Source organism: Pseudomonas sp. Tav-5-1A, from assembly GCF_055755055.1.
Map to the genome: position 1 here is coordinate 5,513,086 of NZ_CM146901.1, position 57,248 is coordinate 5,570,333.

Genomic DNA, 57,248 nt, shown 5'->3' on the forward strand with positions numbered 1-57,248 from the left:
ACCCGCTGTTCATGCGTCAGGCACGGGGGTTGAGCCTGACCCAGCAGGGCCGCGAGCTGTTCCCGCGGATCCAGCAGGTGTTCGGCCTGATCGAGGAAGCCGTGCAGGCTGCCAGCGGCCAGCGCCAGGCCCTGCAACTCAAGGCCCCCACCTGCGTGATGCGCTGGCTGTGGCCACGGCTGATGCGCTGGCAGGCCGAACGCCCGGACATTCCCGTGGAGCTGACCACTACGGTGCAACATGGCGTGGATTTCCGCCACGAGAGCTTCGAGGCGGCCATCATCTACGGCCCGGAACCGGCGGCCGGGCAAAAACCGCGGCACCTGTTCGACGAACAGCTGACGCCCGTGTGCGCCCCCGCGCTGCTGGCCGGCCCGCTGCCGCTCAGCCAGCCCGAGGACCTGGCGCAGCACATGCTGCTGCACCCTACGCGTGACGAAGAAGACTGGGAGACCTGGCTGGCGGGTGCCGGCGTGAGCCTGCCCAACCTCAGCCAGGGCCAGCATTTCGAGACCCTGGACCTGGCGATGTCGGTGGCCACCCAGGGCACCGGCGTGGCCATCGGCGACTGGTCGCTGATTGCCGAGGACCTGGCGCAGCAGCGGCTGGCCATGCCCTTCGAGCTGAAAGTGCGCACCGGCTTGGCCTACTACCTGGTGCAGCCGCCGCGCAGCACCGCCAGCGAAGGCACGCTGGCGTTCATCGACTGGCTGGCGCGCCAGGCAAGCCTGCGCTGAGGCCCCCGCCTCCCCGTACCCCCGCGTTCTTTCAGGCTTACCGCGGCGGCCCCGGACGCCGCCTGCGGCAGCTGCTACGCGAAATCCTGTGCACACCGCACCTGTAGCAGCGGCCGCAGGCCGCGTCCCGGGCAACGCGATCTTTCACGCTTACCGCAGCGGGGCCGGACGCCGCCTGCGGCAGCTGCTACGGGCAAAAAAAAGGGCGAACCCGGTTGGGTTCGCCCTTGGTTGTCACGATGCCGCTTCTGCCCAATCACTGCCCGACGACCGCTCGGGCCAGCCACTGACCATTTCCAACTGTGCATGCACCACCGTCGCCGGTGGGCTGGCGAGGTCGGCCAGGCGCTGCAGCACCGCATCGATCACCACGCGGCTGGCGTCATGGTGGAATTGCCAGACGCCGTAGATCCGCCCGCTGAACGACGGTTCACTGCCCAGCAGCGGGTCGACACCCAGCCCCGAGCCCAGCCCGAACAGGTGCAGCCCGTGCAGCCGCCGCCCACCCTGGTCGCACGGGCAGCCGCTGGGGTCGGAGTCCAGGCCCCCAGTCACCTGGCGCAGCTCGATGGCGGTGCCATCCATGCGCCGCAGCTGTGGCAGCAGCGGTTGGTAACCGGTGCATTGCATCACCACCGCGGCAGTGCGCAGCACTTCACTGGCTGCGCGCATCTGTTCCACGTCACTGCCGTCGGTCTGCAGCAGCCGGGCACGCACCGAAGTGCCACCTACCACGCCGCGCTCCAGCACTTCCCGGCCCACGACCAGGGCCCGGTAGCGCAGGCCACCGGAACGGTTGACCCGGCCGGAAATCGGGCACACGTCCGCGACCGGATCAAACGCGTAGCCGTTGGCCCGCGCTTGCTCGACGCTCTCGTAGAACAGCCGGATGGACGAGCGATGGATCAGGTTCACCTGCGCAAGGCCCAGCGGTTCCAGTGCCACGGCGATGTTTTCCAGCATCGAGAAGGCGCTGTGGGAGCCACCGATCACGCTGAAACTACCGCCCTGGGCCACCGTCGTGGCAAAGGTGGCGCGCAGCGCCCGGGGCGTCAGCCGCAACAGGCTGTCGGCGCTGTGGATCGCCCTGGCCGGCGGCAACGTCAGGCCTTGGGCCGCAAGGCCGTTGAGCAGATTGTGCGGATCCTGGCGCCCGCCCAGGTTGAGCACCAGCGCGTGGCTGCGGATGCACTGTTTCTGGCCGCGGTGTTCCACCCAGATGTGATACTCGTCACGGTCGTGGAACACCTCGGTGATCAGTGTCTCGCTCCACAATTGCACGCTGTAGCGCGCCACGATGTGATCGAGCACCAGCTGCGAGGCTTCCAGCAGCAGTTCACCCACCTGCGACAGCAGCGGTGCCTCCTGGGCCTGGTCGCGGATACGCCAGTACGCCGGCGAGGCCTGCAGCGGCGCGAACACTTCAGCCATCGCCGGGTCGCGCAGGCAGTCCAGGAACACGTCACCCACCGAGTTGGCGGTGATTTGATATTCCCCCAGGCGCCCAATGCCAGGCGTGGCGCTGGCATCGACGATAATCAACCCATATTGCGCCAGTTCAGCAATGGTTCCAGTGCGCACGGCATTGAATAGCAGCCCCATGCCCGCAGGCCCGGCGCCACCCACTACGCAGCCGGTGGAAGTTTCCAGGTATTTTCCATACATGATGTGACCCCTTTGCATGGGACGGCGCCAGGCGCGCGCATGCTTCCGTTGAGGGAGCTTATTGTTGATAAAAAGCGGACGAACGCCGGCCACCCGTCAAAGTGCTGACGGCAAAGGGCGTGTCCAAAGGTATGAGAAGTTGCAGCGATCGAGCCCTGGCGCGCGGGTCAAAGCTACCGCACAGAAACGCTCTGGGATCAGTTGGGACGCGGGTTTCGAGAAACAATGCACTACTGGATGGCTACCAGAGAAGGCCCATAGCCATGAGTCGATAGTTCCAGAGTTGGACCACACGTGTCAATTTAAAGTAACACATTCACAGATGAGTTATTGGATCATATAACTGTTTGTTTTGTGGTCGATTTTAATTTCCAAGATTCTTTTTAGAAGTAAAAAGATGGTTCCTGATAGCAAATTAGTCCGTATCAGCCTTTACACGTAAACGTACTTTGTGTAGACGCCGGGCACCGCCTTGAACCTTGATCTAGACTGATTGATGCATACCCCCTCCCTTCATGGCAAAGGTGAGTGCAATGATCATTACAACAAGAAACTACCTGATGACTCTGCTGATCATCCTCGCCGCCGCGCTCTACGCCACGGCAGCCTGGCGAGTGGAAGAGGCGCGCAACGTCCCGCGCATCGAGCTCAGTTGCAGCGACACCATGTGCCTGCCCCACTCGGGCAACTTCAACGCGATGCGCTGAGTTCGGCCGGCAGGCTGCCCGCCAGGCGAAACGCCCTCGGCGACACGCCCGCCAGGCGGCGGAAGAAGCGTGAGAAATACGCCGGGTCGGCGAAGCCCAGGCTGTCCGACACCTGGCTGACCGTCATGCTGGTGTAGATCAGGTTGCGCTTGGCTTCCAGCAACAGCCGCTGGTGAATGATCTGTAGCGCCGATTGCCCGGCCAGTTCCCGGCACACGTTGTTGAGGTGGGCCACTGACAGCCCGGCGGCATGGGCCAGCGCCTCGACGCTGGGCTGCTGGCGAAACCGCGTTTCCACCAGCCGCGTGAAACCGTTGAAATACTCTCGCCCGCGCTCCACCGTCTGCCCGGCGCGGCTGCGCTGGATCATCTGGCGGCTGACCCACACCACAATCATGTTGATCAACGAGTGCAGGGCCAAATCCCGGCCTGGATGGTCCTCGGCGTACTCGCGCTGCACGGCCGACACCAGGGTGTTGAGGTAGTCCCGGTCCGCGCCGGCGCCGAAGGTGGCCGGCGCCATCAGCACCTCGCCCGCGGCGCCCAGCAAGGTTTTCAGCTCACTGACCAGCGGTGCGGCGAGGGTGATGACGTGGCCGTCGATGTCCTCGGAAAAGCGAAAGCCGTGGACGAACAGTGGCGGCACCACCTGCAGGGTCGACTCGGCAATCAGCCGGCGCTGGCCCTCCACCTCGATCTCGGCCTGGCCGGCGTGTACGTACAGCAGCTGGCACAGATCAGCGTGGCGGTGCGGCTGGATTTCCCAGTGGTACAGGCGGCTGCGCTTGGGGATGGTCTCGCAATGCAGCAGGTCGGGGGTCAGCCAGTCCTGGCCCTCGCCGTAGAGCTTGAACACCGGAATGGGTGGCGCGGCAGGCCGTGACATCGTGACGCACTCCAGGACGCGAATTTCACTCGATAATCGCACCGATTAGCGAAAAGTACAAAATAACGCGCGATTTTCACCTTCCTGACCCGGCGTTTGAAGCGAAAAATGCAGGCACTCCAATCATAAAAACACTTCGCAAGCCGCCCTCGGGCCCTGCGAACCTTGCCTGGGATGATAACAATGAAGACTCAAGTCGCCATTATCGGCGCCGGTCCCTCCGGCCTCCTGCTCGGCCAATTGCTGCACAAGGCCGGCATCGACAACGTGATTGTCGAACGCCAATCCCCCGACTACGTGCTCAGCCGCATCCGCGCCGGCGTGCTGGAACAAGGCATGGTCGACCTGCTGCGCAAGGCCGGTGTCAGCGCCCGCATGGACGCCGAAGGCCTGGTGCACACCGGGTTCGAACTGGCGTTCAATGGCCGCCGCGCGCATATCGACCTCAAGACCCTGACCGGCGGCAAGACCGTGATGATCTACGGCCAGACCGAAGTCACCCGAGACCTGATGGCTGCCCGCCAGGCCTGCGGCGCGCAGACCGTCTACGAAGCCAGCAACGTACGCCCCCACGACATGAAGGGCGAGGCGCCGTACCTCACTTACGAGAAAGACGGCCAGGTGCACCGCCTGGACTGCGACTACATCGCCGGCTGCGACGGCTTCCACGGCGTGGCGCGGCAAGCCATCCCGGCCGACTCGATCAAGACCTTCGAACGCGTCTACCCGTTCGGCTGGCTGGGCATCCTCGCCGACACGCCGCCAGTCAACGAAGAGCTGGTGTACGCCAACCACGAACGCGGCTTCGCCCTGTGCAGCATGCGCTCGGAAACCCGCACCCGTTACTATGTGCAGGTGAGCGCCGAGGAGAAGGTCGAGGACTGGTCCGACGAGCGCTTCTGGAACGAACTCAAGGCCCGCCTGCCTGCGGACCTCGCCGAGCGTCTGGTGACTGGCCCGTCCATCGAGAAGAGCATCGCGCCGCTGCGCAGCTTCGTGGTGGAGCCCATGCAGTACGGGCGCATGTTCCTGGTCGGCGACGCCGCGCACATCGTCCCGCCCACCGGCGCCAAGGGCCTGAACCTGGCGGCCAGCGACGTCAGCACGCTGTTCGACATCCTGTGCAAGGTCTACGGCGAAGGCCGCACCGACCTGCTGGCCAAGTACTCGGAAGTCTGCCTGCGCCGGGTATGGAAGGCCGAGCGCTTCAGCTGGTGGATGACCTCGGTGCTGCACAAATTCCCCGACACCGACGACTTCAGCCAGCGCATCCAGCAGACCGAACTGGACTACTACGTAGGCTCCGAGGCCGGGCGCAAGACCATCGCCGAGAACTACGTTGGTTTGGCCTATGAAACAATCGAATAGAACACATAGCTAGCTATCTAGTAGACTGGGGGGACTTTCCCCCCGGTGCTGCCGGGGTTTCTCTGCCTTGCAGGCCTGCCCCGTGACCAACCTCAACCACCCCCAACCTGCCCTGCGCAGCATCCTCATCTCGTTGATGCTGGCGATTTTCCTCGGCGCCCTCGACCAGACCATCGTCGCCGTGTCGATGCCGGCCATCTCCGCCCAGTTCCATGACGTCAACCTGCTGGCCTGGGTCATCTCCGGCTACATGGTGGCCATGACCGTGGCCGTGCCTATCTATGGCAAGTTCGGCGACCTGTACGGGCGCCGCCGCATGATCCTCATCGGCCTGGGCCTGTTCACCGGTGCCTCGCTGTTCTGCGCCATGGCCCAGAGCATGGAGCAGCTGGTGCTGGCGCGGATCATCCAGGGCATCGGCGCCGGCGGCATGGTCTCGGTGAGCCAGGCGATCATCGGCGACTTCGTGCCGCCCCGCGAACGCGGGCGCTACCAGGGCTACTTCAGCAGCATGTACGCGGCGGCCAGCGTCGCCGGCCCGGTGCTGGGCGGGTACATGACCGAGTACCTGTCGTGGCGCTGGATTTTCCTGCTGAACCTGCCCCTGGGCCTGGGTGCGTGGTTGTACGCCCGCCAGGTGCTGCGCGGCCTGGCGGTGAACCGTCGGCAGCCGGTGATCGATTACCTGGGCACGATGCTGATGATCGTCGGCCTCACCTCGCTGCTGCTGGGCATCACCGAACTGGGCCAGGGCCGCGGCCTGGGCGAGGCGCCCGTATGGGGCACGCTGCTGCTGGCAGTGGTGGCCCTGAGCCTGTTCGTGCGCCATGAACGGCGCGCGCCGGAACCGCTGTTGCCCATGCACCTGTTTGCCATTCGCCCGGCGGTGCTGTGCTGGTGCACGGTATTCTTCACCGCGTTCCAGGCCATTTCGCTGTCGGTGCTGATACCGCTGCGCTTCCAGACCGTGACCGGTGCCGGCGCCGACAGCGCGGCACTGGACGTGCTGCCATTGGCCATCGGCCTGCCCATCGGCGCCTTCCTGGGCGGGCGCACCACGGCGCGCACCGGCTACTACAAACCGGTGATCCTCACCGGCGCGGTGCTGATCCCCCTGGGTATCCTGGGCCTGGCCTTCACCCCACCGGACTGGCTGCTGCTCAGTGGCGCGTTCATGCTGCTGACCGGCTTCGGCGCCGGCCTGCAATTCCCCACCTCGCTGGTAGGCGCGCAGAACGCGGTGCAGCAGAAGGACATTGGCGTGGGCACCAGCACCACCAACCTGTTCCGCTCCCTGGGCGGGGCCATGGGCGTGGCGTGCATGTCGGCGCTGCTGCTGGCCTTGCTGCATGGGCTGGACCTGGGCCCCGATGGCGCCTCGGGCGATGCCTTGCTGGCCAGCCTGCACGCCAGCAGCGGTGCGGCCCAGGAGGCCTTGCGCGGCAAGCTGCTGGAGACCTTCCGGGTGCTGTTGCTGGGCAGCGCGGCCATCTCGGTGTTGGGCCTTGGGGCGGCGCTGGCGATGCCCAACGCCATCTTGCGCGGGCGCTAATGCCGCCCCTCATCAAACCCCTGTAGCCGCTGCCGCCAGGCTGCGCTGGCCCTGAGCCTCACTGGAGATTTTCAGCGTATTCACGGGCCAGCGCAGCCTGCCGGCAGCGGCTACAACGACATCGCGTACGGCAGCAACATCAACGGCTGTAATAGCCGACAGCAACCATCACCAGCCCCACCTTGCGCACATACACGTGCTTGTCTTCCACGTGGCTGGTCACCGGGTTGCGCCAACGGTAGTCGTACTCGCCGCTGTCCTGTTTGGCCATCAGCGCCAGGATCGGCTCGCCCACCGGCTTGCCGTCGGGGTCGCGCACGGTGGTGAAGTCCACGCCCACCAGCCGCTGGTTGGTGCCGTGGGCCACGTAGCGGTGGCTGTTGAGGTCGACGACGAACACGTACAGGTCATCCTGCAGGAAGCCGCCCTTGAGGTTGTTGATGTCCTGCACAGTCTGTTTCTGGTCGCTCTTGATGGCGGCCACGGCCTTGTCCAGCAGGGCCTGGGCCTGTTGCGGCGAGGCGCGCGGCAGGTAGTAGCCCACGGCAAGGATGCGGTTGCCGATGCGCTGGTAGAACACGCGCTTGCGCTCCACGCGGCCGTCCTGCCAGTTCTGCCATTTGTATTCGGTCTGCTGGATGCCGTTGGCCTCAGGGATGTTCACCGCCTGCTTGAACGCCTGCTGCAGGTCGGGGCCGATGACGTCATTGACGTTGCGCCCGATCAGCGCCGCCGACGGGCCACCGCTGGCAAGCATCACGCCTTGGGTGTCGACCACGAACACGTAGCGGTCGCCGTCGATGAACTGCCCCTGGCGGCTGAACGCGGCGAAGGCCTTGTCGCCGTTGTCGTGGTAATAGGCCAGGGCTTTTTCCAGCAGCGCCTTGGCGGCTGCCGCCTCCCTGGCATCGTCGTTGCCCGCGGCCAGCGCCAGCGGCGACAGCACCGCCAACAGCACCAGCAGCCAGCGCCTGAAATCCTTCATGGGCCACACCTCTTGTTGTTGTAATTCCAACAGAGCGTAGCCGCCGATTCAGCGTTTGCGTTGTGCCCAGGCCACCGCCAGGCCACTCAGGCAAATGACCGCGATGCCGGTCAGCGCCCAACTGTCGGGGGTGTGGTCGAAGATCAGGAAGCCATACATGCCGGCGAACAGGATCTGCCCATAGCTGAACGGCGCCAGCATGGCCGGCGGTGCGTGGCGAAACGCCTGGGTCAGCAACAGGTGGCCGAGCATGCCGCAGGTGCCCAGGCCGATCATGAACAGCGCGTGCAGCCAATCGGGGCGCACCCAGAAGAACGGCAATAAAGCTGACATGATCAGCGTGTTGAATATGCCAGCCAGAAAGTTGCTGGTGGTGGGGCTGTCGATATCACTGAGCTTGCGCGTAATCAGCTGATAGAAGCCGAAACACAGCGCTGAACCGAGCGGGTAGAGAATGGCCGGGGTAAACAGGTCTCCCCCCGGCCGCACCACGATCAATACGCCGATAAACCCCGTGAGCACCGCGCCCCATTGGCTGCGGGTAACTCGCTCGCCCAATATCACCACGGACAAGGCAGTGACCAGCAAGGGCGCGAGGAAGTTGACCGAAGTGGCCTCGGCCAACGGGATATACCGCAGGCCAGTGGTAAACAGCAGGCTGGTACCAATCAGGCACAAGGCGCGGACCAATTGCAGCCCCGGGCGCTTGGTACGAATAACGCTGGAAAGGCCAGTGCGTGGCACAAATACCACCAGCATCAATAAGGTATGAACCAGATAACGCGCCCATACCACCATGACAATGGGGTAGATACCGGAGAGGAATTTCGACAAGGCGTCGTGGCTGGCAAACAGTAGTGTCGCGAGGCAGATCAGGCCGATGCCCTTGAGGGGCTGGTCATTGCGGTCCAGCAGGTTGGTCTGCGAAGTCATTCACACGCTCGGCGCCAAAACAGAAAATACTTAGCCGGCTAACTATCCAAACCCAGGTTGAACGTGGATAATGGCACACAGCCAATAATTATTAATTCTGCTATCAGCTTATACGTTGATACAACTGGAATCACACTTTCATTTGCGCAGCGCCGGGCTCAGGCGCAGCATATCGAAACATGCGTCAACCCATTTTTCGGCCTGCTGATTCAGGTCAAAACTATCTGGCACCAACAACCACTGCCCCAGCATGCCGTCAATATAGGCATGCAAGACCACCGCGGCGCGAGCGGTATCCAGGTCTTCGGGCAACTGCCCGCGGTTGACCGCGTTGCGCAGGGACAAATCGATACGCACGTTGCAGTCCAGGCTGGCAGCTTGACGCTGGCGCCGAATGTCACACATCTCGTCGGTGAACTCGCATTTATGGAACATGATCTCGTTGATGCGCCGCGTGCTGGGGTCCAGCGCCACTTGCTGGAACAAATGCACCAGCAACTTGTGCATGCAGCCCAACGGGTCGAGTTCCTCTTCACTCTCACTGGCCCGCGCCAGTTCGTCCAACGGTTCATGGAGGGAATCGAGCATCGCCTGCACCAGGTCAGCCTTGTTGCTGAAATGCCAATAGATGGCACCGCGGGTCACGCCCGCCAGCGCCGCGATGTCGGCCAGGGTGGTGCGCGCCACGCCACGCTCGTAGAAAGCGTTCTGGGCAGCTTCCAGAATCTGGTTCCGCGTCTCCTGGGCTTCCTCTTTAGTACGTCGGACCATGGCAGTAAAAACCTCTTTCGGGGGCCCCGCTGTGTTCGGCAGTCGGGGTCGGGACGGTGCGGCGTTTGTGTGCCTGCTACCGCGCTTGCTGAATCGTACCCGTAAGGCGTTTTCAGGGACCTTCGGGTGTTTACAAACAACCATGAATGTAAGTATATTCGTTAGTAAGCTACTAATCTAGTAGCACCTCTTTTTTGCCATTCCACTATTCTTGAGCATTCACAGTGCTCCTGACCCGAGGATCTTCATGCAATTCAAGCCAGCTGTTACCGCTCTGGTTTCCGCCGTCGCCCTGGCCACTTTGCTCAGCGGCTGTAAAAAGGAAGAGGCGGCCCCCGCCCCACAAACTCCTCAGGTCGGCGTCGTAACCCTGCAACCACAAGCCTACACACTGACCTCCGAACTGCCGGGCCGCACCACTGCCTTCCGTGTGGCTGAAGTCCGTCCTCAGGTCAATGGCATCATTCTCAAGCGCCTGTTCACCGAAGGCTCGGACGTCAAGGCCGGCCAGCAGCTGTACCAGATCGACCCGTCGGTGTACGAGGCCACCCTGGCTAGCGCCCAGGCCACCCTGCAGGCATCCAAGTCGCTGGCTGATCGCTACAAGCAGTTGATCAACGAGCAGGCCGTGAGCCGCCAGGAATACGACAACGCCCGTTCCACGCAATTGCAGAACGAAGCGGCGCTGATGACTGCGCAGATCAACATGAAGTACACCAAGGTCTACGCACCGATCACCGGCCGCATCGGCCGTTCGGGCGTGACCGAAGGCGCCCTGGTCACCAGCGGCCAGACCGACGCCATGGCGACCATCCAGCAGTTGGACCCAATCTACGTTGACGTGACCCAGTCTTCGGCGGAGATTCTGAAGTTGCGCCGCGAACTGGCCAGCGGCGCCCTGCAGAAGGCCGGTGACAACGCCGCCAAGGTCAAGCTGACCCTGGAAGACGGCAGCACCTACGCCCAGGAAGGCAAGCTGGAGTTCTCGGAAGTGTCGGTCGACGAAACCACCGGTTCCGTCACCCTGCGCGCCGTGTTCGCCAACCCAGACCACACCCTGCTGCCGGGCATGTTCGTGCACGCCCAGCTGGAAGCCGGCGTTGCCGCCCAGGCCATCCTGGCGCCGCAACAAGGCGTGACCCGCGACCTGAAAGGCACCCCGACCGCACTGGTGGTGAATGCCGACAACAAGGTCGAGCTGCGTGAGCTGAAAGCCAGCCGCACCGTCGGCACCCAGTGGCTGGTGGAAGATGGCCTGAAGGCCGGTGACCGCGTGATCACCGAAGGCCTGCAGTACGTCAAGCCAGGCATCGAGGTCAAGGCGACCGAAGCGACCAACGTCAAACCTGCGAACCCTGCCCCCGCCACCAATGCGTCCGCAGGCGGCAAAGGGGAGTAAACCATGTCGAAATTCTTTATCGACCGTCCGATTTTCGCCTGGGTAATTGCCCTGGTGATCATGCTGGTCGGTGCTCTATCGATCCTCAGCCTGCCGATCAACCAGTACCCGGCGATCGCGCCACCGGCCATCGCCATCCAGGTAACCTACCCAGGCGCCTCTGCACAGACCGTGCAGGACACCGTGGTGCAGGTGATCGAGCAACAGCTCAACGGTATCGACAACCTGCGTTATGTCGCCTCGGAAAGTAACTCCGACGGCAGCATGACCATTACCGCCACCTTCAACCAGGGCACCAACCCTGACATCGCCCAGGTCCAGGTGCAGAACAAGCTGAACCTGGCGACCCCGCTGCTGCCGCAAGAAGTGCAGCAACAGGGTATCCGCGTGACCAAGGCGGTGAAGAACTTCCTGATGGTGGTGGGCCTGGTGTCCACCGACAACAGCATGACCAAGGACGACCTGAGTAACTACATCGTCTCCAACATGCAGGACCCCATCTCGCGTACCTCGGGCGTGGGTGACTTCCAGGTGTTCGGTGCCCAGTACGCCATGCGTATCTGGCTCGACCCGGCCAAGCTGAACAAGTACCAACTGACCCCGGGCGACGTCTCCACCGCCATCTCGGCGCAGAACGTGCAGGTGTCCTCCGGCCAGCTGGGCGGCCTGCCTGCGGTAGCCGGCCAGGAGCTGAACGCCACCATCATCGGCAAGACCCGCCTGCAGACGGCCGAGCAGTTCCGCAACATCTTCCTGAAGGTCAACACCGACGGTTCCCAAGTGCGCGTAGGCGATGTCGCCGAAGTGGGCCTGGGCGGTGAGAACTACAGTATCGATGCGCAGTTCAACGGTGCTCCGGCCTCCGGCCTGGCCATCAAGCTGGCCACCGGCGCCAACGCCCTGGACACTGCCAAGGCCATCCGCCAGACCATCGCCGACCTGGAACCCTTCTTCCCGCCTGGCGTGAAGGCCGTGTTCCCGTACGACACCACCCCAGTGGTCACCACCTCGATTCATAACGTGGTGGAAACCCTGGTCGAGGCGATCATCCTCGTGTTCCTGGTGATGTACCTGTTCCTGCAGAACTTCCGCGCCACCATCATCACCACGATGACAGTGCCCGTGGTACTGCTGGGTACCTTCGGTATCCTGGCCGCCGCAGGCTTCACCATCAACACCCTGACCATGTTCGGCATGGTGCTGGCGATCGGCCTATTGGTGGACGACGCCATCGTGGTGGTGGAAAACGTGGAGCGGGTGATGGCCGAGGAAGGCCTGTCACCCAAAGAAGCCACGAAGAAATCCATGGGCCAGATCCAGGGCGCCCTGGTGGGTATCGCCATGGTGCTGTCGGCGGTACTGCTGCCGATGGCGTTCTTCGGCGGCTCCACCGGCGTGATCTACCGTCAGTTCTCCATCACCATCGTCTCGGCCATGGCCCTGTCGGTAATGGTCGCGCTGATCTTCACCCCGGCGCTGTGCGCCACCATGCTCGCGCCCATCAAGAAGGGCGAGGATCACCACAAGCACGGTCGTTTCTTCAACTGGTTCAACCGTACCTTCGACAGCGGCGTGCAGAAGTACGAAGCTGGCGTGGGCCACGTGCTGCGCCGCAAAGTGCCGTACCTGCTGGCCTACGTGCTGATCGTGGTGGGCATGGCGTGGCTGTTCACGCGCATCCCTACCTCGTTCCTGCCGGAAGAAGACCAGGGCGTGATCTTTGCCCAGGTGCAGACCCCGCCAGGCTCCACCGCCCAGCGCACGCAGACCGTCATCGACGACATGCGCAAGTACCTGCTGGACGACGAGAAAGGCGCGGTAAGCTCGGTGTTCACCGTGAACGGCTTCAACTTCGCCGGCCGCGGCCAGAGCTCGGGCATGGCCTTCATCATGCTCAAGCCGTGGGACGAGCGTAACGCCGACAACACCGCTGCCGCACTGTCGGCCCGTGCCCAACAGCACTTCTTCAGCCTGCGCGACGCGATGGTGTTCGCCTTCGTACCGCCTGCGGTACTGGAGCTGGGTAACGCCACCGGCTTCGACATTTACCTGCAGGACCGTGCCGGCATCGGCCACGACAAGCTGATGGAAGCGCGCAACCAGTTCCTGGGCATGGCCGCGCAAAGCAAGATCCTCACGCAGACCCGTCCGAACGGCCTGAACGACGAGCCCCAGTTCCAGTTGGAAATCGACGACGAACGCGCCAGCGCCCAGGGCGTGACCATCGCCGACATCAACACCACCCTGTCGGTGGCGTTGGGTGGCAGCTACGTCAACGACTTCATCGACCGCGGTCGGGTGAAGAAGGTGTACGTGCAGGGCCAGGCGAACTCGCGCATGAACCCTGAAGACCTGAACAAGTGGTACGTGCGCAACAGCGCCGGCACCATGGTGCCGTTCTCGGCCTTCGCCAGCGGCAAGTGGATCTACGGCTCGCCGAAACTGGCCCGCTACAACGGCGTGGAAGGTATCGAGATCCTCGGTTCGCCAGCGCCTGGCTACAGTACCGGTGAGGCCATGGCCGAAGTGGAACGCATTGCCGCCAAGCTGCCCAAAGGCGTGGGCCTGTCCTGGACCGGCCTGAGCTACGAGGAACGCCTGTCGGGTTCCCAGGCTCCGGCGCTGTACGCCATTTCCATGCTGATGGTGTTCCTCTGCCTGGCAGCCTTGTATGAAAGCTGGTCGATCCCGATCGCGGTCATCCTGGTGGTGCCGCTGGGTATCATCGGTGCGCTGCTGGCCACCAGCCTGCGCGGCCTGTCCAACGACGTGTACTTCCAGGTGGGCCTGTTGACCACGGTGGGCCTGGCGGCGAAGAACGCCATTCTGATCGTCGAGTTCGCCAAGGAACTGCATGAGCAGGGCCGCAGCTACACCGAAGCGGCCATCGAGGCTTGCCGGATGCGTCTGCGCCCGATCATCATGACGTCCCTGGCGTTCATCCTGGGTGTTGTGCCACTGGCCATCTCCCACGGCGCCGGCTCGGGCAGCCAGCACGCCATCGGTACCGGCGTGATCGGCGGCATGATCACGGCCACTACCCTGGCGCTGTTCTGGGTACCGCTGTTCTTCGTGTCGGTGTCAGCGCTGTTCGGTGACAAGCGCAAGAAGGATGAGCACGCGTCGCACGAGTCGATCGAATCGACCCAAACCCCACGTAACGAGGCTGGGCAATGAGCAAGTCCCTAGTGTCCATCGCGGTCGCCGCGGCCATCCTCAGCGGCTGCTCGCTGATTCCGGATTACAAGCAGCCGGCCGCGCCTGTGCCGGCCCAGTACCCGCAAGGGCAGGCGTATTCGCCTGCCCAGGCAGCCAGCATGGCCGCCGCCGAGCAGGGCTGGCAGCAGTTCTTCCACGACCAGGCGTTGCAGCAGTTGATCCAGGAATCGCTGGTCAACAACCGTGACCTGAAAGTGGCGATCCTCAACGTGCAGGCCTACCAGGCGCAGTACCGCATCCAGCGTGCGGACCTGTTCCCGGCGGTCAGCGCCAACGCCACCGGCACCCGTGCCCGCACCCCGGCCGACCTGAGCTCTACCGGCAAGGTCGCGGTGGGTGGCGAGTACACCGCCAACCTGGGTATCAGCTCGTACGAGCTGGACCTCTGGGGCCGCGTGCGCAGCCTCAGCCAGCAGGCGCTGGAAACCTACCTGTCCAGCGAGGAAGCCCGCCGCTCCACGCAGATCAGCCTGGTGGCCAGCGTGGCCAACGCCTACTACAGCTGGCAGGCCGACCAAAACCTGCTGAAGCTGACCGAAGACACCCTCAAGGCCTACGAGGAAAGCTACCGGCTGACCTCGCGCAGCAGCGAAGTGGGCGTGTCCTCGGCGCTGGACCTGGCCCAGGCGCGCACCTCGGTGGAAACCGCCAAGGTCAGCCTGAGCAAGTACCAACGCCAAGTGGCCCAGGACGAAAACGCCCTGGTGCTGCTGCTAGGCGGCCCGCTGCCGGCCAACCTGGCCAAGCCGCAACCGCTCGACGGCGACCTGTTGACCGAAGTGCCGGCCGGCCTGCCGTCCGACCTGCTGCAGCGTCGCCCGGACATCCTTGAAGCCGAGCACGCCCTGAAGGCCGCCAACGCCAACATCGGCGCGGCCCGCGCGGCGTTCTTCCCAAGCATCACCCTGACCGCCTCGGCGGGTAGCGCCAGCTCGCAGCTGGGCAACCTGTTCAAGGGTGGCCAGGGCGCCTGGACCTTCGCGCCTTCGATCAACCTGCCGATCTTCAACGCCGGCAGCCTGAAGGCCAGCCTGGACTACGCGAAGATCCAGAAGGACATCAACGTCGCCAACTACGAAAAATCCATCCAGACCGCCTTCCAGGAAGTCTCCGATGGCCTGGCGGCGCGCAAGACCTTCAAGGAACAGCTGCAGGCGCAGAAAGACCTGGTGCAAGCCAACCAGGACTACTACCGCCTGGCAGAGCGCCGCTACCGCATCGGCGTGGACAGCAACCTGACCTTCCTGGACGCCCAGCGCTCGCTGTTCAGCGCCCAGCAGTCGGCCATCAGCGACCGCCTGTCGCAGCTGACCAGCGAGGTCAACCTGTACAAGGCGCTGGGTGGTGGCTGGTACCAGCAGACCGGCGATGCCCAGGCCAAGCAGGACCAGGCTGAAGCACCGAAAAGCTGATAGCTGCCCCGCAACACCCGAAGCCCGCCCTCCCCGGCGGGCTTTTTCATGCCTGGAAGGCGCCGCCCCTCACGTAGCAGCGGCCAAAGGCCGCGTCCAGGGCCCGCCAAAGATGTACGATAACTGATGAATTTCTGTCAATTTTGTCAGAATCAATGTTATAAAACACATGCGCTAACAAAAATGAAGGGGGTTGTGCGGAACTAACAAGTTAGTTAGTGTTCGTTTATCGCCCCGTTTCAGGTGCGACAGATTGATTCACCCCTTGCGACCAAGCACCATCCGCTCAACAGGACCGGTGAAGGAATCGCCAGATCCCGAACACAAAAAACACAATAACAACAGGTAAAGCCACCATGCACACCCTCTCTCCGCTTTCCAGCTGACCCACCCGCAACGCCAGAACTGCATGAATCACGACGACTTGAACAACCGTCGCGACGGCCCCCTGTTGCCAATAATTAGAGAGACCAGAACAATAATGAAAGCCATCACTCGCTCGTCCTACGCTCACAGCTTGATCGCCCTGGCCATCGCCGGCTCTTCCCTGCCCGTGATGGCAGACGACACCGGTGGCTTCGTCGAAGACGCCAAGGTCAACCTGACCCTGCGCAACTTCTACTTCGGCCGCAACTTCACCGACGACAAGGCCCCACAAGGCACCCAGGCCGAGTGGACGCAAAACTTCATCCTCGATGCCAAGTCCGGCTTCACCCAGGGCGTGGTCGGCTTCGGCGTCGATGTGTTGGGCCTGTACTCGCAGAAACTCGACGGCGGTGGCGGCACCAGCGGCACCCAGCTGCTGCCCCTGGACAGCAGCGGCAAGGCGGTCGACAACTTCGGGCGCCTGGGCGTGGCAGTGAAGGCCAAGATCTCCAACACCGAACTGAAAGTGGGCGAGTGGATGCCGGTGCTGCCGATCCTGCGCTCGGACGACGGTCGTTCGCTGCCACAGACCTTCCGCGGCGCGCAGATCACCTCCAAGGAAATCACCAACCTGACCCTGTACGGTGGCCAGTTCCGCGACAACAGCCCGCGCAACGACGCGAGCATGCTGCCCATGCAGCTGACCGGCAACACCAGCCACGAGTCCGATCGCTTCAACTTCGCCGGCGCCGAGTACACCTTCAACGACAAGCGCACCCTGGTAGGCGCCTGGTACTCGCAACTGGAAGACATCTACAAGCAGCAATACCTGCAACTGATCCACTCGCAGCCGGTGGGCGCCTGGACCCTGGGGGCCAACCTGGGCTACTTCCACGGCTCCGATGACGGCAGCGCGCTGGACGGCAAGCTGGACAACAACACCTACTCGGCCATGCTCTCGGCCAAGTATGGCGGCAGCACCTTCTACGTCGGCCTGCAAAAACTGACCGGCGACAGCAACTGGATGCGCGTCAACGGCACCAGCGGCGGCACCCTGGCGAACGACAGCTACAACTCCAGCTATGACAACGCCCAGGAACGGTCCTGGCAGCTGCGCCATGACTACAACTTCGCCGCCGTCGGCGTCCCGGGCCTGACCCTGATGAACCGCTACATCCACGGTGACAACATCCACACCGCGACCATCGACGGTGGCAGCGAGTGGGGCCGCGAATCGGAAATTGCCTACACCTTCCAGGAAGGCACCCTGAAAGACCTGAACCTGCGGTGGCGCAACTCGACCATGCGTCGTGACTATGGCACCAGCCAGTTCAACGAGAACCGCGTGATCGTGTCGTACCCGATCAGCATCCTGTAACTCCCGCCGCAACTGCGTCGCCGCTGCCGTCAGGCTGCGGCGACGTTGCGTTTCTGCCCTTCCCCCACATCTCCCCCGCCGCCGACCTGCCGTTGACCTGCCGTTGACCTGCTTTGGCTTTTGCTTTGGCTTTTGATCTGGCTTTTGATCTGGCTTTTGATCTGGCTTTTGATCTGGCTTTTGATCTGGCTTTTGATCTGGCTCTTGATCTTGATCGTATGCCCCGTAAAGCGCCCGGGCCGACTGGAGGCGTCGATCAACGGGCTGCCCGAAGGGCCGAGGCCGCAGGCCGAAGAGACGGTAACCCGCAGGCTTCTATAGCGGGTGCCGTCTGCCCGTTGAGCGGCGCCGGAAGGAGGGGACCCGTAGCGCAGCGGAGGGCCCAAGCAGGGGCAAGCCTTTTTTGCTTACTTTTTGGGGCGACTGCCAAAAAGTGAGTCGGCGTAAGGCCGAAACGGTCGGTGGTCTCGCCGCGAAAATGGATATGTTCAGAATCTCAAAAGCAGGATCGTGAACATATCCATTATCAACAGTGCAGCTGAATCACCTTTCCGCCCTTACGGCGGGTCACTTTTTGACAAACGCCTCAAAAAGTAACCAAAAAAGGCTTGCCCCTGCTTGGTCCCTACGCTTCGCTACGGGTCCCCTCCCTCCGGCGCCGATCAAGCGGACGACGGCCCGGAATAGAAGCGTCTCCGGTTCCGTCTTCCTCGGCTCCGCCTCGGACCGCTTGCTCGGCGCCTCCAGTCGGCCCTGGCGCTTTACGGGGCACACAATCAAGATCAAAGGCCTCACGGGATCAAGATCAAAAACAGCGTGTCCTGCGGCTGCCCGTGGCAAATAAAAAAGGGCGATGATTGCTCATCGCCCTTCTGCTGTTTCAAGCCCCGCGCTTATTCGCGCGACTCAACACCCAACTCATCCCACACCGACTCCGCCAGGTGGAACGTAGCATTAGCCGCCGGAATACCGCAGTAGATCGCGCTCTGCATCAGCACTTCCTTGATCTCCGCGCGAGTCACGCCGTTGTTGGCCGCAGCACGCAGGTGCAGCTTCAACTCTTCATTGCGGTTCATGCCGATCAGCATGGCAATGGTGATCAGGCTGCGAGTGTGGCGCGGCAGGCCCGGACGAGTCCAGATGTCACCCCAGGCGTGGCGGGTGATCATTTCCTGGAACTCACCGTTGAACTCAGTGATGTTGGTCAGGCTGCGGTCCACGTGGGCGTCGCCCAGCACCGCGCGGCGAACTTTCATGCCTTCGTTGTAGCGTTCTTTCTCGTCCACGGATGACTCCTCGACTATCAGTGTTTGGCCAGCAGGAAATCCAGCACGCGCTGGGTGAAGGGTTCGCCAACCTGCACGTTGGACAGGTGCGCCGCATAGAACTCGGCGTATTCGGCGCCCTTGATGTGTTCTTGCAGGAAGCGACCGTCGGCCGGGGTGGTGACCGCGTCGCCGGTGCCGGCGATGACCAGGGTTGGCACCTTGATGGCGCCCAGTTGCTCGCGGAAGTCGGCGTCACGCACCGCGCCGCAGTTGGCCGCGTAGCCCTGGGGCGAGGTGGCAGCCAGCATGTCGGTGATGCGCTTGGCTTCGGCCGGGTTGGCTTCGGCGTAGTCAGGGGTGAACCAGCGCGCGATGGAAGCGTCGCGCAGGGAGACCATGGCCGCCTGGCCGTCGCGCAGGACCATTTCGATGCGCGGGTTCCACACGTCGGGGTTGCCGATCTTGGCCGCGGTGTTGCAGACGATCAGGCGGTGCAGGCGCTCGCTGGCATTGATGCCCAGCCATTGGCCGATCAGGCCGCCCATGGACAGGCCGCAGAAATGCGCGCGCTCGATGTGCAGGGCGTCCAGCAGGGCAATCACGTCGCCGCCCAGTTGCTCGATGCTGTACGGGCCCTCGGTAACCAGGGAACCGCCGTGGCCGCGAGTGTCATAGCGCAACACGCGGAATTGCTGGGTCAGGCCGGCGATCTGCGTGTCCCACATTTCCAGGGACGTGCCCAGGGAGTTGGACATCACCAGCACCGGCGCGTCAGCCGGGCCATCGAGTTGGTAGTTCAGTTCACCATCAGCGAGTTGAATCTTGCCCACAACGGTTCTCCTCAGGCACTAAAACGGGAATGTTCAGCCACGGCACGCTCGACCCAGGTTCGTGCCTGGCCCAAGTAGTGCGCGGGGTCGAGCAGACGATCAAGCTCGTCCGCGGAAAGTTCGGCGGTCACCTTCGGCTCGTCGCCGAGCACGGCGCGCAGGTGGCGCTTTTCGGCCACGGCGCGCTTGCAGCACTGCTCCAGCAGATGGTGCGCGGCGTCGCGGCCCAGGCGCTGGGCCAGGACGATACTGACCGCTTCGGCCAGCACCAGGCCCTGGGTCAGGTCGAGGTTCTTGAGCATGCGCGCGGCGTCCACTTCCAGGCCGTCGGCGAACAGCTGCGCCTGCTCCAGGGCGCCGGCCACCAGGCAGCAGATCTCCGGCAGGGTGTCCCACTCGGCGTGCCACAGGCCCAGGCTGCGCTCGTGCTCCTGGGGCATGGCGGCGAACATGGTGGAGACCAGGCCCGGCACGCGGGTAGCGGCGCCGATCAGCACGGCGGCGCCCACCGGGTTGCGCTTGTGCGGCATGGTCGACGAGCCACCCTTGCCCGGCGCCGAGGGTTCGAAGACTTCGGCGGCCTCGGTCTGCATCAGCAGGCTGACGTCGCGGCCCAGCTTGCCCAGGCTGCCGGCGACTAGGCCCAGCACCGAGGCGAACTCCACCAGGCGGTCGCGCTGGGTGTGCCAGGGTTGCTCGGGCAGGGTCAGTTGCAGCTCTTGGGCCAGGGCTTCAGCCACGGGCATGGCGTTGTCGCCCAGTGCCGCCAGGGAGCCGGAAGCGCCGCCGAATTGCAGCACCAGCAGGCGCGGCTTGAGTTCTTGCAGGCGTTGGCGGCTGCGGGTGACCGCACCCAGCCAGCCGGCTATTTTCATGCCCAGGGTCACGGGCGTGGCGTGTTGCAGCCAGGTGCGGCCCGCCAGTGGCGTGGCCTTGTAGCGCTCGGCCTGGCGCGCCAGGGATTCGCCCAGGGTGGCCAGGCGGGCTTCCAGCAGCTGCAGCGCATCGCGCAATTGCAGCACCAGGCCGGTGTCCATCACGTCCTGGCTGGTGGCGCCCAGGTGCACGTAGCGCTCGGCTTCCGGCGCCTGGCTGGCGATCTGCTTGCCGAGCATTTTCACCAGCGGAATGGCCGAGTTGCCGGCGCTGCAAATGGCCTGGCCCAGCGCCTGGTAATCGTAGCGAGAGGCCTGGCAGGCCGCCTCGATCGGCGCCACCGCTTCAGCAGGAATCACCCCGGCGCGGGCCTCGGCACGGGCCAGGCCCGCTTCGAAATCCAGCATGCCTTGCACGCGGCCACGGTCGCTGAAAATGTCGCGCATGGCATCGGCGCTGAAGTAGGCGTCGAACAGTTGGTTGCTCGGTCTCTCGCTCATAAACCTTCCTTAAAGGCGCGCGCCCGTGTCAGGCGCGCGCTGGCTGGATCAGTGATCGTGATGCAGGTACGACGGCTGCTTGGGCAGGCGCAGGCTGAACAGGAAGGCAATGGCCATCATGATCGTCACGTACCAATAGAACGCGTTTTCGTTGCCGCCGGTCTTGAAGCTCAGGGCGACGAATTCCGCCGAACCACCAAAGATGGCGTTGGCCACGGCGTAGGCCAGGCCCACGCCCAGGGCGCGCACCTGCGGCGGGAACATCTCGGCTTTGACCAGGCCGCTGATCGAGGTGTAGAAGCTGACGATGGCCAGGGCCAGGGTAATCAGCACGAACGCCAGGAACGGGCTGGTCACGGTCTTCAGCACCAGCAGGATCGGCAGGGTGAACAAGGTGCCCAAGGCACCGAACCACAGCATCGAGGCGCGACGGCCGATCTTGTCGGCCAGCATGCCGAACAGCGGCTGCATGCACATATAGAAGAACAGCGCACCGGTCATCACGAAGCTGGAGGTCTTGGCAGACATGCCCGCGGTGTTCACCAGGTACTTCTGCATGTAGGTGGTGAAGGTGTAGAAGATCAGCGAGCCGCCGGCGGTGTAGCCCAGCACGGTGATGAAGGCCGGGGTGTGGTTGCGGAACAGCCCGACGATGCTGCCGGCGTCCTTGTCCTTGCGGGTCTCGGCGCTGGTGGTTTCCTTCAGGGTGCGACGCAGCAGCAGCGAGATCACCGCGGCAATGGCGCCGACCACGAACGGAATGCGCCAGCCCCAGGCACGCAGTTCGTCCTCGCTGAGCACTTGCTGCAAAATCACCACTACCAGCACGGCCAACAATTGGCCGCCGATCAGGGTCACGTACTGGAACGAGGCGAAGAAGCCACGCTGGCCACGCAGGGCCACTTCACTCATATAGGTAGCGGTGGTGCCGTATTCGCCGCCCACCGACAGGCCCTGGAACAGGCGCGCCAACAGCAGCAGGGCCGGGGCCCACAGGCCGATGCTTTCATAGCCTGGCAGGCAGGCGATCACCAGCGAACCGGCGCACATCATCAGCACCGAGATCATCATGGAGTTCTTGCGGCCGTGGCGGTCGGCCACGCGGCCAAAGATCCAGCCGCCGATGGGGCGCATCAGGAAGCCGGCCGCGAACACGCCTGCGGTGTTGAGCAACTGCACGGTGGCATCGGCGGACGGGAAGAAATGCGGTGCGAAGTAAATCGCGCAGAAGGCATACACGTAGAAGTCGAACCATTCGACCAGGTTGCCCGAGGAAGCGCCGACGATTGCAAAGATGCGTTTGCTCCGCTCTTCGCCGGTGTAGTGAGTTGTTGTCATGTTCTTATCACTCGTTAAGGTTGGTACTGGTAAGACATATACCGTAACAACCTCCCTCAACAAAACAATTACCCGAAAGCCCAGCGGCCTTGCGTGGAGGCCGATGGGCGTTTCGGGTAACCGGACTGCTCTGTATCAGACGCGTTCGATGGCCAGTGCCAGGCCTTGGCCAACGCCGACGCACATGGTCGCCAGGCCTTTCTTGCCGCCGGTTTTCTCCAGCTGGTGCAAGGCGGTCATGACGATGCGCGCGCCGCTCATGCCCAGCGGGTGGCCCAGGGCAATGGCGCCGCCGTTGGGGTTGACCTGTGGGGCGTCGTCGGCCAGGCCCAGTTCGCGCATCACTGCCAAACCTTGGCTGGCGAAGGCTTCGTTGAGTTCGATGACGTCGAAATCGTTGACCGCCACGCCCAGGCGCTCGATCAGCTTGCGTACCGCCGGCACCGGGCCGATGCCCATGACGCGCGGGGCAACGCCGGCGCTGGCCATGCCGAGCACCCGGGCACGTGGCTTGAGGCCGTGCTTCTTCACGGCTTCGGCCGAGGCCAGGATCAGCGCGGCGGCGCCGTCGTTGACGCCCGAGGCGTTGCCGGCGGTGACAGTTTTGTCCGGGCCGTTGACCGGCTTGAGCTTGGCCAGGGTTTCCAGGGTGGTGTCGGCGCGTGGGTGCTCGTCGGTGTCGACGATGGTCTCGCCCTTCTTGTGGGCAACGCGCACGGGCACGATTTCCTCGGCGAAGTAGCCGGCGGCCTGGGCGGCGGCGGTGCGCTGTTGGCTGCGCACGGCGAAGGCGTCCTGGTCGGCGCGCGACACCTTGTAGTCGTCGGCGACGTTGTCGGCGGTCTGAGGCATGGCGTCCACGCCGTACTGGGCCTTCATCAGCGGGTTGATGAAGCGCCAGCCGATGGTGGTGTCTTCCAGCTTCATGTTGCGCGAGAAGGCCGCATCAGCCTTGCCCATCACGAACGGGGCGCGGGACATGGACTCGACGCCGCCGGCGATGGCCAGCTCCATTTCGCCGCTGGCGATGGCGCGGAAGGCAGTGCCGATGGCGTCCATGCCCGAGGCGCACAGGCGGTTCAGGGTAACGCCGGGGATGGACTCGGGCAGGCCGGCCAGCAGCAGCGCCATGCGCGCCACGTTGCGGTTATCTTCGCCGGCCTGGTTGGCGCAGCCCAGGAACACTTCGTCCACCGCGTTCCAGTCCACTTGCGGGTTGCGTTCTATCAGGGCCTTGATGGGCGCAGCCGCCAGGTCATCGGCACGCACGGTGGACAGGCCACCGCCAAAACGGCCGATGGGGGTGCGAATCGCGTCGCAGATGAATACTTCACGCATCAATCTTCTCCTGGTAACGGGCCGTGAGCGGTGGCAGCTCAGAATAAAAAAAGGCGCGAGGGGCACGCCGGAATGGGTAGCAGAGTAAGCTGCCGAATTTGTTGAAACAATCCGATAATCGACCTTGTGTGCGATCACCGAACCAATCCTTGCCTTGCTATGCACTTTGTGGGAGCTGGCTTGCCAGCGAGCTTTGGGGCCTCGAAAAGCTCGCTGGCAAGCCAGCTCCCACAAGAATCAACACTCAGGTCGCGTCAGCGTGGCTGACCATGCCTTTGATGACCACGGCCGTGGTGGCCAGCGCCGCCGGGATCACCAGCGCGGTCAGCACCTGTTCGAAGTTCCAGCCCAGGCCCAGCAGGGTCGCGCCCATCCAGGCACCCAGGATGGCGCCGAAGCGGCCGATGCCCAGCATCCACGATACGCCGGTGGCGCGGCCCTGGGTGGGGTAGAAACGCGCGGCCAGCGATGGCATCGCCGATTGCGCGCCGTTCACGCACATGCCCGCCACCAGCACCAGGGTCGCTAGCACGGTGATGTGGCCCAGGCTCTGGCCCACGGCGTAGGCAAACACGCCGGCCAGCAGGTAGAAGGTGCCGATGACCTTGTGCGGGTTGAAACGGTCCATGGCCCAGCCCACGCCCACGGCGCTGAGCACGCCGCCGAACTGGAACAGCGCGCCGATGAAGGCGGCCTGCTCCATGCTGGCGCCGCTGTCACGCATCAGCGTCGGCAGCCAACTGGTCAGCAGGTAGACAATCACCAAGCCCATGAAATAGGTCAGCCACAGCAGCAGGGTGCCGGCGCTGTAGGTGCCCGAGAAGATCACCGCCAGCACGTTGCGGCCCTTCACGGTCTTCTGTTCCGGCACGCTGAAGCTGCCCGCCTCGGCCACTACCGCCGGGGCGATGGGCGCCAGGGTCTTGCGGATGCGGTCGGTGCCACGGTTGCGCACCACCAGGAAGCGCGCCGATTCAGGCAGCCACACCAGCAGCACCACGCCCAGCACGATCGGCAACAGGCCGCCCACCAGCAGCAGGCTGTGCCAGCCGTAGGCCGGGATCAGCTTGGCGGAAATGAAGCCGCCGCCGGCCATGCCCAGGTTGAAGCCGCAGAACATGCTGGTGACCAGCAGCGAGCGGAAGCGCTCGGGCGTGTACTCGGACAGCAGCGTGGTGGCGTTGGGCATGCCGGCGCCCAGGCCCAGGCCGGTGAGGAAACGCAACACCAGCAGTTGATCGACGTTACCGCTGTAGGCCGACGCCAGGCTGAAGGCGCCGAACAGCAGCACCGCGCCGACCAGCACCACCTTGCGGCCGAAGCGGTCGGCCAGCGGGCCGGAGCCCAGGGCGCCGAACACCATGCCGATCAGCGCGGCGCTCATCACCGGGCCGAGGCTGGCGCGGTCGATGCCCCAGTCCTGGGACAGTGCGGGGGCGATGAAGCCCATGGCGGCGGTGTCCAGGCCATCGAGGAAGACAATCAGGAAGCACAGGATGACCACTCGCCATTGGTAGCGAGACAGCGGCTGGGCGTTGATGAAGGACTGCACATCGAGGCAGTTCCCTACAGCGGTTTGGGGACGATTCATTATTTTTATTTCCGCAAGAGACGCGCAAGCGCACGTATGCAGGCACGGGGCCGCATATTCAAAAGAATAGCTGAAAGGGGGTCAGGCTCCGCGGGATCGCAGGCGCACGAAGGGGATCGGAGTCATGGGGTCAACCTCTGCACTTTATTATTGGAAGGGTCGAGTCGGGCTCGACCTGTGCGGGCGACATTAATCAGCAGCGCTGCGCGGCGCAATTCGACAAACGTGGATCTGTGCGTTTATCGAACAGCAACCGCTGGGTGGCTCAGGAGAACAATTGCGCGCTGAGGCCGCGGCTGGCGTTGAGCATGATCGGCAGGATGCGCTGTTCAAGGTCGGTGCGGCTGGCACGGCCGGCGTGGGTGCTGACGTTCAGCGCGGCCAGCACCTGGCCCGAGGCGTCGTACACCGGCACGGCGATGGAGCGCAGGCCCTGCTCCAGTTCCTGGTCGACGATGCACCAGCCCTGCTGGCGCACCAGCTGCAGGCATTCGAGCAGCGCTTCGCGCGATGTCAGGGTGCGGCTGGTCTTGGGCTGCAGCTCGACGTGGTCGAGGTAGTCCTTGAGGGTCACGTCGTCCAGTGCCGCCAGCAGGATGCGGCCCATGGACGTGCAGTAGGCCGGCAGCCGCCCGCCCACCGCCAGGTCCACCGAGATCAACCGCTGGGTGGTGGCGGAACGGGCGATATAAAGGATGTCGTCGCCTTCCAGGGTAGCCATGTTGCAGGCCTCGTGCAGTTGCTCGCTCATGCTGTCCAGGTACGGCTGGGCGGTAACCGCCAGCGGCGTGGACGACAGGTAGGCGTGGCCCAGGGTCAGCACCTTGGGCAGCAGCGAATAGGTGCGCCCGTCGGTGGTGGCATAGCCCAGCTTGATCAGCGTGTGCAGGCAGCGGCGCACGGCTGCACGAGGGATCTCGGTGCGGTGGCTGATCTGGGCGATGGTCAGGTGGCGCTTGCGCTCCTGGAACGCCTGCACCACGGCAAGCCCGCGCGCCAGCGAGGTCATGAAGTCCGGATCGCCGGCGAAGGCCTGGATACGCTTGGCCGGCGACGCCACGATGGGCGGGGCCAGTGAAGTGAATGAATTGCGCAGTTGATCGTTCATTCCGGGTCCTTTGCATGGTCAATCAGTACGACGGGCACCGCTGCCTGAGAAAAAAGCGCTCCCGAAGGGCGATTATCGAACGATTGGCCGATAATCGCAATTGACGATTCGACGGGTTGCTTATACCTTTTCACTGCCACCATGTGGCTTCTTGGAGAGACTGGTCAGGTACCCACCAAAGAAGTCCCAGGCACGGCCTTGCCCAGGCAAGGCCGTTTTTCTTTCCTTGCGGCTGCCCTGGTATGCCCGAAGGCATCTTGCAACAGCGTTGTTGTTCAAACCGTTGTTTATCGCCGTAACAAAAAACACACGAAACTTGCAGATACGTCGTTACCGTGCCGATAGTGTTATCTGCACGGGTTGCTATAATATTTTCCGTAAGCCTCGTGATAGTTTAGTTCACGGCGGCAAACACCTTGCCTGGGCCACCCCACCCCGCCCATGCATGTCCGGCACACCACTGCCGGCCTCGACCAATAACCAGACTGTTGCTACGACAGCCCCCGTTCTGGTGACGTGGCCGCCTGCCCCTCGTGGCAGTGCGCAAACACCGGAATACAACGGACCATTAGGTAACAATGTGACGAAAGATGAACTGCGCGCGGAACTTGAGCGCCAGGAACAACGTTACAAGGAAGTTTACGGTGGCGAAGTCACCACTTACGCCGCCCAGCCCGAGCCGGAACGCAAGCCGTGGCGCAAGCGGGCCACCCTGCTCGACCAGGCGTTCGCCCAGGAAATCCAGAAAATCGAAAAGGATTTGAAAGGCGAGGAACCTTGACGCCTGATCGCACTCTGATGGCGTGCCCGGTGCGGCACGCATCATGACCGAGTGATGACTATCGGGTGACAGGGAAATTTCATACGCCCGTTTGAGGGTGCCTGAACAGGCGCTCGAGGTTGCGTTTTTCCCGCCAAAGCCCGCTGTTTAGCGGCCCCGCCCTGCCTGTAGCCACAGGCGGGAAGCGCTCGGTCGACCTGACCAAATTGTCGAAATTTGTTACCAGTGAGCAGCAGGGGCATCGATTTCCGGGGTTTTCTGGCATAATCGCGCCCCCTTATGACCGGGTCAGAAAACCTTCATGATTGATTTATTCCACGGAGTCGACGCCTGGGTACTGGTGAGCCTTTTCTTCGCTCTCGCCTTTGTCCTGGCTTTCGAGTTCATCAATGGCTTTCATGACACCGCCAACGCGGTCGCTACAGTCATTTATACCAAAGCCATGCCGCCACACCTGGCCGTGTTCTTTTCCGGCGCCTTCAACTTCCTGGGGGTGTTGTTTGGCGGCGTGGGCGTTGCCTACGCAATCGTTCACCTGCTGCCGGTCGAGCTGCTGATCAACGTCAACACCGGCCAGGGCCTGGCCATGGTGTTCTCGCTGCTGGCCGCCGCCATCGCCTGGAACCTGGGCACCTGGTACTTCGGCATTCCGTCGTCCAGCTCGCACACGCTGATCGGTTCTATCCTGGGCGTGGGCCTGGCCAACGCCATGATCAACCACATCCCGCTGGGCAAGGGCGTGAACTGGCAGAAGGCAATCGACATCGGCGCCTCGCTGGTGGTCTCGCCCATCGTCGGCTTCTTCCTGGCCGCCCTGGTGCTGATCGCGCTGAAGGCCTGGCGCCCGCTGTCGAACATGCACAAGACCCCTGACGAGCGCAAACGGACCGACTCCAAGAAGCACCCGCCGTTCTGGAACCGCCTGGTACTGGTGGTCTCGGCCATGGCCGTGAGCTTCGTGCACGGTTCCAACGACGGCCAGAAAGGCATCGGCCTGATCATGCTGGTGCTGATCGGCATCGTGCCGGCGCAGTTCGTGCTGGACCTGAGCAGCACCACCTACCAGATCGAACGCACCCGCGACGCCACCGTGCACTTGAGCCAGTTCTACAAGCGCAACGAAGCGACCCTGGGCGAGTACCTGGCCCTGGGCAAGGCCCAGAGCGGCGACCTGCCGGACCAGTTCCGCTGCGAGCCGCAGCAGACCGAGCCGACCATCAATGCGCTGATGACCACCCTCAACGGCGTGTCCGACTACCACACCCTGCCCGCCGAGAAGCGCATCGAAGTACGCCGCTACCTGCTGTGCCTGGATGACACCGCGCGCCAGGTCGGCAAGCTGCCGGCCCTGGATTCGCGTGAGAAGTCGGACCTGGAGAAACTGCGCAAGGACCTGACCACCACCACCGAATACGCGCCCTTCTGGGTCGTGGTTGCAGTGGCACTGGCCCTGGGCCTGGGCACCATGATCGGCTGGAAGCGCGTGGTGCTGACCATCGGCGAGAAGATCGGCAAGCAGGGCATGACCTACGCCCAGGGCATGTCGGCGCAGATCACCGCGGCGCTGTCGATTGGCCTGGCCAACGTCTTTGCGCTGCCGGTGTCGACCACCCACGTGCTGTCCTCGGGCGTGGCCGGCACCATGGTGGCGAACAAGAGCGGCCTGCAGGGCGGCACCATCAAGACCATCATGCTGGCCTGGGTGCTGACCCTGCCGGCGTCGATGGCGCTGGCGGCCGGGCTGTTCTGGCTGTCGTCGAAAGTCGTGGCGTAAAACCACCGCTGTTGAAAAAGGCGCCCCGGGGCGCCTTTTTCATGCCTGAAGCAAACCCGTAGCAGCTGCCGAAGGCTGCGTCCGGTTTCGCTGCGGCGTGCCGGGGAAAGCGCGGCGCCTTGGACGCGGCCTGCGGCCGCTGCTACAGCGAACATCACGCTCACCGGCGCTTCTTGCCGCCCAACAACGACCCCATCAGCCCCCGCACCAACTCGCGCCCCAGCTGGTTCGCCGCCTGGCGCATGGCCGACTTCAACGCCTGCCCCGCTACCCCGCCCAGCAGTTCCCCGGCCTTGTCCGCCAGGCTCGGCTCTGTGGGCGCCGCTTCCTGGGGCGCCGGCGCCTTGCGTGCCAGCAGCATTTCATAGGCCGATTCCCGGTCGATGGGCTGGTCATAACGCCCCGCCAGCGGCGAGGCGGCGATAATGGCCGCGCGCTCCGCTTCGCTCAACGGCCCGATGCGCGACTGCGGCGGCGCCACCAGCACGCGCTGGACCATGGCCGGGGTGCCTTTGTCCTGCAGGGTGCCCACCAGCGCTTCGCCGATGCCCAGTTCGGTCAGCACCGCCAGGCTGTCGAACGCCGGGTTGGGACGAAAACCATCGGCCACCGCCTTCAGCGCCTTCTGCTCCTTGGCGGTGAACGCCCGCAGGCCGTGCTGCACGCGCAGGCCCAGCTGCGCCAGGACGTTGTCCGGCAGGTCGGCCGGCGACTGGGTAACGAAGTACACGCCCACGCCCTTGGAGCGGATCAACCGCACCACCTGTTCCAGGCGCTCCTGCAGCGCCTTGGGGGTGCCGGCAAACAACAGGTGCGCTTCGTCGAAGAACAGCGCCAGCAGCGGCTTGTCGGCGTCGCCGCGCTCGGGCAGCTGCTCGAACAACTCGGCCAGCAGCCACAGCAGGAAGGTCGCGTAGACCTTTGGCGCCTCGTGCACCAGGCGGCTGGCGTCCAGCAGGTGGATGCGCCCGCGGCCATCGGCGGCCGGTGCCAGCAGGTCCTGCAGTTGCAGCGCCGGCTCGCCGAACAGCGCTTCGGCACCTTGCTGTTCCAGGGTGGCCAGGCGCCGCAACAGGGCCTGGCTGGAGCCGGTGGTCATCAGCGCGCTGTCGTCGCCCAGCACCTGGGGGTTGTCGCGCAGGTAACCCAGCAGCGCTTTCAAATCCTTGAGGTCCAGCAACAGCAGGCCATCGCGGTCGGCCACCTTGAACGCCGCGTACAGCGCCGCCTGCTGGCTGTCGGTGAGTTCCAGCAGGCTGCCCAGCAACAACGGCCCCATCTCGCTCAAGGTGGTACGCAGCGGGTGGCCGCTGTGGCCGTGCACATCCCACAGGGTCACCGGGTAGGCCTGGGGCCGATGCTGCAGCCACGGCATGCCGGCGATGCGCTCGGCGATCTTGCCGCTGGGCGCACCCGCCGCGCCCAGGCCGCACAGGTCGCCCTTGATGTCGGCAGCGAACACCGCCACCCCGGCGTCGCTGAAACCTTCGGCCAGGCGCTGCAAGGTGACGGTCTTGCCGGTGCCGGTGGCGCCGGCGATCAGGCCGTGACGGTTGGCCAGGCGCAGGTCCTGGCCCAGGGGCTGGCCGGCCTGGTCGGCCCCGATGAGCAATTGCGCAACGTCAGGCATTTCGTCACCTCGCTTAAGTTTTCTCGCGCCGCAGTCGATATAGCGGGTGGAAGACCCAAACTTTAAAAAACGTTCGCCCCGCCTTTTAGGGATGAAGGCACTGCTTAATCCACCTGCCCCGAATTAAGACCTTAGCGGATCGTATCCCCCATGAATAAAAACCTGAGATTCAGCCACAAGATTCTCATCGCGGCCTCGCTTATCGTGCTGGCCGCCTTTGCGTTGTTCACCTTGTATAACGATTACCTGCAACGCAATGCGATCCGCAAGGACCTGGAAAGCTACCTGCATGAAATGGGCGACGTCACTTCGACCAACATCAGCAACTGGCTGGGCGGCCGTATCCTGCTGGTGCAGAACGTGGTGGAAAACATCCGCCTGAACCCGGAGCCGGCCAACGTCAACCGCGTGCTGGAACAACCGACGCTCAACAACAACTTCCTCAATATTTACCTGGGCGATCCCCAGGGCAACTTCTATAACAAGCCAGAAGCCACCATGCCCGCTGGCTATGACCCGCGCGTACGGCCCTGGTACAAAAGCGGCCTGGCGACCAGTGGCCCACTGCTGACCGAACCCTACATCGACATGAGCACCGGCAAGCTGGTGATCTCCATCGTGCAGGCGGCCAACCAGGGCAACGCCAACCTGGGCGTGGTGGGCGGCGACCTGAGCCTGGACACCATGGACAAGATCATCCGCTCGCTGGACTTCGGCGGCATGGGCCATGCGTTCCTGGTGAGTGCCGACGGCAAGATCCTGGTACACCCCAACCGCGACCTGGTGATGAAGACCCTCAACGACATGGCACCGGGCAGCGACCTGAAGCTCGACAGCGCCCTGCATGAAGTGGAGATTGGCGGCAAGACGCGCATCGTCACCTTCGCCCCGGTCAAGGGCCTGCCCTCGGTGAACTGGTACATCGGCCTGTCCGTGGACAAGGACAAGGCTTTTGCCATGCTGTCGCAATTCCGCACCTCGGCGATGATCGCCACCGTGGTGGCCGTGGTCATCATCATCGCCCTGCTGGGCATGCTGATCCGCGTGCTGATGGGCCCGCTGCACACCATGATCCGTGCCATGGAAAACATCGCCGAAGGCGAAGGCGACCTGACCCGCCGCCTGCAGATCAACGGCAACGACGAGTTCGGCATGCTGGGCCGCGCCTTCAACCGCTTCGTCGAGCGTATCCACGGCTCGATCCGCGAGGTGTCGTCGGCCACTGAGCAGGTCAACGAAGTGGCGCTGCGCGTGGTCGCGGCCTCGAACTCGTCGATGCTCAACTCCGACGAGCAATCCAACCGCACCAACAGCGTGGCCGCGGCGATCAACCAGCTGGGCGCCGCCGCCCAGGAGATTGCCCACAACGCCGCGCAAGCCTCGCAACAGGCCACCAGCGCCCGGCGCCTGGCCGAGGAAGGCCAGCAAGTGGTGGAAAACAGCATCCAGGCCATGAACCGCCTGTCGGACCTGATCAGCACCTCCAGCGGCCACATCGAGACGCTGAACAGCAAGACCGTGAACATCGGCCAGATCCTGGAGGTGATCACCAGCATCTCCCAGCAGACCAACCTGCTGGCGCTCAACGCCGCCATTGAGGCCGCGCGTGCCGGTGAAGCCGGCCGCGGCTTCGCGGTGGTGGCCGATGAAGTGCGCAACCTGGCCCACCGCACGCAGGAATCGGCGCAGCAGGTGCAGGCCATGATTGAGGAGCTGCAAGTGGGCGCTCGCGCCTCGGTGAGCACCATGGGCGAAAGCCAGCGCCACAGCCAGGACAGCGTGTCCATCGCCAACCAGGCCGGCGAGCGCCTGGGCAGCGTGACCGTGCGCATCGGCGAGATCGACGGCATGAACCAGTCGGTGGCCACCGCCACCGAGGAACAGACCGCCGTGGTCGACTCCATCAACATGGACATCAACGAGATCAACACCCTCAACCAGGAAGGCATCGAGAACCTGCACTCCACCCTGCGCGCCTGCTCGGACCTGGAACAACAGGCCACCCGCCTCAAGCAACTGGTGGGCAGCTTCCGCATCTGAGCCTGAAACCTGTGGGAGCTGGCTTGCCAGCGAGCTGTTCGGGCACAAAAGCTCGCTGGCAAGCCAGCTCCCACATGCGGATGAAACAACTGTCCCTGCCAGCGGTCAACCTAAGGGAATGACACTGCGCAGGGATACCGATCGTGCATATCGCTGACATCACCATGTTCTACGCCCCCGCCAGCGGTGGCGTGAGAACCTATCTTGATGCCAAACACCGTCGCCTGATGGTCACGCCCGGGGTTCGCCACAGCCTGCTGATACCCGGCCCGGCCTTGAATGAAGACAACGGCATCTACCAGGTGCCCGCCCCCGCCCTGCCCTTTGGCAATGGCTACCGCTTCCCCCTGCGCCTGGCGCCCTGGCGCAACGTGCTCAAGGACCTGCAACCGGACCTGATCGAGGTGGGTGATCCCTACCTCACCGCCTGGGCCGCCCTCGACGCGCGACGCCAGCTGGACGTGCCCGTCATCGGCTTCTACCACTCCGATCTGCCGCTGCTGGTGAGCAACCGCATGGGCAACTGGTTCACCCCCAACGTCGAGGCCTACGTCAGCAAGCTGTACGGCAACTTCGACCGGGTGCTGGCGCCCAGCCAGGTGATGGCCGACAAGCTGCGGGGCCTGGGCGTGGGCAATGTGCATGTGCAGCGCCTGGGCGTCGACCTCGCCACCTTTAACCCCCAGTGCCGCGACCCCGGCCTGCGCGCCGAACTGGGCCTGGGCGACGACGTGCGCCTGCTGATATTCGCCGGCCGCGGCTCCAAGGAAAAGAACCTGCCGGTGCTGCTGCAGTGCATGAAGCGCCTGGGTCCCAAGTACCACCTGCTGCTGGTGGGCTCGCACATGCCGGCCAGCGTGCCGCGCAACGTCACGGTGATGGACAACTTCCGCCCTGCCCACGAGCTGGCAAGGCTGCTGGCCAGCGCCGACGCGCTGCTGCATGCCGGCGACCAGGAGACCTTCGGCCTGGTGATTCTCGAAGCCATGGCCAGTGGCATCCCGGTGGTGGCGGTCGCGGCCGGCGCGTTCACCGAAATCGTGCAACCGGACTGCGGCCTGTTGTGCCGCGCCAACGACCCCCACGCCATGGCCGATGCGGTGCGCGACTTGTTCGCCCAGGGTGGCGACCTGGGCCGTCGCGCGCGCCTGCACGCCGAGCAGCATTACGCCTGGGACACCGTGGTGGCCGGGCTCCTGGAACATTACCGCGCGGTGCTTGGCACCAGCGCCCGCAAGGTGGTTCGCCATGGCTGATGTGTTACTGGTGCTGCACGACGTGTCCCCGCAAAGCTGGGAAGACTACAAGCCCTTCGTTGACGCGGTCGATGCCCTGGGCGACATACCCATGACCCTGCTGGTGGTGCCGGACTTCCATCACCACAACCACTTGCACAACTTCCCCGCCTTCCGGCGCATGATGGACCTGCGCCTGGCCCGCGGCGACGAACTGGCGTTGCACGGCTTCTACCACGCCGACGACGGCCCCATGCCGCACACACCGCGCGAGTATTTCATGCGCCGGGTGTACACCTGGGAAGGCGAGTTCTACCAACTGTCGGAGGCCGACGCGCTGATGCGCCTGGAAGCCGGCCTGGAAGTGTTCGCCCGCAACGACTGGCCGGTCGCAGGCTTCGTCGCCCCGGCGTGGCTGATGAGCGAAGGCACCCGCCGCGCGCTGCAACGGCTGCCCCTGAGCTATACCAGTGGTCCGCAACACCTGTATCGGCTGCCCGATTTCACCGAGATCCAGGCTCCGGGCCTGGTGTGGAGCGCCGGCAGCGCCTGGCGCCGCGGCCTGTCCAAGGTGCTCAGCGACTGGCGCGAGCAGCAGTGGCAGCAGGCTTCGTGCATACGCCTGGGCCTGCACCCGGTGGACATGCGTCATGATTATTCGCGACAGTACTGGCTGGACACCCTGCAACGCCTGCTGCAACAGGGGCGCCAGCCGTTGACCAAGCTGGCCTGGGTGCAACGCCAGGCCGTCGCCCGCCGCGCCGCATGAAACGCTGGCTGTGGCTGGCGGCAGCCATCGCGGTCGCGGTGCTGATCCCGCTGTGGCTGGGCGGTGCCGAGATGCTGGGACGGCTGCAACGCTTCCCGCCGCTGTTGTGGCCCGCCATGTTCGCCATGATCGGCCTGTGCTGGTGCATCAACGCCCTGCGCCTGCGCCTGTTGCTGGGCGCCCTGGCGGACCGACTGACCCTGCGGCGCTGCCTGGGCACGGTGATGGCCACCGAGTTCGCCATCTGCGCCAGCCCCGGTGGCAGCGGCGGGCCGCTGACGCTGCTGGCGTTGCTGGGCCGCTTCGGCGTGCGGCCGGCACGGGCCAGCGCGGTGTTCGCCATGGACCAGCTCAGCGACCTGGCCTTCTTCCTGTGCGCGCTGGCCGGGATATTTTTCTACGCGCTGTTTCACCACCTCAACCATGGCCTGCAATGGCTGCTCACCCTCAGTGCCTTGCTGATGCTGGGCGCAGCGGCCCTGGGCCTGGCGTTGGTACGCTGGCACCGCCAGGTCATTCGCCTCAACGGCCAGGTGCTGCGCCGCCTCGGCGTGGGAGTGGCCAAGCGCCGACGCTGGGCGCGCAAGCTGCTGCGCTTCCTCGAGGCCTTCGCCGACACTTGCAAACTGCCACGGCCGGTGCTGACCAAGGTCTTCCTGTTGACCTGCCTGCACTGGGGCGTGCGCTACAGCGTGCTGTACCTGGCGTTGCGCGGGCTGGGGGCGGACGTAGAGTGGGCGTGGACGTTCCTGATCCAGATGCTGTCGCTGAGTGCCGGCCAATTCAGCCTGCTGCCCGGCGGGGCCGGCGCGGCCGAGCTGACCTCGGCGGCGCTGCTGGCGCCTATGGTGGGCAAGGCCAGCGCGGCGGCGGCGATCCTGATCTGGCGGGTGGTGACCTATTACTTTTACCTGATTGCCGGCGGCCCGGTGTTCGCCACCATGGTCGGCGGCCCGCTGCTGCGCCGCCTCAAACACCGCCCAACCCCGTAGCAGCTGCCGCAGGCGGCGTCCGGCAGCGCCGCGGTGTGCCTGGGCGTGCGCGGTGCCTGCAGACGCGGCCTGATGTATTCCACGTAGCAGCGGCCGCAGGCCGCGTCTGGCACCGCCCCGATGTGCCTGGGCATGCGCGGTGCTTGCAGACGCGGCCTATGGCCGCTGCTACGTGGCGTCCGGCGCGGATGCGGGGGTTTTCAAGGGGGTTCGGGGTGGGTTTGCTCCCACAAGGCCTCGGCACCGGGGAACTCGGTGCCGTCCTCGTCGCTCAGGGCGTCGGGGTCATAACGGGCCAGGCAGCCCTCGCCCAGGGTGGGCGGGGGCGTGGCAGCCGCCTTGTCGCGGGGGTCGCTCATGGGGCTGCCTCGCTGCTCAAGCCAGGGTCAGTTGAACACCACGGTCTTGTTGCCGTGCACCAGCACGCGGTCTTCCAGGTGGTAGCGCAGGCCACGGGCCAGCACCATCTTCTCGACGTCACGGCCGAACCGCACCATGTCCTCGATGCTGTCGCTATGGCTGACGCGCACCACGTCCTGTTCGATGATAGGCCCGGCGTCCAGTTCCTCGGTCACGTAGTGACAAGTGGCGCCGATCAGCTTCACGCCGCGCAGGGAGGCCTGGTGGTACGGCTTGGCGCCAACGAACGACGGCAGGAAGCTGTGGTGAATGTTGATGACCTTCTGCGCGTATTCCTGGCACAGCTGCGGCGGCAGGATCTGCATGTAGCGCGCCAGCACCACCACGTCGGCCTGGTGATGGTTGACCAGGCGCGACACTTCGGCGAACGCCGGCTGCTTGTCCTGCGGGTTCACCGGCACGTGGTAGTAAGGAATGCCGTGCCACTCGACCATGCTGCGCAGGTCATCGTGGTTGGAGATCACGCAGGCGATTTCGCAGTCCAGCTCGTCGCTGTGCCAGCGGTGCAGCAGGTCAGCCAGGCAGTGGGACTCGCGGCTGGCCATCAGCACCACGCGCTTCTTCTGTTCAGTGTCGGTGATACGCCACACCATGGAGAACTCTTCGGCGATGGGCGCGAACGCCTCGCGGAAAGCTTCTATGCCAAATGGCAGGGTGTCGGCACGGATCTCGTGACGCATGAAGAACCAGCCACTCTGGTCGTCCGAGTGGTGGCTTGCTTCATTGATCCAGCCGTTATGGGAAGCCAGGAAATTACTGACTTTGGCAACAATGCCAACGCGGTCCGGGCAAGCGATAACCAGCCGAAAAGTGCGCATGAGGGAAAACTCCAAGACTTCGCAAAGGCGGCTATTCTAGCGGACACTCGAGGAAACTGCAGTATTCGTTGCATCGGCAGGCTACCGGCGCCTGCATATCCCTGCATCGATAAGGGTTATCCCCTGGCCACCGACGCGATCGCCAGCGATATCGGCGTATTACTGACCGTTCAAACTTAAATAGCTACCATTGGTCACGATTAAAATAACGTCATTTGTGAAGGCATCGGCGCTTTAATGTTTACTTGATCAAAAGCTATGACTATTATTGAGCCAAGTATCCCTGACACACAGCATTCACAAGGTCCTGCTCATGTCCCTGATCAACGAATACCGCGCCACAGAAGAAGCCATCAAAGAACTGCAAGCTCGTTTGAAGAACCTGTCGCAAGACGACAAACTGCAAACCGAGCTGGAATTCGAAGGCAAACTGCGTACCCTGATGGGCGAATATCAGAAATCCCTGCGTGACATCATCGCGCTGCTGGATCCTGAAGCCAAGCTGAACAAGGCTCCACGTGGCGCCGCCGTTAAAGTCACCGGCACCAAGCGCGCTCGTAAAGTTAAGCAATACAAAAACCCGCACAACGGTGAAGTCATCGAAACCAAAGGTGGCAACCACAAGACCCTGAAAGAGTGGAAAGCCAAGTGGGGCGGCGACGTCGTCGAAGGCTGGGCAACTCTGCTGGGCTAATTGATTCGGCCCGGGCCGTTCGATTCGCATAAAAAAAACGCCAGCTGATAGCTGGCGTTTTTTTATGCCCGGAACAAAGTGTTATAGGCCCAGCCGTGCTTGCAACCCAACCACGTGGGTTTGCCACTGGGCCAGCACCTGCGCCTGCGCCGGCGTGGCCTGGGGCTGCCATTGCGCCAGGGCCTGGGCGAAGCCTTCGAGGGTATTGGGCGCGCCCCATGACTGATCGGTCAAACGCCGGCGGCAGAAGTCTGCCCACGCCTGGCGCTCTTCTTCGTTCAACGTATCAGGGAAGTTACGTGCTCGATAGCGGAACAATAATTCGGGCAGCCGCTCATCATCGAACATCCAGTTTTCCAGCGCCAGTTGATGCGGGTCCAGTGTCCGCACCCGCTCACATAAGCGCCGGTCACGATCACCGATAAAGCCATCGTATAACTGTTGCTCCGGATCGCTCACCGTGCTGAAGGCTTCCTCGCCGTACAGGCTCGCGAGTTTGTCCCGCCATTGTGCCTGCCCCAGAGTCAACTGCTCGGCGCGTTGCAGATAAAGGGCCATATCCAATTGCAGGCGTTGCCGATCTTCCTCGCGCACTACCGCCAACGGCGCCAACACCGGGCAGCGATTGACATGCACCAGCTTCAGCGGCACCGGCAATTGCCCTTCGGGCATTTCATCTCGGCGGGTGTACAGGCGCTGAAGCAAAACTTCCGCAGGTTCGTCCAACAATGGCCGTGGATCAAAATGCAGGTCGCAGACAATCAGCGCATTTTTATTACGGGGGTGCCAGGCCAACGGCAGCACCACGCCCAAATAATTGCGCTCGGCGGAAAAACGTCCGGAAATATGTACCAACGGCTGTAACAAGCGAACCTGGTCCAGCACTTTGGTTTTACTGCGCAGCTGATACAACCAGTTATACAATTTAGGTTGTCGATCGCGAATCAGGCGTGCAAGCGCAATAGTGGCCCGTACGTCGGACAATGCATCGTGGGCCTGGCCGTGATCAATGCCGTTGGCTGCGGTCAGCAACTCCAGCTTCATGCTGACCCGCCCGTCCACCTGCGGCCAGACGATGCCCTCGGGGCGCAGGGCATAGGCTGTGCGCACCACATCGATCAGGTCCCAGCGGGTGTTGCCACCCTGCCACTCCCGAGCGTAGGGGTCGAAGAAGTTGCGGTAGAGGCTGTAGCGGGTGACTTCATCATCGAAGCGCAAGGTGTTATAGCCGGCGCTGCAGGTGCCGGCGCGAGCCATCTGGTCGTTGACCCGGGTCATGAACTCGGCCTCGCACAGGCCACGTTCTGCCAGGCGCTGGGGGGTGATACCGGTGATCACGCAGGCAGCCGGGTGCGGCAGGATATCGTCGCTGGGCTGGCAATAGAGGTTGATCGGTTCGTCGATCTCGTTGAGGTCGGCATCGGTGCGAATACCGGCGACCTGCAGGGCGCGGTCACTGCGCGGGTTGATGCCGGTGGTTTCGTAGTCGTACCAGAAAATGCTGGAGTTCACGGGGTGTTCCTGTGCACAAAGTCGGCAAAGTCTAGGCGTTAGCGGCCAGCGGGACCAGCCATGCATGAATGTCAGGTTGCTTCGGCCCCCCAGGGTAGCTAGGATCGGAAGGCACGCAGTCAACATCGGCCCCGCACCCAAGGCATCCATGCCCCACACCACAGCGACGCGACGGAATGCAATGCTGGTCCCGCCAGTGGACACCCGCTACCAGATCGAAACCCCCGAAGGCATTGACCTGAGCCTGCGCCCGGCCGGGTTGGTGGTGCGCAGCCTGGCGTTCGCCATCGACCTGCTGTTGCGTGGGCTGCTGCTGGGCGTGCTGTTTACTGTGCTGGTGTGGCTGGGCAGCCTGGGCGTGGGGCTGGGCGCCATGCTGCTGTTCCTGGTGAACTGGTGGTACATGGTGCTGTTCGAGGTGTTCAACCAGGGCCGTTCGCCCGGCAAACAGGCCATGGGCCTGCGGGTGGTGGAGGACGACGGCACGCCCATCGGCTGGTCGGCCTCGCTGCTGCGCAACCTGCTGCGGGTGGTGGACATGCTGCCGTTCGGCTATTTCCTGGGCGCTATCAGCTGCCTGCAACACCCCGCGTTCAAACGCCTGGGCGACCTGGCGGCGGGTACCCTGGTGGTGTACCGCGACCAACCGAACCTGCGCCCGCGCCTGCCGGCCGCCGAGGCCATTGCCGCGCCTTTCGCCCTGACCCTCACCGAGCAGCGCGCGCTGCTGAGCCTGGCCGAGCGCCAGGACGAGCTGTCCGCCGAGCGCCTCGCAGAACTGGCCGCCATCGCCGCGCCCAGCCTCGACGTCAGCCCGGCCATGGCCATGGCGCGCATCAACGGCATCGCCCGTGGCCTGCTGGGGCCAACATGAAGCAGAGCCAATTCGAACAGCTGCACCAAGCCCAGTGGCTGGCCTTCGAACACCTGCTGACGCTGCTGGAGCATGGCAAGTCGCGCCCCGAGGCCAGCGAGACCTTCGCCCAGGACTACCGGCGGCTGTGCCAGCACCTGGCTTTGGCGCAGGCGCGCGGCTACAGCAGCCACCTGGTGGACAGCCTGCAGCAGCTGGCCCTGCGCGGTCACCAGCAGCTGTATCGGCGCCGCCATGCGCTGGGGGCCAGCATCCTTGCCTTCGTGCTGGCCGGTTTTCCGCGGCTGGTGCGCCAGCAATGGCGCTTCGTGCTGCTGGCCTGCCTGGTGTTTTTTGGCAGTGTGCTGCTGACCGGGTTGCTGGTGTACGCCTTCCCCGACCTGGTCTACAACCTGATGGAGCCGGCCCGGGTGGCCCAGACCGAGGCCATGTACGACCCCGACCAGACCCGCCTGGGCCCCGCCGCGCAGCGCCTGGCCGGGCAGGACTGGATGATGTTCGGCTACTACATCATGAACAACATCGGCATTGCCTTCCAGACCTTCGCCAGTGGCCTGCTGCTGGGCCTGGGCAGCCTGTTTTTCCTGCTGTTCAACGGTCTGATGATCGGCGCCGTGGCCGGCCACCTCACCGAGATCGGCTACGTGCAGACCTTCTGGCCCTTCGTCATCGGCCATGGCGCCTTCGAGCTCACGGCGATCGCCCTCTCCGGCGCTGCCGGGCTGAAGCTGGGCTGGGCGCTGGTGGCGCCGGGCCGGCTGAGCCGCAGCCAGGCGCTACGCCAGGCTGCGGGCGTGGCTATCCAGCTGGTGTACGGGGTGATCTCCATGTTGCTGATCGCAGCGTTCATCGAAGCGTACTGGTCGTCGCGCACCGACTTCAGCGCGGTCACCAAATACACGGTGGGCACCCTGCTGTGGCTGCTGGTGGGCATTTACCTGACCCTGGGTGGACGTCACCATGCGCCTGACTGACGCCAGCGTCGCGATTCGCCCGCGCAACACCTGGGAGGCCCTGGACCTGGGCGTGCTGCTGGCGCGCCGGCACCGGCGCCTGCTGATGCTCAGCTGGGCCATCGTCACACTGCCGGTGTTCGCCCTGCTGACCCTGCTGCTTTGGGACTCGCCGTCGCTGGCGATGTTTCTGTTCTGGTGGCTGAAGCCGCTGTTCGAGCGCCTGCCGCTGCACATTCTTTCCCAGGCGCTGTTCAGCGACCCGCCCACCCTGGGCGAGGCCTTGCGCCAATGGCCACGGCTGCTCAAGGTGCAGCTGTGGCCCAGCCTGTTGTGGCGGCGCCTGAGCCTGAGCCGCAGCTTCCACCTGCCGGTGCAGCAACTGGAGGGCCTGGACGGCATCGAGCGCCAGCGCCGCCTGGCAGTGCTCGACCCCCACGCCGGGCGCACCGCGCGCTGGTTGACCCTGGTGGGCATGCACCTGGAAGGCGCGCTATGGATTGGCCTGATCAGCCTGTTCTACCTGATGGTGCCGCAGCAGATAGAGGTGGAGTGGAGCTGGCGGCGCCTGATCGAGGCGGCCAACGGCCAATGGCTGTGGGTGGAGCACCTGACCAACGCCTTCTACGCCCTGGTGCTGGTGTTGTGGGAGCCGATCTACGTGGCCTGCGGTTTCACCCTGTACCTGAACCGCCGCACGCAGCTGGAGGCCTGGGACATCGAACTGGTGTTGCGCGGCCTGCGCCAGCGCCTGGCCGGGGTGGCGCCGCTGTTGCTGGTGGCGGCCATGGGCGTGCTGGGCCTGGCCCCGCGCAGCGAAGCGGCACCGGCGCCGGCAGCCAATCCGTTCGACCAGCCACGCCTGGTGCACCAGGCCGTCACCAGCCAGGCCGCACGCCAGGACATCAAGACCCTCCTTGAGCAACCGCCGTTCAGCAATAAGCAGACCCTGCACCGCTGGCGGCTGGGCCAGCCGGATGAAGCCAAGCCTGCGCCCGTGGACCTCAAGCGCCTGCTCGAGCAACCCTGGCTGAAGCGGCTGGCGCAGTTCATGGAAGCGGCGCTGTGGAGCGCAGTGATCGCCGGCATCGCCCTGGTGGCCTGGCGCTACCGCAGTTGGCTGCGCACCTTCGTTAGCCGGCGCGCACCTGCGGCGCCTGCCCCAGCGCAGCTGCCCACGCAGCTATGGGGCCTGGCGGTGGGCGGCCACGACCTGCCCGACGACATCGCCGGCCACGCCCGCCAGCTGTGGGCCAGCAACCCGCGCGAAGCCCTGGGGCTGCTGTACCGTGGACTGCTCAACCGCCTGCTGCATGATTATCGCCTGCCCCTGTACGAGGCGGACACCGAGGGCCAGGTGCTGGCCAAGGTCGCCGGGCTGCACGACCCGGCCCTGGAGGCCTTCAGCCAGGTGCTGACCCGCCACTGGCAAGCCCTGGCCTACGGCCACCGCCTGCCCAGCGAGGCGCTGGCCATGCAGCTGTGCGACGACTGGAGCCAGTTGTTCAGCGCGCGCGGGGCACGGCCATGAACCGCCGCCGCGCCTGGCTGGTCGCCGTGCTGGTGCTGGTCGCCCTGGCGGCTGTCGGCTTCTACCTGGCCCGCCACCTGCACCCCTATGACGAAACAGTCGACCATGGCCCCTCGCCCGAGGCCCGCGCCAACCCCTGGCTGGCGGCCGAGACCTTCCTGCGCCAGCGGGGCTTGAAAGCCGACATGGCCAACGGCCTGGAAGTGCTGCAACACCTGCCCAGCCAAGGCCAGAGCCTGTTGCTGTTGGGCGACCGCGCAACCATGAGCGCGCGCCAGGCCGAAGACGTGCTGGCCTGGGTGCGCGGCGGTGGCCGCCTGCTGTTCGTGGCCGAGGCGCTCTGGGACGACGACAAGGCCATGAGCGGCGACCTGCTGCTCGACCGCCTGCAACTGCGGCAGTTCCTGGCGGCGGACCTGCCCGCCCTGCCCCAGGTGAAGCCCGACCCTTATCCACAGCTGACCAAGCTGTACCTGGAAAACGAGCAGGCACCGGCCTACTTCAGCTTCGACCCTGACTTCCACCTGGAAGACCCGGCCAACAAGGCCCAGTCCTGGGCCAACAGCAGCAACGCCACGCACCTGATGCAATTGCGCTACGGCGAGGGGCTGATCACCGTGGTCACCGACGCCGACCTGTGGACCAACGCCGCCATCCGCCGCTACGACAACGCCTGGCTGCTGTGGTACCTGAACCAGGGCACCGACGTGACCCTGGTGTTCCGCAGCGCCCGTGACAGCCTGGCCACCCTGCTGTGGCGCCACTACCCCCAGGCGCTGGCCAGCCTGGCGCTGCTGCTGGTGCTGGGCGCCTGGCACTTCGCCCTGCGCCATGGCCCCCTCACGCCGCCGCCGGCGCTGGCCCGCCGGCAGCTGCGCGAACACCTGCGGGCCACGGCCGCGTTCCTGCTGCGCAACGCCGGCCAGGACCGTCTGCTGCGCGCCCTGCAGCAGGACATACTGCGCCGCGCCCGGCGCCGCCATCCCGGTTTTGAACGCCTGGCCGTGGCCGAGCAGTGGCAGGTGCTGTCGCGCCTGACCCGCCAGCCCACCGCCGCCATCGGCCAGGCCCTGCGCCCGCCCTTGAAACAGCGCCTCGGCGCGGCCGAATTCAGCCGCCAGGTGGCCCACCTGCAAACCCTCAGGAATGCCCTATGAGCGACCCGACCCACGACGTCCACGACGAACGCGACCAGCCCGTGCCCGCACCGGCCAGCCAGTCCCCCGAACACCTGGCCCAACAGCGCCACCGCGCCAGCCTGCTGGCCCAGGCCCTGCGCACCGAGCTGGGCAAGGCGGTGATCGGCCAGCCGGCGGTGATCGAAGACGTGCTGACCGCGCTGATCGCCGGCGGCCACGTGCTGCTCGAAGGCGTGCCGGGGCTGGGCAAGACCCTGCTGGTGCGGGCCCTGGCGCGCTGCTTTGGCGGCGAGTTCACGCGCATCCAGTTCACCCCCGACCTGATGCCCAGCGACATCACCGGCCACGCCGTGTACGACATGCAGACCGAGCAGTTCAAGCTGCGCAAGGGCCCGTTGTTCACCCACCTGCTGCTGGCCGACGAGATCAACCGCGCCCCGGCCAAGACCCAGGCGGCGCTGCTGGAAGCCATGCAGGAACGCCAGGTGACCCTGGAAGGCCGCGCGCTGCCCATCGCCCAGCCGTTCATGGTGCTGGCCACGCAGAACCCGCTGGAGCAGGAAGGCACCTACCCGCTGCCCGAGGCCGAGCTCGACCGCTTCATGCTCAAGCTGCGCCTGGACTACCCGGACGCCGAGCAGGAGCTGGAAATGGTGCGCCAGGTGAGCCGTTCGGTGCGTGCCGACATGCTCGACGTGCAGCCGCTGCGCACCCTGTTGCAGACCAAGGACGTGGTGGCCCTGCAACGCATCGCCAGCGAGCTGCCGCTGGACGACCAGGTGCTGGACTACGCCGTGCGCCTGGCGCGCGCCACCCGCAGCTGGCCTGGCCTGTCCATCGGCGCCGGGCCGCGGGCGTCGATCGCGCTGGTGCGCGGTGGCCGCGCGCGGGCGCTGTTGCGCGGTGGCGATTTCGTCATTCCCGATGACATCAAGGGCTGCGCCCTGGCGGTGCTGCGCCACCGGGTGCGGCTGTCGCCAGAGCTGGATATCGACGGCCTGTCGGTGGACCAGGTGCTGCGCCAGGTGCTCGACCAGGTGGCGGCGCCGCGCCTGTGATCAAACCGTCGCGGCTTCTGCTGGCCTGGCTCGGCGCGTTGCTGGTGGCCAACCTGATCCTGGGCAGCCTGGATGCCTGGGGCCTGGTGCTGCCCGAGGGGCTGCACAGCGTGGCCTGGGGCATGCTGCTGGCGTTGCTGCTGTTGGGCGCGCTGGATGCCTGGCGGGTGCACCGCCAGCCCTCGCCGCGCCTGCACCGGCAAGTGCCGGGCAGCCTGCCGCTGGGGCGCTGGAGCGAGGTGCGGCTGGACATCAGCCATGGTTTCGACCGGCCGCTGACCCTGCAGGTGTTCGACCACGTGCCCGACGGCCTGGGCTTCGACGCCCTGCCCCAGGCCATCGACCTGCAGCCGGGCCAGGACAGCCAGTTGGGCTACCGCCTGCGGCCGCTGCGCCGCGGGCATTTCCACTGGGAGCGCATCGAGGTGCTGCTGCCCAGCCCGCTGGGGCTGTGGTTGCAGCGCCGGTTCATCGCGGTGAGCGACAACACCCGGGTGTACCCCGACTTCGCCCGCCTCTACGGTGCGCGGCTGCTGGCGGTGGACAACCTGCTCAGCCAGTTGGGCGTGCGCCAGCGCCCCCGCCGTGGCCAGGGCCTGGAATTCAACCAGCTGCGCGAGTTTCGCGAGGGCGACGCCCTGCGCCAGATCGACTGGAAGGCCACCGCCCGCCAGCGCATGCCCATCACCCGCGAATACCAGGATGAGCGCGACCAGCAGATTATTTTCCTGCTCGACTGCGGCCGGCGCATGCGCAGCCAGGACGGCGAGCTGGCACACTTCGACCATGCTCTGAACGCCTGCCTGCTGCTCAGCTACGTGGCGCTGCGCCAGGGCGATGCCGTGGGGCTGTCGACCTTTGCCAGCGAACAACAGCGGCACCTGGCACCGGTGAAAGGCGCGGCGCAGCTCAACGTGCTGCTCAACGCGGTCTACGACCTGGACAGCAGCCAGGCCCCGGCCGACTACGCAGCGGCGGCCGAACGGTTGCTGGCGCGGCAGAAGCGCCGGGCGCTGGTGGTGCTGGTGACCAACCTGCGCGACGAGGACGATGACCAACTGCTGGGCGCGGTGCGCCGCATCGGCCGCCAGCACCGGGTGCTGGTGGCCAGCCTGCGCGAGGAAGTGCTGGACGAACTGCGCCAGGCACCGGTGCAGACCTGGCAGCAGGCGCTGGGCTACTGCGGCACCATCGACTACCTCAACGCCCGCGCCCAGCTGCATGAGCGCCTGGGCGCCCACGGCATACCGGTGCTGGATGCGCGGCCGCAGGAACTGGGGGCGCAGTTGGTGACGCGCTATTTGAGCTGGAAGAAGGCGGGGACGTTGTAGGCCGGTTGGCGTGTGGGAGCTGGCTTGCCAGCGAGCTTTCCGGCCCTGACAACTCGCTGGCAAGCCAGCTCCCACATGAACGCGTCAGGCCGACTCGTTCATCGGGAAGCTGAAGTAATCACGCAACGCCACCACCAACTGCTCGTACTCGGCATTGGCGTGCAGCAGCTGGAAGCCGGCGTCGTAGTGCCCTGGCGTCACGTCTTCGTGGCACCACAGGCAGGCCGCGGTCAGGTTGATGACCTGATCGGGCAGTTTGATCTGCAGTTCGAAATCCGGGCCAACCAGCAACGGCAGGTTGCTGATCAGCATCAATCCCTCTTCGTCGACATTGCCCAGGAATCCTATGGGCTGACCCGTGAAACGGTTGAAGACTTTCAGATAACACGGCAGCTGGTGACGCTCGATGCGGCGTTCGGTAAACATGTTCTCATCGCAGTTTAAAGATCACCGCCCATGATCTCACCCGGCCACCCCGGCTAAAAGTGAAGAACGACCAAGCGCCAGCCCACCCGACGAACAGTCTATGGGAGCTGCCTTGCCAGCGAGCTGTCGAGGCCACCAAAAGCTCGCTGGCAAGCCAGCTCCCACAGGGTCAGCGTGCAGCCTGGGGTTGCGCGGCGGCGACAGCACTGCGGTAATGCCCCAGCTGCTGCAAGGTGTCCAGTCGCGCGCGGGCGCGATAAGCGTATTCACTGTAAGGATACTGGGTGATGATGAACTCGTAGGTCTGGCCAGCGTCCAGGAACAGGTTCTGCCGTTCCAGGCACAGGCCACGCAGCAGCGACACTTCTGGCTGCACGTATTGACGCGTGCGGCTGGTACGGTCGACCTGGGACAACTCCAGCATCACCTTGTTGCAGTTGCCGTAGTCGTACTGGCGGTACGCTTCGTCCAAGTGATGGTCCATCGACCAACGGGTACAACCGACGACACTGGCCGCCAGGGCTAAAACGATGAGGATTCGCATGGGTATCTCCTGTCCTGAGCGGTTTATCGACCAGGCCGCGGAATTCTTCAGTGCCGCTCGACCGGGGGGCTTGCTTGAGTATCGCCCACTGCCATGCCACCAAGGTAGTGCAGAGGAACAATGACTACAGCGCCCGAGAGGAGTAGCCTTTCGCTGCGCTTCAATAAAGGAGTCAGTGCATGACCGTTCGCCGTACCAAAATCGTCGCTACCCTTGGCCCTGCCAGCAACTCGCCGGAAGTGATCGAGCAATTGATCAAGGCCGGCCTGGACGTGGCCCGTCTGAACTTTTCCCACGGCACGCCGGACGAGCACAAGGCTCGCGCCCGCCTGATCCGTGACATCGCTGCCAAGCTGGGCCGCCATGTCGCGCTGTTGGGCGACCTGCAAGGTCCAAAGATCCGTATCGCCAAATTCGCCAACAAGCGTATCGAGCTGAAAGTCGGTGACGCGTTCACCTTCTCCACCAGCCACCCGCTGACCGAAGGCAACCAGGAAATCGTCGGTATCGATTACCCGGACCTGGTCAAGGACTGCGGCGTGGGCGACGAGCTGCTGCTCGACGACGGTCGCGTGGTGATGCGCGTGGAAACCGCCACCGCCGACTCGCTGCACTGCTCGGTGCTGATCGGTGGCCCGCTGTCGGACCACAAGGGCATCAACCGTCGCGGTGGTGGCCTGACCGCCCCAGCCCTGACCGAGAAAGACAAGGCCGACATCAAGCTGGCTGCCGAAATGGACCTGGACTACCTGGCCGTTTCCTTCCCGCGTGACGCCTCCGACATGGAATACGCCCGTCGCCTGCGCGACGAAGCCGGCGGCACCGCCTGGCTGGTGGCCAAGATCGAACGCGCCGAAGCCGTGGCCGACGACGAGACCCTGGACGGCCTGATCCGCGCCAGCGACGCAGTCATGGTTGCCCGTGGCGACCTGGGCGTGGAAATCGGCGACGCCGAGCTGATCGCCATCCAGAAGAAGATCATCCAGCACGCCCGCCGCAACAACAAGGCGGTGATCGTGGCGACCCAGATGATGGAGTCGATGATCCAGAACCCGATGCCTACCCGTGCCGAAGTATCCGACGTGGCCAACGCCGTGCTGGACTACACCGACGCGGTGATGCTGTCGGCGGAAAGCGCTGCCGGCGCCTACCCGATCGAGGCCGTGCAGGCCATGGACCGCATCTGCAAGGGCGCTGAAAAGCACCCGATGAGCATGAAGTCCAGCCACCGCCTGCACACCCAGTTCGAGCGTTGCGACGAGAGCATCGCCCTGGCGGCGATGTACACCGCCAACCACTTCCCGGGCGTGAAGGCGATCATCGCCCTGACTGAAAGCGGCTACACCCCGCTGATCATGTCGCGCCTGCGTTCCTCGGTGCCGATCTACGCGTTCTCCCCGCACCGCGAAACCCAGGCCCGTGCCGCCATGTTCCGTGGCGTGGTGCCGGTCGCCTTCGACCCGGCTGCACTGCCGGCCGACAAGGTCAGCCAGGCCGCCGTCGACGAGCTGCTGAAGCTGGGCGTGGTTCAGCAAGGCGACTGGGTCATCCTGACCAAGGGCGACAGCTACCACACCATCGGTGGCACCAACGGTATGAAGATCCTGCACGTCGGTGATCCGCTGGTTTAATGCCCGGCGCTACACCAGAAGCCCCCGGCGCGCGAGCGTCGGGGGCTTTTTTGTGCCTTGTCGATTTTCTATCAAGCCACGCTGGGCTGAATGATTGAAAACCCGTATTTCTGACAGTAGCAAGACAGTGGCAAGACCGGCACGCTGCCCTTGGACCATCTCACAGGGAAGTGCCCCATGGCCATGCAGCGTGAACCCTACCCGCTGGAGTACCGGCAGCAGCTGCCCAACGGCACGTCCCTGCTGACCACGCTGGGGCGTGGCAACGGCAGGATGTTGCTGCGAGCGACGTTGCTGGGCACCTCTGGCGCACCCTGTGGCCATTTCGGTTACCACGGCAGCGTGCTCCTGGACATCGGCGCTGCACCCTCGACGCCCACGGCGCGGGCCTCGCCCCCGCGGCTCATCAGCCGCCACGATGGCGAATTCAGCTATATCGGCCTGTCTCACCCACGCGCTCAATGGCAGGCCCTGTTGCTGCGCCTGGATGCCCGCGGCCGACTGGACATTGGCTGGGGCTACCGTGAGTTCCAGGTACCTGGGCAGCACACTTTGTTGCACGATTTCGCCCTGCTCCGGGACGGCCGCGTGCTGGCCTGTGGCGTGAGGTGGAACATCCGCGATGGCATTCGCCAGGGTTTCCTGGCCCGCCTTGAACGCAACGGCAGGCTTGACCCGTCGTACGGCGACGGGGGCTTCGCCCGGCTACGGGGCACCAGGCAGGACAGCGGCTTTACCTGCCTGGGCCCGGCACAGGCGCAAGGTGACCGTTGGCTGCTGGGGTTTTGCGCCAGCGGCAGCGACAGCCAGTTGCTGACTGTCACAGCGCTGGACGACGAGGGGTTGCCCCAACCTGGGTACGCCGGCGTGCTGCCAGTGGCGTGCCAGGCGCTGCAGGCCGACGCGATCCAGCAGTGCGCCGGTGGCCATGGCTTGATCACCGGCACCGCCACGCAGCAGTCTCGGCCGCGTGCCTTCGCCGCAGGGCTGCTGCCCAATGGGCGTTTCGACGGCAGCTTCGGCAACGGCGCGGCACTGGAGTGGAGGGGCGCTGGTCAGCGGCTCGCGTGCCTATAGCGGCACACCAGGCCGGCTGGCGTCCGGCAGCCGTTCGTCGCAAATAACCAGGCCCGGTGGCGTTACCCATGGGGTTGACTCCAATGGGGTCGTAAATCCCCACAATGCGCGCGATATCGGCGCTGCGATACTGATAGAACTGACAGGTCCGCGCACCACCCCCACTGCGGTGAAATAGCCACTTATTTCAACCACACAGGGAGGTGCAGCATGCACTCACGCACAACGACCCACCGCGAATCGCCCCTACCCCTGCCCCGCGCCCTCAGCCAGGCACTGGAGCATCAGGTGCTGGATATCGATGGCGACATCAAGGCCATCACCCAGGTGGCGGGCAGCGACCAATGGCTGGTGGCCATTGATTCCGGCTATGGCTTCTGCGTGGCCCGCCTGCACGCCGACCTGACCCTGGACGACAGCTTCGGGCTGCCAGACAGGGGCTATTTCTTCGACAGCTTCGACACTGCAAGCTTTGCCTTCACCGCCGTGAACCAGCTCGCCTGGGTGGGCGACAAGGTGCTGGTGGTGGGCGCCACCTGCGACTTCGATGTCGACCGTATCGCCCTCGCTCGCTACCACGCCGATGGCCGCCCGGACCTGTCCTTCAATGGCGACGGCAAGCACATCCTCGAACTGCCCCATTCGCGCCGCCGGCCACGCAAACAACGCAGTGGCACCACCCATTCGGCGATCTTTACTCCGCAGACGCCCGTGGTGCTGGCCGACGGTGGTGTGGTGCTGTTTTTTCTCGAAACCTGTGAGCAGCATCCCGAAGGCCGGGCGTTCCTGGTGCGCCTGGATGCGGCCGGCGCGCTGGACACCGGCTTCAACCAGCAAGGCTTCGCCCAGGTACAGTTCGAAGGCCGCACCGTGGTGCCCCGGGGTGTCGTCCGCCAAGGCAATGACCTGCTGCTGTACGGTGCCACCTGCCCGGACGACGAAGGCGCCACCCAGGGCCTGATCGCCCGGTTCGACGCCAATGGCCACCGCGACATGACCTTCAACGGCACCGGCTTCATTGTCATCGGCGACGCCTGCACCCGGAGTGTGCTCAGCCAGGTCAGCGTCGACGAACACCACGAAATTCATGCCGCCGGCACCTTCGGCAGCGAACTGTTGGTGACGCGCCGCCGCGCCGACGGCAGCCCGCACCCGGACTTCAACGCAGGCGTGCCGCTGCTGGTCACGCTGCCGTTCGAAGTCACCGGGGTAAAGGCCGTGGCTCGTCAGGGCGATGCCCTGCTACTGGCGGCCACCGCCGGCGCCAGCGAGTACAAGGGCACCTTGGTGCGCCTGGCGGCGGACGGCGGGCTGGACACAAGCTTCGCCGACGGCGCCGGCTACCTGATGGCCGAGCACGAATCGGAATACCTGGCGCTGGGGCTGGAGCGCGATGGCGCCATCATTGCCGCGGGGTATCTGTACCAGCAGGGGTATTACGCGTGGGTACGGCGTTTTGATAGTGAGGGGTTGCGGCAGAGGATTCGGCTAACCGGCAAGCGACAAAGTGTGCAGAAAGGCAGCCATTACTGACCACGCTCGGAAAAAACATCGCTCCAAACCTGGCTGCGAGGTACACCCGCCAGGAACAATCGCTTGGCAAAAACCTCGACAGTGGCCGGGCTACCGCAGACCAACGCCTGGGTCTGGCGTGAGCGGGGGCGCAAGGTCGCCAGTGCGGCGGCCAGTTGCTCCGGCAGCAGCAGGTCCACGTGCAGGCTGGGTTGTGCCTGGGCGAGTACCTGCAGCTCAGCCGCCAGGTAGTGTTCCCCAGCGTCCTGAGCGAGGTGCATCACCCGCATCTCGCCCTGGTGCCCCTGCCGCAGCGCCTCACGCAAAATCCCGTACAACGGCCCCAGCCCGGTGCCCGCCGCGAGCAGCCACAGCGGCTGGTCCTGCCAGTCAGGGTCATAATGCAGGGCGCCGCCACGCAACTCGCCCAGGCGCAGGGTATCGCCCGCCTTCAAGGTACGCGCCACGTCGACGAAGGCACCTGGATGACGGCAGTCGATATGAAATTCCAGGAAGCGATCTTCCTGGGGCAGGCTGGCCAGCGAATAGGGCCGGGCCACGCCGGTCTCGGTCCACAGCACTAGGTGCTGGCCGGCCTGGTAACGCAACGGCCGCCCCGGTTGCAGGCGCAGCCGCAGCACGTGGGGGCTGGGCCAGTCGCAGCTTTCCACCTGCGCAGGCAGGCCGTCGGCCTTGGGGTCGAACACCGCCACGCTGAGGTCGTCGACTACCTGGCACTGGCACGCCAGGCGCCAGCCTTCAGCACGCTTGCCGGCGTCCAGCGCCTCGGGCTTGCGGTCCAGCGGGTCACCGCGCAGGCAATGCACCAGGCAGGCGTGGCAACTGCCGGCGCGGCAGCTGTACGGCACGTTGAGGCCCTGGGCGTTGAGGGCGTCGAGCAGATTCTCGCCCGGCGCCACCGACCAGCGCTGCTGGCCAACAGTGAGTTCAGGCATCGGCGGCTTCCCAGGCGGCCGCGCAGCGGTTGCGGCCCGCCCGCTTGGCGCGGTACAGCGCCTGGTCGGCGCGGTGCAGCGCATCGTCCAGGTCATCGCCTTCCAGCAGCAGGGTCATGCCCACCGACAGGCTCAGGTTCTGCACGTTCAGCTCGCCCAGCTCGGCCGTGGCGAAGGCCAGGCGCAGGCGCTCACAGCACACGCTCAGGCGCTCGGTGTTGGAGTCGGGCAACAGCAGCACGAATTCCTCGCCGCCGTAGCGGGCCAGCACATCGCCGTCGCGCAGGCAGGCGGCGGCCACCTCGGCGAACACCTGCAGCACCTGGTCGCCAGCGGCGTGGCCGTGCACGTCGTTGATGCGCTTGAAGTGGTCCAGGTCGATCAGTGCCAGGCCATGCTGGCTACCCGCGCTCATGGCCAGCAGCTCGCGGCCAGCCAGGCTGAGAAAGTGGCGGCGGTTGTACAGGCCGGTCAGTTCATCGGTAGCCACCAGGTCCTCGAGCTGGCGCATCATGCCGCGCAAGGTGTCCTGGTGCGCCTGCAGCGCGTAGCGGCGCTGGCGCATGCGCTGGCGGGAAGCCTGTACGTAGCTGGCGTACAGGCACAGCCACACCAGCACCACGAACAGCACGCACACCTGAATGGCCGCCAGGCCCGGGTCGGGCAGCTGCAGTTGGTAGCCTTCATAAAGGTTCAGCCCGGCGAAGCTGAAGAACACCAGCACGGCGCAGCGCACGAACACCCGGCGCGTGAGGTGGAACAGGCCGAACAGCAGGATCAACAGGTACAGCACCAGGAAGGTGCCACGCGCACCGTCGAGGTTGGCCATCAGCCAGGTCTGCCAGCCCAGCGCCAGCAGTACCTGGAACTCGGTCAGGCTGGGGTCGCGGAAGCGGCGGTTCCAGCCCTTGGAAAACACCAGGGCCAGGACGCCCTGGGTCACGATCACCAACAGCGTGGTGACCACCGTGGTAGTGATCGAGGCGCGAAAGTAGTCGCTGAGCGTTGCCACCCAGGTCAGCATCAGCACCAGCACGTACGTGCCAGCGGCTAGGGTGAAGCGCTTGATCAGCAGCTTCTGTAGAAGTTTGTCGGTCACTCGTTGACTCACCGTGCTCAAAGGGATCCCTTCCCGTCCTGGCACCGAACGGCGCTATGGCCAGATGCCACTTTAGTGCTACCCGTCAAAAATAACTATCCAAATTTGCAACCGCTGTATAACAGTTCTGTACAGCTTTTTACCTTTCCAGCGCGCCGATAACCGCCCCGCCTTTGACTATCGGCGTGTGTCGGTGGCCGCCAGGTGCGGTATACTGCCGCGCCTTTTTTGCGTCGGTCGCAGCTGCCCGGCGCGTCTTGAAAGGTCGTTTCGATGGTCGCCCGACGTGTCGAAATACCTTAACGAATGTTCCCGTCTTTAAGAGGAGCGCGCCGCATGACCGTGATCAAGCAAGACGACCTGATACAGAGCGTCGCCGACGCCTTACAGTTCATTTCCTACTACCATCCGGTAGATTTCATTCAGGCCATGCACGAAGCCTACCTGCGCGAAGAGTCGCCGGCGGCCCGTGATTCCATCGCCCAGATCCTGATCAACTCGCGCATGTGCGCCACCGGCCACCGGCCGATCTGCCAGGACACCGGCATCGTCACCGTGTTCGTGCGCGTAGGCATGGACGTGCGCTGGGATGGCGCCACCATGAGCCTGGACGACATGATCAACGAGGGCGTGCGTCGCGCCTACAACCTGCCCGAGAACGTGCTGCGCGCCTCGATCCTGGCCGACCCGGCCGGTGCTCGCAAGAACACCAAGGACAACACCCCGGCAGTCATCCACTACTCCATCGTTCCCGGCAACACCGTGGAAGTGGACGTGGCGGCCAAGGGCGGCGGCTCCGAGAACAAGTCGAAGATGGCCATGCTCAACCCGTCCGACTCGATCGTCGACTGGGTGCTGAAAACCGTGCCAACCATGGGCGCCGGCTGGTGCCCACCGGGCATGCTGGGCATCGGCATCGGCGGCACCGCCGAGAAAGCCGCGGTGATGGCCAAGGAAGTGTTGATGGAATCCATCGACATCCACGAGCTGAAGGCCCGCGGCCCGCAGAACCGTATCGAAGAGATCCGCCTGGAGCTGTTCGAGAAGGTCAACCAGCTGGGCATCGGCGCCCAGGGCCTGGGCGGCCTGACCACCGTGCTCGACGTGAAGATCATGGACTACCCGACCCACGCCGCCTCGCTGCCGGTGTGCATGATCCCCAACTGCGCCGCCACCCGTCACGCCCACTTCGTGCTGGACGGCTCGGGCCCTGCGGAGCTGGAAGCACCGGACCTGGACGCCTACCCGGAAATCGTCTGGGAAGCCGGCCCGTCGGCCCGCCGCGTCAACCTCGACACCCTGACGCCCGAAGAAGTGCAGAGCTGGCAGCCAGGCGAGACCATCCTGCTCAACGGCAAGATGCTCACCGGCCGCGACGCCGCGCACAAGCGCATGGTGGAAATGCTCAACCGCGGCGAAACCCTGCCGGTGGACCTGAAAGGCCGCTTCATCTATTACGTCGGCCCGGTTGATCCGGTGCGCGAGGAAGTGGTTGGCCCGGCTGGCCCGACCACTGCCACGCGCATGGACAAGTTCACCCGCCAGATCCTCGACCAGACCGGCCTGCTGGGCATGATCGGCAAGTCCGAGCGTGGCCCGGTGGCCATCGAGGCGATCAAGGACTACAAGGCCGTCTACCTGATGGCAGTGGGCGGCGCGGCCTACCTGGTGGCGCAAGCCATCAAGAAGTCGCGCGTGGTGGCCTTCGAAGAGCTGGGCATGGAAGCGATCTACGAGTTCGACGTCAAGGACATGCCGGTTACCGTTGCGGTAGACAGCAAGGGTGAGTCGGTACACATCACCGGCCCAGCGATCTGGCAGCAGAAGATCAGCGAAAGCCTGGCAGTTGAAGTGAAGTAAGGCCGCAGGCCTTGCGTTGAAAAAGCCCGGCCTGTGTGCCGGGCTTTTTTATAAGGCCCCGTAGCAGCGGCCGCAGGCCGCGTCCGGATTCGCCGCAGTGTGCCGGGAAAATCGGAACGCGTTGGACGCGGCCTGCGGCCGCTGCTACAGGGCGGTCAGGTCAGGCGTGAGCGGTCATCGGTACGACCGACGCCGCGCGCGGCACCGCCGCCACCGCGCGCCGCTGGGTCAAATAGCGCATGCAGCTCACCCGCAGGAACGAGGCGAAATTCACTACCTCGCCACGGTAGTCCATCACCTCCTCGTAGAGCTTGGTGATCAGCTGGTTGGTGCTCATGCCGTCCACCTCGGCGATTTCGCTGAGGATGTCCCAGAACTGGTTCTCCAGGCGCAGAGTGGTCACCACCCCGCGGATGCGCAGCGAGCGCGAGCGGGACTCGTAGAGGATGGGGTCGGCTTTTACGTAGAGCTCGCACATGGGCAAATCCTCACAGGATGATCTGGGTCCCCAGCAACCCCAGGAAGCCCGCCAGCCAGGCGGGGTGGGCGGGCCAGGCCGGGGCGGTGGCGAAGTTGCCCTGCACGTGGGCCTGGTTGACCTCGATGTCGACATAGCGGCCACCGGCCAGTTTCACCTCCGGGGCACACGCCGGGTAGGCGCTGCACTCGCGGCGTTCCAGCACGCCGGCCGCGGCCAGCAGCTGCGCGCCGTGGCACACCGCGGCAATGGGCTTGCCGCTCTGGTCGAAGGCCTGCACCAGTTCCAGCACCTTGGCGTTCAAGCGCAGGTACTCGGGCGCGCGGCCGCCGGGAATCACCAGGGCGTCGTAGTCGCCGGCACGCACCTGGGCGAAGTCGAAGTTCAGCGCGAAGTTGTGCCCAGGCTTCTCGCTGTAGGTCTGGTCGCCCTCGAAATCATGGATGGCGGTGCGCACGCTCTGCCCGGCGGTCTTGTCCGGGCACACTGCGTGCACCACGTGGCCGACCATCTGCAGGGCCTGGAACGGCACCATCACTTCGTAGTCCTCGACGTAATCGCCGACCAGCATCAGGATCTTTTTCGCGGCCATGCTGTGACACTCCTATAAGACAGCGTAGATAACTTCACGCTTAACACGTTAGCCCCCTGGGTTGGGCAACGGGTAATACGCGGTTACTACTCATCGGAAAGTGTCATTCGCGGCGCCCGAACACGGTGATGGTCAGCCGGTCCAGCCAGCCGAACACCCGTTGCTGCACCCTGCCCCACAGGGGGCGCCGCCGCCAGTCCGCCAGCTCGACGCGCTGGCTGGCCTGGAAGTCGGTGGTGAAGCTGCGCTCCACCGCCAGGGTCAGCGAGGCGTCCAGCGCCTCGACATTGGCCTCCAGGTTGAAACGCAGGTTCCAGTGGTCGAAGTTGCACGAGCCGACACTGACCCAGTCGTCGATCAGCACCATCTTCAAATGGGAAAAGCACGGCTGGTATTCAAAGATGCTGACCCCGGCCTTGAGCAGCCGCGGGTAATAGTTGTGCCCGGCATAGCGCACCGAGGGATGGTCGGTGCGTGGCCCGGTGAGCAGCAGCCGCACGTCCACCCCACGCGCCGCCGCCCGGCGCAGCGAACGCCTGACCTTCCAGGTGGGCAGGAAATACGGCGTAGCCAGCCAGATACGCCGGTGGCCACTGTTGATGGCGCGCACCAGCGACCGCAGGATGTCCCGGTGCTGGCGGGCATCGGCGTAGGCCACGCGCCCAAGGCCGGCACCGCTGGCCGGCACCCTGGGCAGGCGCGGCAGGCCGAAATGGGTGGCCGGGCGCCACGCCGTGCGGCGCAGGTTGGCGCGCCACTGGCGGTCAAAGAGCATCTGCCAGTCAGCCACCAGCGGCCCCTGGATCTGCACCATCACTTCATGCCATTCACTGTCGGGCTGGCCTGGCTGCCAGAACTGGTCGGTCAGCCCGGTGCCGCCTACCGCCGCCCATTGCTGGTCGACAATCAGCACCTTGCGGTGATCGCGGTACAGGTTGCGCAGCCCACGGCGCAATCGCACCGGGTTGTACCAGCGCAGTTCCACCCCCGCGTCGATCAGCACCTGGCGCAGCTCGGCGCTCAGGGCCAGCGAGCCGTAATGATCGAACAGGCAACGCACGGCAACACCGCGCCCGGCCGCCTCGGCCAGGGCCTGGATGACCACCTGGGCACACTGGCCAGACTCCACCAGGTACAGTTCCAGGTCGACCTGCTCGCGAGCCGCGGCGATGGCCGCGAGCATGGGCGGGAAAAATGCCGGGCCGTCGACCAGCAGTTCGAACTGGTTGTCGGGGCGCCAGGGAAAGATGGGGCCGGCCATGCAACCTCCGGTTACAGATTGTCAGGCCAACCTT

General features: G+C 64.8%; 48 protein-coding genes and 1 pseudogene (1 of these 49 running past the window's edge). 25 read left to right on the top strand and 24 right to left on the bottom strand.

Features of this window, described 5'->3' with window-relative positions:
- Window positions 1-737, top strand: partial view of a LysR substrate-binding domain-containing protein gene (locus tag AC0J42_RS25365; protein ID WP_473004376.1) — the 3' portion only. It extends 145 nt beyond the left edge of the window; the window shows 737 of its 882 coding nt (coding positions 146-882); the start codon falls outside the window, past its left edge; it ends in the stop codon at window positions 735-737.
- Window positions 738-971: 234 nt separating this feature from the next.
- Here AC0J42_RS25365 and AC0J42_RS25370 read toward each other — a convergent pair whose 3' ends face one another.
- Window positions 972-2,402 carry a pyridine nucleotide-disulfide oxidoreductase gene (locus AC0J42_RS25370; RefSeq protein ID WP_473004377.1) on the bottom strand — a complete coding sequence of 477 codons (1,431 nt, stop codon included), beginning with the start codon at window positions 2,400-2,402 and terminating at the stop codon, window positions 972-974.
- Window positions 2,403-2,935: 533 nt separating this feature from the next.
- Here AC0J42_RS25370 and AC0J42_RS25375 point away from each other — a divergent pair.
- Window positions 2,936-3,109, top strand: coding sequence for a hypothetical protein (locus tag AC0J42_RS25375; RefSeq protein WP_473004378.1), 174 nt, complete (start codon window positions 2,936-2,938; stop codon window positions 3,107-3,109).
- Here the strand turns inward: AC0J42_RS25375 and AC0J42_RS25380 are convergent.
- A complete protein-coding gene (locus AC0J42_RS25380) occupies window positions 3,093-3,995 on the bottom strand; it encodes a helix-turn-helix domain-containing protein (RefSeq protein ID WP_473004379.1) in 903 nt (300 codons plus the stop codon). The two genes, AC0J42_RS25375 and AC0J42_RS25380, sit on opposite strands and share 17 nt — an antisense overlap.
- 183 nt (window positions 3,996-4,178) lie before the next feature.
- Between AC0J42_RS25380 and pobA the strand changes: the two genes are divergently transcribed.
- Both pobA and AC0J42_RS25390 read left to right on the top strand, forming a co-directional pair.
- Window positions 4,179-5,363, top strand: a complete 1,185-nt coding sequence (gene pobA / locus AC0J42_RS25385) for a 4-hydroxybenzoate 3-monooxygenase (protein ID WP_473004381.1) — start codon at window positions 4,179-4,181, stop codon at window positions 5,361-5,363.
- A gap of 82 nt (window positions 5,364-5,445) precedes the next feature.
- Window positions 5,446-6,915 (top strand): MDR family MFS transporter, encoded by a 1,470-nt coding sequence (locus tag AC0J42_RS25390; RefSeq protein WP_416426696.1) that lies wholly within the window; start codon window positions 5,446-5,448, stop codon window positions 6,913-6,915.
- Between the two features lie 139 nt (window positions 6,916-7,054).
- On the opposite strand, the gene AC0J42_RS25395 is transcribed toward AC0J42_RS25390, so the two are convergent.
- The 3 genes from AC0J42_RS25395 to AC0J42_RS25405 form a co-directional block, all read right to left on the bottom strand.
- A complete protein-coding gene (locus tag AC0J42_RS25395) occupies window positions 7,055-7,900 on the bottom strand; it encodes a cache domain-containing protein (RefSeq protein ID WP_416426698.1) in 846 nt (281 codons plus the stop codon).
- A gap of 48 nt (window positions 7,901-7,948) precedes the next feature.
- On the bottom strand, window positions 7,949-8,833 hold the full coding sequence (locus AC0J42_RS25400) for a DMT family transporter (RefSeq protein WP_416426700.1): 885 nt from the start codon (window positions 8,831-8,833) through the stop codon (window positions 7,949-7,951).
- Between the two features lie 138 nt (window positions 8,834-8,971).
- On the bottom strand, window positions 8,972-9,604 hold the full coding sequence (locus AC0J42_RS25405; protein WP_416426702.1) for a TetR family transcriptional regulator: 633 nt from the start codon (window positions 9,602-9,604) through the stop codon (window positions 8,972-8,974).
- 247 nt (window positions 9,605-9,851) lie between these two features.
- Here AC0J42_RS25405 and AC0J42_RS25410 point away from each other — a divergent pair, with 247 nt between their 5' ends.
- The 4 genes from AC0J42_RS25410 (at window position 9,852) to AC0J42_RS25425 (ending at window position 17,378) form a co-directional block, all read left to right on the top strand.
- Window positions 9,852-11,003, top strand: a complete 1,152-nt coding sequence (locus AC0J42_RS25410) for an efflux RND transporter periplasmic adaptor subunit (protein WP_416426704.1) — start codon at window positions 9,852-9,854, stop codon at window positions 11,001-11,003.
- A 3-nt stretch (window positions 11,004-11,006) separates the two neighbouring features.
- Complete coding sequence (locus AC0J42_RS25415; protein WP_473004383.1) at window positions 11,007-14,180, top strand: efflux RND transporter permease subunit; 3,174 nt, start codon at window positions 11,007-11,009, stop codon at window positions 14,178-14,180.
- Entirely contained in the window at window positions 14,177-15,634 is a 1,458-nt protein-coding gene (adeC, locus tag AC0J42_RS25420) for an AdeC/AdeK/OprM family multidrug efflux complex outer membrane factor (RefSeq protein WP_473004384.1), read from the top strand. Before AC0J42_RS25415 ends, adeC begins: the two co-directional genes overlap by 4 nt.
- Before the next feature lie 481 nt (window positions 15,635-16,115).
- Window positions 16,116-17,378, top strand: coding sequence for an OprD family porin (locus AC0J42_RS25425; RefSeq protein WP_416426707.1), 1,263 nt, complete (start codon window positions 16,116-16,118; stop codon window positions 17,376-17,378).
- Window positions 17,379-17,407: 29 nt separating this feature from the next.
- Here AC0J42_RS25425 and AC0J42_RS25430 read toward each other — a convergent pair whose 3' ends face one another.
- From AC0J42_RS25430 to pcaR, 8 genes are all read right to left on the bottom strand, one after another.
- A complete protein-coding gene (locus AC0J42_RS25430; RefSeq protein ID WP_473004385.1) occupies window positions 17,408-17,638 on the bottom strand; it encodes a hypothetical protein in 231 nt (76 codons plus the stop codon).
- A 633-nt stretch (window positions 17,639-18,271) separates the two neighbouring features.
- Window positions 18,272-18,664, bottom strand: coding sequence for a 4-carboxymuconolactone decarboxylase (gene pcaC, locus AC0J42_RS25435; protein WP_027976947.1), 393 nt, complete (start codon window positions 18,662-18,664; stop codon window positions 18,272-18,274).
- 17 nt (window positions 18,665-18,681) lie between these two features.
- Complete coding sequence (gene pcaD, locus AC0J42_RS25440; RefSeq protein WP_473004386.1) at window positions 18,682-19,476, bottom strand: 3-oxoadipate enol-lactonase; 795 nt, start codon at window positions 19,474-19,476, stop codon at window positions 18,682-18,684.
- Window positions 19,477-19,487: 11 nt separating this feature from the next.
- The gene (locus AC0J42_RS25445) at window positions 19,488-20,852 is read right to left on the bottom strand and encodes a 3-carboxy-cis,cis-muconate cycloisomerase (protein ID WP_473004388.1); all 1,365 of its coding nucleotides are present in this window, start codon (window positions 20,850-20,852) and stop codon (window positions 19,488-19,490) included.
- Between the two features lie 48 nt (window positions 20,853-20,900).
- On the bottom strand, window positions 20,901-22,190 hold the full coding sequence (locus AC0J42_RS25450) for an MFS family transporter (RefSeq protein WP_473004389.1): 1,290 nt from the start codon (window positions 22,188-22,190) through the stop codon (window positions 20,901-20,903).
- Between the two features lie 135 nt (window positions 22,191-22,325).
- Window positions 22,326-23,531, bottom strand: a complete 1,206-nt coding sequence (gene pcaF, locus AC0J42_RS25455; protein ID WP_416426713.1) for a 3-oxoadipyl-CoA thiolase — start codon at window positions 23,529-23,531, stop codon at window positions 22,326-22,328.
- A gap of 241 nt (window positions 23,532-23,772) precedes the next feature.
- Entirely contained in the window at window positions 23,773-25,119 is a 1,347-nt protein-coding gene (gene pcaK, locus AC0J42_RS25460) for a 4-hydroxybenzoate transporter PcaK (protein ID WP_416426714.1), read from the bottom strand.
- Window positions 25,120-25,384: 265 nt separating this feature from the next.
- Window positions 25,385-26,227: a pca regulon transcriptional regulator PcaR gene (gene pcaR / locus AC0J42_RS25465; RefSeq protein WP_416426716.1), complete on the bottom strand. Its 843-nt coding sequence runs from the start codon at window positions 26,225-26,227 to the stop codon at window positions 25,385-25,387.
- A 580-nt stretch (window positions 26,228-26,807) separates the two neighbouring features.
- Between pcaR and AC0J42_RS25470 the strand changes: the two genes are divergently transcribed.
- Together AC0J42_RS25470 and AC0J42_RS25475 are read left to right on the top strand one after the other, a co-directional pair.
- Entirely contained in the window at window positions 26,808-27,008 is a 201-nt protein-coding gene (locus AC0J42_RS25470; protein WP_416427463.1) for a hypothetical protein, read from the top strand.
- Between the two features lie 301 nt (window positions 27,009-27,309).
- A complete protein-coding gene (locus AC0J42_RS25475) occupies window positions 27,310-28,782 on the top strand; it encodes an inorganic phosphate transporter (RefSeq protein WP_416426717.1) in 1,473 nt (490 codons plus the stop codon).
- A gap of 160 nt (window positions 28,783-28,942) precedes the next feature.
- Here the strand turns inward: AC0J42_RS25475 and AC0J42_RS25480 are convergent, their stop codons facing one another.
- The gene (locus AC0J42_RS25480) at window positions 28,943-30,412 is read right to left on the bottom strand and encodes a helicase HerA-like domain-containing protein (protein WP_473004391.1); all 1,470 of its coding nucleotides are present in this window, start codon (window positions 30,410-30,412) and stop codon (window positions 28,943-28,945) included.
- A 150-nt stretch (window positions 30,413-30,562) separates the two neighbouring features.
- Here AC0J42_RS25480 and AC0J42_RS25485 point away from each other — a divergent pair, with 150 nt between their 5' ends.
- The 4 genes from AC0J42_RS25485 to AC0J42_RS25500 all read left to right on the top strand — a co-directional run bounded on the left by AC0J42_RS25485 (window position 30,563) and on the right by AC0J42_RS25500 (window position 35,448).
- A complete protein-coding gene (locus AC0J42_RS25485) occupies window positions 30,563-32,452 on the top strand; it encodes a methyl-accepting chemotaxis protein (RefSeq protein ID WP_473004392.1) in 1,890 nt (629 codons plus the stop codon).
- Between the two features lie 134 nt (window positions 32,453-32,586).
- Complete coding sequence (locus tag AC0J42_RS25490) at window positions 32,587-33,708, top strand: glycosyltransferase family 4 protein (RefSeq protein WP_473006904.1); 1,122 nt, start codon at window positions 32,587-32,589, stop codon at window positions 33,706-33,708.
- Complete coding sequence (locus AC0J42_RS25495) at window positions 33,701-34,456, top strand: DUF2334 domain-containing protein (protein ID WP_473004393.1); 756 nt, start codon at window positions 33,701-33,703, stop codon at window positions 34,454-34,456. Before AC0J42_RS25490 ends, AC0J42_RS25495 begins: the two co-directional genes overlap by 8 nt.
- On the top strand, window positions 34,453-35,448 hold the full coding sequence (locus AC0J42_RS25500; protein WP_473004394.1) for a lysylphosphatidylglycerol synthase transmembrane domain-containing protein: 996 nt from the start codon (window positions 34,453-34,455) through the stop codon (window positions 35,446-35,448). Before AC0J42_RS25495 ends, AC0J42_RS25500 begins: the two co-directional genes overlap by 4 nt.
- A 200-nt stretch (window positions 35,449-35,648) precedes the next feature.
- On the opposite strand, the gene AC0J42_RS25505 is transcribed toward AC0J42_RS25500, so the two are convergent.
- Together AC0J42_RS25505 and purU are read right to left on the bottom strand one after the other, a co-directional pair.
- On the bottom strand, window positions 35,649-35,807 hold the full coding sequence (locus tag AC0J42_RS25505; RefSeq protein WP_416426722.1) for a hypothetical protein: 159 nt from the start codon (window positions 35,805-35,807) through the stop codon (window positions 35,649-35,651).
- A gap of 27 nt (window positions 35,808-35,834) precedes the next feature.
- Window positions 35,835-36,686 carry a formyltetrahydrofolate deformylase gene (gene purU / locus AC0J42_RS25510; protein ID WP_416426723.1) on the bottom strand — a complete coding sequence of 284 codons (852 nt, stop codon included), beginning with the start codon at window positions 36,684-36,686 and terminating at the stop codon, window positions 35,835-35,837.
- A 313-nt stretch (window positions 36,687-36,999) separates the two neighbouring features.
- Between purU and mvaT the strand changes: the two genes are divergently transcribed.
- The gene (gene mvaT, locus AC0J42_RS25515) at window positions 37,000-37,380 is read left to right on the top strand and encodes a histone-like nucleoid-structuring protein MvaT (protein ID WP_416426725.1); all 381 of its coding nucleotides are present in this window, start codon (window positions 37,000-37,002) and stop codon (window positions 37,378-37,380) included.
- 81 nt (window positions 37,381-37,461) lie between these two features.
- Here the strand turns inward: mvaT and sbcB are convergent, their stop codons facing one another.
- On the bottom strand, window positions 37,462-38,892 hold the full coding sequence (sbcB, locus tag AC0J42_RS25520; RefSeq protein WP_473004396.1) for an exodeoxyribonuclease I: 1,431 nt from the start codon (window positions 38,890-38,892) through the stop codon (window positions 37,462-37,464).
- A 148-nt stretch (window positions 38,893-39,040) separates the two neighbouring features.
- Here sbcB and AC0J42_RS25525 point away from each other — a divergent pair, with 148 nt between their 5' ends.
- From AC0J42_RS25525 to AC0J42_RS25550, 6 genes and pseudogenes are all read left to right on the top strand, one after another.
- Window positions 39,041-39,766, top strand: coding sequence for an RDD family protein (locus AC0J42_RS25525; RefSeq protein ID WP_416426729.1), 726 nt, complete (start codon window positions 39,041-39,043; stop codon window positions 39,764-39,766).
- Entirely contained in the window at window positions 39,763-40,740 is a 978-nt protein-coding gene (locus AC0J42_RS25530) for a stage II sporulation protein M (protein WP_473004398.1), read from the top strand. Before AC0J42_RS25525 ends, AC0J42_RS25530 begins: the two co-directional genes overlap by 4 nt.
- Window positions 40,727-42,250 carry a DUF4129 domain-containing protein gene (locus AC0J42_RS25535; protein ID WP_473004399.1) on the top strand — a complete coding sequence of 508 codons (1,524 nt, stop codon included), beginning with the start codon at window positions 40,727-40,729 and terminating at the stop codon, window positions 42,248-42,250. Before AC0J42_RS25530 ends, AC0J42_RS25535 begins: the two co-directional genes overlap by 14 nt.
- A complete protein-coding gene (locus AC0J42_RS25540) occupies window positions 42,247-43,407 on the top strand; it encodes a DUF4350 domain-containing protein (RefSeq protein ID WP_473004400.1) in 1,161 nt (386 codons plus the stop codon). The genes AC0J42_RS25535 and AC0J42_RS25540 overlap by 4 nt, the downstream gene beginning before the upstream one ends.
- Before the next feature lie 60 nt (window positions 43,408-43,467).
- A pseudogene (locus tag AC0J42_RS25545) lies at window positions 43,468-44,447 on the top strand (AAA family ATPase); the annotation flags it as partial.
- Complete coding sequence (locus AC0J42_RS25550) at window positions 44,447-45,778, top strand: DUF58 domain-containing protein (protein ID WP_473006905.1); 1,332 nt, start codon at window positions 44,447-44,449, stop codon at window positions 45,776-45,778. The pseudogene AC0J42_RS25545 and the gene AC0J42_RS25550, both read left to right, overlap by 1 nt.
- 84 nt (window positions 45,779-45,862) lie before the next feature.
- Here the strand turns inward: AC0J42_RS25550 and AC0J42_RS25555 are convergent, their stop codons facing one another.
- Together AC0J42_RS25555 and AC0J42_RS25560 are read right to left on the bottom strand one after the other, a co-directional pair.
- Window positions 45,863-46,204 carry a PilZ domain-containing protein gene (locus AC0J42_RS25555; protein WP_416426737.1) on the bottom strand — a complete coding sequence of 114 codons (342 nt, stop codon included), beginning with the start codon at window positions 46,202-46,204 and terminating at the stop codon, window positions 45,863-45,865.
- Window positions 46,205-46,373: 169 nt separating this feature from the next.
- Entirely contained in the window at window positions 46,374-46,748 is a 375-nt protein-coding gene (locus AC0J42_RS25560) for a tetratricopeptide repeat protein (protein WP_416426739.1), read from the bottom strand.
- Between the two features lie 179 nt (window positions 46,749-46,927).
- On the opposite strand from AC0J42_RS25560, the gene pyk reads away from it, so the two are divergent.
- The 3 genes from pyk (at window position 46,928) to AC0J42_RS25575 (ending at window position 50,989) form a co-directional block, all read left to right on the top strand.
- Window positions 46,928-48,379 (top strand): pyruvate kinase, encoded by a 1,452-nt coding sequence (gene pyk, locus AC0J42_RS25565; protein WP_473004401.1) that lies wholly within the window; start codon window positions 46,928-46,930, stop codon window positions 48,377-48,379.
- A 177-nt stretch (window positions 48,380-48,556) separates the two neighbouring features.
- Entirely contained in the window at window positions 48,557-49,456 is a 900-nt protein-coding gene (locus AC0J42_RS25570; RefSeq protein WP_473004402.1) for an NHL repeat-containing protein, read from the top strand.
- Window positions 49,457-49,666: 210 nt separating this feature from the next.
- Entirely contained in the window at window positions 49,667-50,989 is a 1,323-nt protein-coding gene (locus AC0J42_RS25575; protein ID WP_473004404.1) for an NHL repeat-containing protein, read from the top strand.
- Here AC0J42_RS25575 and AC0J42_RS25580 read toward each other — a convergent pair.
- On the bottom strand, window positions 50,983-51,924 hold the full coding sequence (locus AC0J42_RS25580) for an iron-sulfur-binding ferredoxin reductase (RefSeq protein WP_473004406.1): 942 nt from the start codon (window positions 51,922-51,924) through the stop codon (window positions 50,983-50,985). The two genes, AC0J42_RS25575 and AC0J42_RS25580, sit on opposite strands and share 7 nt — an antisense overlap.
- Window positions 51,917-53,023 carry a GGDEF domain-containing protein gene (locus AC0J42_RS25585; RefSeq protein ID WP_473004407.1) on the bottom strand — a complete coding sequence of 369 codons (1,107 nt, stop codon included), beginning with the start codon at window positions 53,021-53,023 and terminating at the stop codon, window positions 51,917-51,919. Before AC0J42_RS25585 ends, AC0J42_RS25580 begins: the two co-directional genes overlap by 8 nt.
- Before the next feature lie 336 nt (window positions 53,024-53,359).
- On the opposite strand from AC0J42_RS25585, the gene AC0J42_RS25590 reads away from it, so the two are divergent.
- The gene (locus AC0J42_RS25590) at window positions 53,360-54,883 is read left to right on the top strand and encodes a fumarate hydratase (RefSeq protein ID WP_416426750.1); all 1,524 of its coding nucleotides are present in this window, start codon (window positions 53,360-53,362) and stop codon (window positions 54,881-54,883) included.
- A 160-nt stretch (window positions 54,884-55,043) separates the two neighbouring features.
- Here AC0J42_RS25590 and AC0J42_RS25595 read toward each other — a convergent pair whose 3' ends face one another.
- From AC0J42_RS25595 to AC0J42_RS25605, 3 genes are all read right to left on the bottom strand, one after another.
- Window positions 55,044-55,361 (bottom strand): ribbon-helix-helix domain-containing protein, encoded by a 318-nt coding sequence (locus AC0J42_RS25595; protein ID WP_416426752.1) that lies wholly within the window; start codon window positions 55,359-55,361, stop codon window positions 55,044-55,046.
- 10 nt (window positions 55,362-55,371) lie between these two features.
- Window positions 55,372-55,953 carry a DJ-1/PfpI family protein gene (locus AC0J42_RS25600; RefSeq protein ID WP_473004409.1) on the bottom strand — a complete coding sequence of 194 codons (582 nt, stop codon included), beginning with the start codon at window positions 55,951-55,953 and terminating at the stop codon, window positions 55,372-55,374.
- A gap of 103 nt (window positions 55,954-56,056) precedes the next feature.
- The gene (locus AC0J42_RS25605; protein ID WP_473004411.1) at window positions 56,057-57,214 is read right to left on the bottom strand and encodes a phospholipase D-like domain-containing protein; all 1,158 of its coding nucleotides are present in this window, start codon (window positions 57,212-57,214) and stop codon (window positions 56,057-56,059) included.
- Window positions 57,215-57,248: the final 34 nt, after the last annotated feature.

Excerpts from the sequence above, each read along its gene's own strand:
- AC0J42_RS25475 (WP_416426717.1), top strand. The coding sequence starts at position 27,310 with ATGATTGATTTATTCCACGGAGTCGACGCCTGGGTACTGGTGAGCCTT.
- AC0J42_RS25485 (WP_473004392.1), top strand. The coding sequence starts at position 30,563 with ATGAATAAAAACCTGAGATTCAGCCACAAGATTCTCATCGCGGCCTCG.
- pcaR (WP_416426716.1), bottom strand. The coding sequence starts at position 26,227 with ATGAACGATCAACTGCGCAATTCATTCACTTCACTGGCCCCGCCCATC.
- AC0J42_RS25580 (WP_473004406.1), bottom strand. The coding sequence starts at position 51,924 with ATGCCTGAACTCACTGTTGGCCAGCAGCGCTGGTCGGTGGCGCCGGGC.
- AC0J42_RS25570 (WP_473004402.1), top strand. The coding sequence starts at position 48,557 with ATGGCCATGCAGCGTGAACCCTACCCGCTGGAGTACCGGCAGCAGCTG.
- pobA (WP_473004381.1), top strand. The coding sequence starts at position 4,179 with ATGAAGACTCAAGTCGCCATTATCGGCGCCGGTCCCTCCGGCCTCCTG.
- AC0J42_RS25535 (WP_473004399.1), top strand. The coding sequence starts at position 40,727 with ATGCGCCTGACTGACGCCAGCGTCGCGATTCGCCCGCGCAACACCTGG.
- mvaT (WP_416426725.1), top strand. The coding sequence starts at position 37,000 with ATGTCCCTGATCAACGAATACCGCGCCACAGAAGAAGCCATCAAAGAA.
- AC0J42_RS25450 (WP_473004389.1), bottom strand. The coding sequence starts at position 22,190 with ATGACAACAACTCACTACACCGGCGAAGAGCGGAGCAAACGCATCTTT.
- adeC (WP_473004384.1), top strand. The coding sequence starts at position 14,177 with ATGAGCAAGTCCCTAGTGTCCATCGCGGTCGCCGCGGCCATCCTCAGC.
- AC0J42_RS25600 (WP_473004409.1), bottom strand. The coding sequence starts at position 55,953 with ATGGCCGCGAAAAAGATCCTGATGCTGGTCGGCGATTACGTCGAGGAC.
- AC0J42_RS25530 (WP_473004398.1), top strand. The coding sequence starts at position 39,763 with ATGAAGCAGAGCCAATTCGAACAGCTGCACCAAGCCCAGTGGCTGGCC.
- AC0J42_RS25500 (WP_473004394.1), top strand. The coding sequence starts at position 34,453 with ATGAAACGCTGGCTGTGGCTGGCGGCAGCCATCGCGGTCGCGGTGCTG.
- pcaK (WP_416426714.1), bottom strand. The coding sequence starts at position 25,119 with ATGAATCGTCCCCAAACCGCTGTAGGGAACTGCCTCGATGTGCAGTCC.
- AC0J42_RS25395 (WP_416426698.1), bottom strand. The coding sequence starts at position 7,900 with ATGAAGGATTTCAGGCGCTGGCTGCTGGTGCTGTTGGCGGTGCTGTCG.
- AC0J42_RS25555 (WP_416426737.1), bottom strand. The coding sequence starts at position 46,204 with ATGTTTACCGAACGCCGCATCGAGCGTCACCAGCTGCCGTGTTATCTG.
- AC0J42_RS25380 (WP_473004379.1), bottom strand. The coding sequence starts at position 3,995 with ATGTCACGGCCTGCCGCGCCACCCATTCCGGTGTTCAAGCTCTACGGC.
- AC0J42_RS25560 (WP_416426739.1), bottom strand. The coding sequence starts at position 46,748 with ATGCGAATCCTCATCGTTTTAGCCCTGGCGGCCAGTGTCGTCGGTTGT.
- AC0J42_RS25425 (WP_416426707.1), top strand. The coding sequence starts at position 16,116 with ATGAAAGCCATCACTCGCTCGTCCTACGCTCACAGCTTGATCGCCCTG.
- AC0J42_RS25575 (WP_473004404.1), top strand. The coding sequence starts at position 49,667 with ATGCACTCACGCACAACGACCCACCGCGAATCGCCCCTACCCCTGCCC.
- AC0J42_RS25590 (WP_416426750.1), top strand. The coding sequence starts at position 53,360 with ATGACCGTGATCAAGCAAGACGACCTGATACAGAGCGTCGCCGACGCC.
- AC0J42_RS25540 (WP_473004400.1), top strand. The coding sequence starts at position 42,247 with ATGAACCGCCGCCGCGCCTGGCTGGTCGCCGTGCTGGTGCTGGTCGCC.
- AC0J42_RS25370 (WP_473004377.1), bottom strand. The coding sequence starts at position 2,402 with ATGTATGGAAAATACCTGGAAACTTCCACCGGCTGCGTAGTGGGTGGC.
- AC0J42_RS25405 (WP_416426702.1), bottom strand. The coding sequence starts at position 9,604 with ATGGTCCGACGTACTAAAGAGGAAGCCCAGGAGACGCGGAACCAGATT.
- AC0J42_RS25445 (WP_473004388.1), bottom strand. The coding sequence starts at position 20,852 with ATGAGCGAGAGACCGAGCAACCAACTGTTCGACGCCTACTTCAGCGCC.
- purU (WP_416426723.1), bottom strand. The coding sequence starts at position 36,686 with ATGCGCACTTTTCGGCTGGTTATCGCTTGCCCGGACCGCGTTGGCATT.
- AC0J42_RS25525 (WP_416426729.1), top strand. The coding sequence starts at position 39,041 with ATGCCCCACACCACAGCGACGCGACGGAATGCAATGCTGGTCCCGCCA.
- AC0J42_RS25605 (WP_473004411.1), bottom strand. The coding sequence starts at position 57,214 with ATGGCCGGCCCCATCTTTCCCTGGCGCCCCGACAACCAGTTCGAACTG.
- AC0J42_RS25415 (WP_473004383.1), top strand. The coding sequence starts at position 11,007 with ATGTCGAAATTCTTTATCGACCGTCCGATTTTCGCCTGGGTAATTGCC.
- AC0J42_RS25410 (WP_416426704.1), top strand. The coding sequence starts at position 9,852 with ATGCAATTCAAGCCAGCTGTTACCGCTCTGGTTTCCGCCGTCGCCCTG.
- AC0J42_RS25505 (WP_416426722.1), bottom strand. The coding sequence starts at position 35,807 with ATGAGCGACCCCCGCGACAAGGCGGCTGCCACGCCCCCGCCCACCCTG.
- AC0J42_RS25480 (WP_473004391.1), bottom strand. The coding sequence starts at position 30,412 with ATGCCTGACGTTGCGCAATTGCTCATCGGGGCCGACCAGGCCGGCCAG.
- AC0J42_RS25595 (WP_416426752.1), bottom strand. The coding sequence starts at position 55,361 with ATGTGCGAGCTCTACGTAAAAGCCGACCCCATCCTCTACGAGTCCCGC.
- pyk (WP_473004401.1), top strand. The coding sequence starts at position 46,928 with ATGACCGTTCGCCGTACCAAAATCGTCGCTACCCTTGGCCCTGCCAGC.
- AC0J42_RS25400 (WP_416426700.1), bottom strand. The coding sequence starts at position 8,833 with ATGACTTCGCAGACCAACCTGCTGGACCGCAATGACCAGCCCCTCAAG.
- AC0J42_RS25495 (WP_473004393.1), top strand. The coding sequence starts at position 33,701 with ATGGCTGATGTGTTACTGGTGCTGCACGACGTGTCCCCGCAAAGCTGG.
- AC0J42_RS25375 (WP_473004378.1), top strand. The coding sequence starts at position 2,936 with ATGATCATTACAACAAGAAACTACCTGATGACTCTGCTGATCATCCTC.